This is a genomic window from Chryseobacterium sp. GVT01B (genome assembly GCF_019970045.1).
In the GTDB taxonomy this organism is placed as follows: Bacteria; Bacteroidota; Bacteroidia; order Flavobacteriales; family Weeksellaceae; genus Chryseobacterium.
Map to the genome: position 1 here is coordinate 230,686 of NZ_JAHXYI010000002.1, position 57,671 is coordinate 288,356.

Consider the following 57,671-nt stretch of genomic DNA (forward strand, 5'->3'; position numbering starts at 1 on the left):
ATGCAGCAAAATGTTCATTTTCTGTAACAATGCGTTCCCCTGCCTTGATCTCCTGATCAAGATAGTCTTCCAGTAATGTTCTTTTATTTCTGTCAAAATAAGTTTTCAATTGATCCTGAGTTTTCTGAACCATCACAGGAATTGACGACTGCGCCCATATCTGACCGTGCGGATGAGGGTTGCTGCACCCCATGATGCTTCCTTTATTTTCAAAAATCTGAATATAGTTGATATAGTCCAAAGCGGCCAGTTCATTGAACTGCTCCTGCCATACATTCACCACATTTTTTATTTGCTCCACAGACATTTCCGGCAAGGTAAGGCTATGATTTTCAGAAAAGCATACTACCCTGTTGATTCCACGTTCCGGAAGAAGGGTAAAAAATCCTGGCTGTTCCTCGGAAAAATCAACTTCTTCATTCAACAATGCTCCAAAATCATTATTAAAAACATAAGTTCCTTTATATGAAGGATTTTGGGCTTCGTTAGCCCGCATATTTCCGGAACAGAGATAGCAGCTTGGGTCATATTCAGGACGGTTTTCTTCTGTTATCTCTTCTCTTTGCCCCTGCCATGGCCGGTTAGCACGTTGTGGAGAAACCAGTATCCATTCATTCAGAAGAGGATTATATCTTCTGTGAGGATGCTTTTTAGGATCAAATGATATATTCATTGGTGTATTCTTTTATCCCATCAGAAATTTTAACATCATAAACTTTCAGCTGAATATTAAAATTTTCCAGATATTTTTCACTGATAGTCCGGATCACTTCCTCAGCTTTGGTTTCATGAATAAGGTTAATACTGCAGCCTCCGAAACCGCCTCCCATGATTCTTGCTCCCAATACTCCTTCCTGTTGTACTGCATTTTCCACTAAAAAATCAAGTTCATGACAGCTGACCTCAAATTCTGTTGAAAGCCCGGCATGGGTTTCTGTGAGGAGTGTTCCCAGATATTCAATATTTCCTTCTGAAATAGCTCTGGCAGCCATTTCCACTCTTTGGATTTCTTTAATAAGATAGAGACATCTTTTATATGAAATACTTCCCATCTCTTCTTTTACATGATCAAGCATCTCCAGCGTAACATCTCTGAATTTTTTGATTTCCGGGAAATTTTTTCTTAAAACTTTTTTTCCGTGTTCAACATCTTTACGTCTTTCATTATACCCCGAAGTCAGATGAGCATGTTTTACACAGCTATCAAAAAGCAGCAGACTGTATCCTTTAAGGTCGGCATCAAAATATTGGTGCTCCAGGGAATTACAGTCGAGCATAATTACTTTATCTTCCTTCCCGAATACAGAGGCAAACTGATCCATAATTCCGCATTGAACTCCGGCAAAAGAATGTTCTGATTTTTGCCCGATCACGGCAATTTCTTTTTTTGATATCCTAAGATCAAAAAGTTCATTGAGGATATAGGCAAAACCACATTCAAGGGCTGCTGATGAAGAAAGTCCGGCTCCCATCGGAATGGTACTGCTGAAGACAACTTCCATCCCGCAAAACTGATTTTCCGGTTTCTGCAGCTGGCTGAAAACACCCAGAATATAGTTCATCCACATCTGCTGAACCGGTTTTATTTCCATCGAGACATCAAATGTATATTTTTCTCCAAGATCTTTGGCTATGATGGTACAAAAATTTGTCTGAGGGAGTTTACGGACAGCAAAACAGATGTATTTGTCTATGGCAGCAGGAAGTACAAATCCATCGCTATAGTCTACATGTTCACCGATAATGTTAATTCTTCCGGGAGAAAGGAAAATATGTTCGGGTTCTGATTTGAACTCGGTTTTAAATTTCTCTATGGTTGGGTTGATTAAGTGTTCATCCATATCAATCTTTTATGATAAAACATATCCTGGGAGATCTAAAGTATAAAACTACTGAATTCAAAACAGATTTATACTTTCTCTGCCTGATCTTATCTCATTTTTTGTGAATCCTTAACAAATTGGTCTAACCCTGAATCTGTCAGCGGATGCTTAAGAAGAGAAAGTATAGGAGCAAGAGGACAGGTCACAACATCAGCGCCAATCTTTGCACAATTAACAATATGCATGCTGTGTCGGACAGAAGCAGCCAGAATCTGCGTCTGAAAACCATAATTGCCATAAATCATTCTGATTTCTGATATCAGCTGAAGACCATCTGTTGAAATATCATCCAGTCTTCCCAGAAACGGAGAAACGTAGGTAGCTCCGGCTTTGGCAGCCAGCAATGCCTGGCCCGATGAGAAAACAAGAGTACAATTGGTCTTTATTCCTTTTTTAGAAAAATACCTGATGGCTTTAATTCCATCCTTAGTCATAGGAACTTTTACAACAATCCTTGGATGTAATGCAGCAAGTTCCTCTCCTTCCTTAATCATTTCTTCAAAAGTAATTCCCAATACTTCAGCACTGATATCCCCATCCACAATATTACAGATTTCAAGGTAATGATGATATATATTCTGTTTTCCAGAGATCCCTTCTTTCGCCATCAATGAGGGATTAGTAGTTACTCCGTCCAGTACTCCAAGGGCATTGGCTTCTTCTATCATCGCCAGATTGGCGGTATCAATAAAAAATTTCATAGATTATCGCTTTTATAAGTGTTAAATTTACACTTATATTTTAATAAATCATAATCTAGAGGTGAATTTTCAGATTTTCATAAAAATTACTCCATAAAATAATTAAATTCTTTCCGATATTGAGAAGGGCTTTTTTGGATGTAGTCTTTAAAAGTCCTGTTAAAATAGCTGAAGTTATTAAACCCTGATTCAAAGCAAACTTCTGTGATACTCAATGGCTGTTCCGCCAGAAGTTTAAGGGCATGGGTAATTCTGTATTCGTTAACAAACTGCGTAAAGGTTTTATTGGTAATTTTCTTAAAATAGCGGCAGAAAGACGGTACTTTCATATTGGCCAGACCAGCCACTTCTTCCAGGGTAATGGATTCTTTGAAATGATCTTTGACGTAGTTAAATATAAGATTGATTCTTTCATTGTCTTCAACCTGAGTCTGAAGATAATATTTTCCTGCATTTAAGATCCTGTAGTCCTGAGTAGCAGACAGTTCATCTAATATTTTCAGGAATCTGCAAAGTCTATCCAAAGAAGAAGCTTCATGCATTTCAATAATATCTTTTCCTATTGCTTTTTTCACCTCTTCTCCAAATACAATTCCTGCCTTAGACTTTTCAAGCAGTGCAGAAATCCTTTGCATTTCCGGTATATTCCAGACTGGTTCTCCTAAAAAATCAGGCTTAAACTGAATAACCATTTCATAATCATTATGGGTACTCTCATTGGTAAGTCCGCAATGCGGAAGATTACTTCCTATCAAAACAAGATCACCATCTGAAAAATAAGAAATACTGCTTCCGATCTGTCTTTTCCCGGAACCTTTGCACACAAAAATCAGCTCAATCTCAGGATGGTAATGCCAGACATGGGATTTTATATTCTCATTGGTAAGAAATTTCAGGCTGGTAAAACTGCTTCCTATAGTAGGTCTTATCGCTTCAAAAGAAGGGCTTATATGTTTCATAGGCCAAAATAAAATAATTTCATATGCAAAATTAACAAATAAGATACCAATAGCATTAAACAAAGTTAATATAGTACATAAATGTGAAAATTTAATTATAGCCTGAGAACAATTGCTGCCATAGCTTTGCAATATCAATTCTAAATAAAAGCCTTAACCCATGAGTACATTATTAAAAGCAGTATTTTTTGCAGGAACCTTATTGTTTTCAGCAAATGTAATGAGTAAGGACAGAGATTTTTCCCTTTCCTTTGGAAGCATACAAGCCAAAACCTTAAATTTTGAGCTTTCTAATGCTAAAAGCGTGTCTGTTTTTGTTTACAACAATGCGCATGACGAAATATTTTCCGAGAATCTTGCAGATGGAGATCATGTAATGAAAACTTATGATTTTCAGAGTTTTGCACCGGGAACTTATTATCTGGTAGCGGAATCTGAAATAAAGATTGAGAAATACAGAATAAAAATCAGTAACGGAAATGCAATGGAAGTCGAAAAGACACCTGTGAGCGCAGTCAATAAACCCCAATATACCATCTCAGGGCATATCGCAAAACTTCACATGTCTGATGTAAAGGGCCCTGTAAGTATTTCGGTATCTGATCTTTCCAATACAAACTATTATACATCAAAAAGAAAATACGCTGATGGCAAAGTGGATATCACTTTTGATCTTGACCCTAAAACGGCAGATCAATATATCATACAGGTTGAAGAAAACGGAAATGTGTTTAACAAAATGATTTCTCTCCGATAAACCGGAATATATACAGATAGATTGACATATCGATCAATCCAAATTATTTGGATTAAAATTTTACTTACAGTTTATTGTTTTGAGGCAGCTCCATTTCCGATCAGGAAAAAGAGCTGCCTCATTTTTTAATTGTGATGCCCCATGTCCAATTTAATATTTTTCAGATCTTCCAGTTCATGAACAGGACGTTCTATGTCGTATGGAATCGGCTTTTTGGAAAAAGTCTGGAAATACAGCAGGCAGGCATCTTTCCACCATACCGCATCTTTTGACTGAATTCTGAGCTTTGACTGAACATCTGCAAACCTCTGTTCGTCTATATAAGGTTCCATTTTATCCCAGGTTTTCTGATAATCCCTTACTTTTTTCACCCCGGAATCATACGTATAGCACAGCTCATCCCACAGGGTTTTCCCGTCTTTCATTGTATAATCCCACGGAACATGGTGAAACCAAAGGATAAGATTTTCCGGGCAGGTTGAGATATTCCCGTATCTTTCATTCAATGGTGGAAAATATTGTGAAACAGCGTTACTTCCGGTTTTTGTTCTGTTAAAGCCCAATCCCTGAGCATCAGCCTGATGGTAATAGACTGGTGACCAGTCCGGTCTTCCGCCTTTATAATCGCCCCACGGTTCAGGGCCATAGTGATGTCCACCTGCAAAAATATGGTGTAACCCTAATGGCATCATATAATCCACAGCGGTTTCCCTAGAAGAAAGCATGATTTCTTTTACCGGATTCAAAAAGTTCTGATCATCGGTAAAGGTCATTTTAAGCCATTCATCTGCAATCCGCTCTGAACTCAGCTGATGGTTCCATGCTAATCTTCCAAATGCATACCAGTTGGCCTGTGCAAAATGATGTCCTGTCCAGTTGGTATCTTCCCCGATATTGGCAACCGCTGAAATAGCTGTAATTTTTGCGGGTCTTAAAGTACCGTCTGTTATTTTAGCGATTGTGGAGCCCTGGCCGTCAGAATAGGTGTCACTATCCAGTGTTTCCTTGAATAAAGGAGCCAGAAAAACGAGATGATTTGAAAAGCCCAGATATTCCTGGGTGATCTGAAATTCTACCATTTCGGAGGTCTTTCTTAAAGTTCCGAAAAGAGGATTAAACGCTTCACGCGGCTGAAAATCAACCGGACCATTTTTAATCTGAATAATCACGTTATCCCTGAATTTACCATCCAAAGGAACAAACTCAAGGTAAGCCTGTTTGGCTCTGTCGTCTTTGCTCGGACTGTAGACAAATGCTCTCCACATAACGATTCCGTTGTAAGGTTTCAGGGCGTCGGCCATCATATTGGCTCCGTCTGCGTGGGTTCTTCCGTAATCCTGAGGTCCAGGCTGCCCTTCGGAATTCGCTTTTACCAAAAATCCGCCAAAATCAGGAATTAACCTGTAAATTTCAGCAGCTTTGTCTTTCCACCATTTCTGTACGTCTTTATTCAACGGATCTGAATTTTGTAATCCGCCCAGCACTTTAGGTGAAGCAAAATTCACGGAAAGATATACCTTAATGCCATAAGGCCTGAAAACATCAGCCAGAACCTTTACTTTTTTAAGATAGTCTTCCCTAAGCATATTCGGCGATGCGTTCACATTATTCAAAACAACGGAATTGATTCCTACAGAAGCATTTGCTCTTGCATATTCTTCGTAGCGCGGAGAAATTTTCCCAGGTAAATCTTCCCATTTCCAAAGTGATCTTCCGGCGTATCCTCTTTCAATACTTCCATCAAGGTTATCCCAATGGTCCAGAACTCTTACATCATATGATGGTTTTTCAACAGTATTTAAATGAGACAGATCTGTCTTTGTCTGCTGCAATCGTAAGATATGATAGACTCCGTACAACAATCCTATTTCTTTGCCTGCAGAAATAACGATTTTTTGAGGCGTGGAAACAATCCTGTAACCGTCTTTCAGATTTTTGTCTTTGTTTTCGGTACGAAGTTCTACCGCCTGTCCCTGCCAGTGGCTGTTCAGCTCTTTTCTGGCAATATTCAGGGTTGGACTGCTGCCTTTGGAAATAATTTGATCTGCCGATATTCCGTTTTTTGCAGGAAACCGAAGCCAAAGCTGACTTCCGTCCTCCGCAAAAATCAGCAAAGGAATCATCAGAAAAAATAGGATGTAAAGTCTCAGATATTGCATTGATAAATTTTAAATTATTAAAGATGGCTATGACTGGTCTTCCAAACCATCAATCGTCTTGATTTTCCCTTCATGATCGTATTCCAGTTCAACAACCTTCATACTTCTCAGCCATGTTTTACCGCCACTCGGAACAGAATCATGGAAAAACAGATACCATTTTCCTTTGAATTCCACAATGCTGTGATGGGTTGTCCATCCTACCACCGGAGTAAGAATTTCACCCTGAAAAGTAAACGGCCCGTAAGGGTTATCCCCGGTTGCATAGCAAATCAGGTGGGTGTCTCCTGTTGAATAAGAGAAATAATATTTACCGTTGTACTGATGCATCCATGATGCTTCAAAAAAGCGGTGCTTATCGCCATGAAGCAGTGGTTTTCCGTTTTCATCGATGATAACCACGTCTTTAGGAGCTTCAGCAAATTCAAGCATATCATCGCTCAGCAGAGCTACCTTTGAGTGAATTGCAGGTTCATTATTTTCAGGGATTACAGCAGATTCAAGCGCTTTATTATCTCTGTAGCGCTGCAATTGTCCGCCCCAGATTCCTCCGAAATACATATAATATTTTCCTTTATCTTCAAAAATGCAGGGATCGATGCTGTAACTGCCCATCATCGGATGTTTCTCAGGAATGAAAGGTCCATAAGGTTTGTCACTCACTGCAACCCCGATTCTGAAAATATCATTCTGATCCTTCAGAGGAAAGTACATATAATATTTGCCATCTTTAAAGGCAACATCGCAATCCCACAACTGTCTCCCCGCCCATGGAATATCTTTTACCGAAAGGACTACGCCGTGGTCTTTTATTTCTCCGCCGTCCACATTATCCATTGAAAAGACATGGTAATCATTCATATCAAAATGATCTCCGTTATCGTTTTCTTCAATTCCGCTTTCGCGGTCGTGAGAAGGATAGATATAGATTTTATCTTCAAAAACGTGAACGGAAGGGTCTGCCATATAATCTTCCGGGAATAAATATTTTGATTTTTTCATTAATTAAAAATTCTATTGAGTTTAATTTTTCTCTGCCAATTTTATTATTTTTTGTACCACAGGTTTCTCCTGGTCTTTTCTGTCAAAGAGTAATGGATAATCTGTTCTCCCTTTTACCGGAAAATCATTTTTCCAGGATTGTTTGTCGGTAACACCCCATAAGGTGACCCTTCTTATTTTATCTTTATGTTGTAAGAACAAACCAAAGAAATCAAGGTAACGCTTTTCCCATTTCGCTTGTACTTCATTGGGAAGACCTTTGGTGTAAGGATTCATTTCTTTCTGATAGGCAACCGTATCTGAAACATTGGCAGAGCTTCCCCACGGAGAAGGCAGCGCACTTATTTCCAGTTCTGTTATATTGACCTTAACTCCGGCATTGGAATATGCCAGAATCGCTTTCTCATATTCATCCATAGAAGGAGTATCCATCCCGACGTGGGACTGCATTCCTACTCCGTCAATACGGATTCCTCTTGATTTAAGTTTTTCAACCATTTTAATGACTGCTTTCACCTTTTCAGGATACCATTCATTATAATCGTTGTAATATAATTCTGCATTGGGATCGGCTTCCTGTGCATACTGAAACGCCAAAGGAATAAAATCTTCACCCAGGATTTCGTAAAATTTACTTTTTCTGTAGGATCCGTCTTCAAGAATGGCTTCATTCACCACATCCCATCCTTTTACTTTTCCTTTGTAGCGGGAAACTACGGTTGTAATGTGGTTTTTCATGCGCTGTTTCAATACTTCAGGAGAAACATCTTTTCCATTTTTATCTGTAAAAAACCATTTTGGAAGCTGGGAATGCCAGATTAACGTATGTCCGATGATGAACATCTTGTTTTTTATTCCGAAATCAACAAATTTATCAGCATCATCAAAAAAGAACTTCCCTTCCTGAGGCTGCAGAAACATCGATTTCATGCAATTTTCGGCCACAATAGAGCTGAATTGTTTTTTTATAATCGCTGCTGCTTTCTGATCTGTCCCGTCAATCTGAGGAAGACTCATAGCGGTCCCGATATAGAATTTATCCTGAAATGCTTTTTTTAAAGTACTGTCAGACTTCTGCGCCGACAGCCCGGAAGCGGTAAGAGCCACCAAACCAATTAAAATACGTTTCATAGTAATCGTTTTATTTTCTTCTTTCAGCCAGATCTTTTTCAATCTGAACTTCCATTTTTTTGTTGATTTTGTAAAATAAAAGCAGTCCGCACGCAATGAAAAACGGTATGGACGGGAAAATACTCACAAGCATTTTGGCTCCTGCCGCCACTGTTTCAGGCTGAATAATCTGCTCATTTCCATGTACAGAAATATATCCGTATTTTCCTATAATCAAAGCTACCAGAGAGCTTCCGATGCTGAGGCCTACTTTCAGTCCTACCATCATGGCTGAAAAGATAATAGCTGTAGCCCTGCGATTGTTCTTCCATTCCGAATAATCGGCAACATCAGCAATCATAGCCCATAAAAGCGGTGTGCTGATTCCGTAAAAAAAGCCGTGTAAAATCTGCGACAGGAACATGATTCCCACTGCTTTCGGAGGATAGAATATAAAAGCAAGGATAAACAAGGTAGAAATGAATAATGACGCAATAAAAGTGTCCCGTTTTCCAAATCGATCTGCCAGTTTTTTAGAGAAGGTAATACCTACAATCATCATCACAATTCCTCCTGCGTTAAACAATCCGAATCCAGCAGACTTTGGATCTTCTCCGAAGAAATTCATCCCGGCAGAATTAAAAAATGCTGTAATGGGTGAAATAAAACTTTTGAGTGCATTTTCATCCACATAGTTGTTGAAATAGTATACATACGATCCTCCTTTCATGGCCAGCGTGATGAATATGAATGCTGTAACTGTAAGCATAATAATCCATGGTCTGTTCTGGAACAAATCTTTTAAATCCTCTTTCAGACTTGATTTCTGCTCCGGCTTGGGAATGATTCTTTCTTTGGTCGTAAAAAAGGTAATCAGCAGCATGATAGATCCGATCACCGCCAGCCATGTCATAACGGTTTCAATTCCCTGTGCTTTGTCTCCGTGTCCTACGTATAAAATGATGGGAAGCATAAATACCTGTACAAAGAACTGTGCAAACATCACAGCCACAAATCGGTACGAAGAAATACTATTTCGTTCTCCCATATCTCCTGTAATAACACCACTCAATGCAGCATATGGTAAGTTATTGGATGCATATAATAACAATAATAATGAATAAGTAACTGCAGCATAGATCATTTTACCCTGATAGGTAAAGTGAGGCGTGCTAAAGGCCAACAGGGCTGCAATACCAAGCGGTACAGCGGTAAATAGAATCCATGGACGGAATTTTCCCCATCGTGTGCCTGTACGGTCTGCCAATGCTCCGATAAGCGGATTAAAGCCAAAGCCGGCAATTAAACCTACGGTAAGGGTAATGACAGAGGCATCCTCTGCTTTGAGTCCGTAAATATCTGTATAAAAATAGGTCAGGTAGGTCACTAATGTCTGAAAAACAAGGTTGGCCGCCAGATCTCCCAGGCTATACCCCACTTTCTCCATTACCGATATTTTTTGTGGCTGATTATCCATTGATTTTGATAAGGTTTTCTATGTTAAATTTAATTTTTTCCTGTCGTAAAAGGTGAAGCCGGAAGACCGCTTTTATTTTTAAGATTGCCGTCCGGGTTATCTGCCCAATCGTAGCGCACATTAACAGGATTAGCAATCTGATCATTCCATACAATGACTTTATTGCCTTTTGTCTTGGCTTTTGCCCATTGGTAGCTGCCGTCTTTCTGCTGTATGGCAAAACCTTTAAGGCTTCCCTGTACCAGATCATCTGTTCCGGGTTTAAAGGAGAGAATAATGGTATTCCCTTCTGTTTTCATCGACTGATAAACGGGTCCGTCAGCAATGATTTTTTTGCCTTCACCTATTTTCAGGGCCTGTAAAGCAAGCCTGTCACCCACTGTTTTCTTATTTAAGGGATGAATGTCATTCCATTCTCCCAAATCAATAGCTACAGCAAGTCCCGTATAAGGAACATTAAGGGAAACCTGTCTCTGCTGCTCTCTCAGCTCGGCCCAACCACTATCCAGAGGTTCATCTTTTTTCTCCATGAAATTGGCCAGCTGTACAATAAGGAATGGCATATCTTTTTTGTTCCATTTTGAACGCCAGTCTGAGATCATCGTTGATAATAAATCTGCGTATTCTTTTGGAACTCCTGTATTGCTTTCTCCCTGATACCAGATAAATCCTTTAATCTTATAATTAATCAGCGGGTTAATCATCGCATTGTAAAGCCCTACCGGTTTCCAGCGGATAAATGTTTGTCCGGGAGCCATTTTTTCCATTTTTGCTCCTATTTTATATTTCCACTCGCCTTTAAGGTCTGTTTTCTTTCCGTCGATTTCAAAATAATACGGTTTATCAGCAATAAACTGCCCTTTTCCGCTACCGTTGATGACTCTTACCGTAATGATATTTTTTCCTTCTTTTAAAACACCTTTCGGAATGTCATACCAGCGTGGCGGATATTCATAAGTTACATTTCCTACTTTAATTCCATTGATGTAAGTAATATCAGCATCTTTTATCCTTCCCAGATTTAAAAATGCTATTTTCTGGTCTACTCCTTTGGGAAGAATAATTTCTTTGCGCAACCATACCGAACCGTCAAACGGACCTTCCTGATCTTCCCATGATCCAGGTAGCATTATGGTTTTCCATCCGGAATCATTTCCGTTATCTTTTTCCCAATGCTGATTAAAACCAATGTCACTCTGATCCAACTCCGCATACCATGCTTTGCTTAACGATCTTTCCTGGGATTCTGTAGATTGTATCAGGTCATCATTTTTCCATTTTTCTGCTTCAGCAAGGTATTCCGGATATTTTCTCAGTGATTTTTCATCCATCCAGGCCTGAGCCGGAGAGCCTCCCAGACTGGCATGAATGATTCCTACAGGAACTTTATTTTTTTCATTCAATTCTTTGGCAAAGAAATAAGCAACCCCTGAAAAATTAAGAATGGTCTGAGGGTTTGTACTTTCCCACTTCCCGCCGTCAAGATCATCTTGTGGAGCTTTAAAATTGTATTTCTGCGGAACTGTGAAGAATCTTATATTCTGATTATTGGCGTTTTTAATTTCATCTCCATACAAAGGTGTGAGCCTGCGCATCGGAAGTTCCATATTGGATTGTCCTGAAGCTACCCATACATCACCAATAAGAATATCTTTAAGAGTGATCTCATTAATCGTCATGGTATATGGGCCTCCGGCATTAAGCTTTGGAAGCATAAGAGCCCAGTTCCCATTCTGGTCAGCGGTGGCATTATAGGTTTTATTGATAAACTTAATCGTAATTTTTTCTCCTGCATCTGCATATCCCCAGATCTTAAGATCCTGGTTTCTCTGAAGGATCATTCCGTCTGAAACCAGAGCAGGCAGCTTTACTTTTGCATCAAAACCGCAAATGGCTGCAAGAAAAAATAATAAGTATAGAATTCTGTTTTTCATGGGAAAAATCTGTTTTTAAATTTGGTTCAGCTTTATTTCTTTTCGTAATTATCTGTAAGTAAACGTAATTCAATGACTTTAGCGGTCATCAATTTTTCGTCTGCCAGGAATTTTACGGTAAGGTTTTCTTTATTCTTTTCTGAATCCGGTATCGGAATGACCAAATATTGAGGTGAAGTTCCGGACTTTCCTTCCAGATTTTGAGCAATATTTTTTTTACCATTGATCTCAATATTCAGCGTGCGGTTGGCATTCGCATCAAAATAAAGCAGGTAAAGGTATGGAGCATTTTTTTCGTTATTTTTCATCTGGTAACTGAACCAGCCTTTAGCATCACGGAAATGGAAGTCTTCCATATATCCTGCACCGGAATCTTTGCTTTCTATAAAATGATCTGATTCCGGCTGCTGTTCGCCCAGCTGAACTTTATCAGCAGTGATCATATCCAGCTTTCTCGTTTCTTTTTCTTCTTTCGCTTTCTGCTTCAGCATATTTTCTATCCCGTTTTTGTCTGCCTGCGGCCAGTACATAATATATCTTTCTGCCTGAATACTGTAAAATGGCACAAGACAGAGTCCTTCTCCGAATTTTTCAGATGGATAAAGACCTTTTACAGCAAAGTTTAGCGGTTTATTGTTCAAAGGTGTTACATGGCTGAGAACCTCAGATGGATTTCCAAGGATAACGGGAATTTCGTTTAAAGGGACCTGCGGACCATGAGCAATATGGCCTCCTCTGCTATCGTCCGCAAGGAGTCCCTGTTGATTTTCGGTCCCGTATTTTGCTGCAAGCACTACAGGTCCGTATTTAAATGCATAATAATTGGAGTTGTCAGGCAATTGTTCTGCAAAAAGATGCATGGGTAAAGTCATTTTAATAACGTCCCCTTTTTTCCATTTTTTAGTCAGTGTAAAATAACCATCGGAACCACACACTGCTTTTTCCTGCTTTCCGTTGATCAGGATTTTTACATCCGAAGCTGTTGCCCATTGCGGACATCTCAGTTTTAGATTAAATTCCGACTTCCCTGCAGAATCAAAAATCAGCGTTGTTTCAGGAAGTTCAGGAAAGTTATTGATCTGGCGGACCACTATTTTCTGCTGTTTCCATGTAAGAGTGGAAGGAATAAATAAGTTGACATATAAATCTTTATCCGACCGGGCATAAATCATTTCCCCATACTTGGCATGATTTTCCATTCCTGATCCCACACAGCACCAGAAACTGGTCTGAGGCTGTGAATAAACACGGTAATGTCCGGGACGCATTGGTGTAAAGTATATGAAGCCTCCCTGATCATGATTTTCTGTGGAAAGGATATGATTGTACAGTGCTTTTTCATAATAATCCATGTAATACGATTCGGGCAATGTTGCAAACAGTTCTTTAGTCAGCTTGAGCATATTGTATGTATTACAGGTTTCCGGACCTTCAATACTTTTTATCATACTGCTAAAATCATTTACAGGATTAAAATGCTCACTGACGCTATTTCCGCCAATAGCAGTTGATCTTTTTTCCGTTACGTTATGCCAGAAAAAATCAGCAGCATCGCTCCATGACTTATTGTTTTCAAGATCAGCAATACGCTTATATCCGATCACTTTAGGAATCTGGGTATTGGCATGGAGACCTGTAAGCTTATCTTCCCCTGACAAAAGAGGAGTAAGAATAGCCCGATGAGAAAACCTATGAGCCAGCTGCAGATATTTTTTATTCCGGGTAATATCATAAACATCCGCAAAAACTTCGTTGAGCCCACCATGTTCACTGCGCAGCATATCCTGTATCTGTTCGTCTGAAAGGGATGAGACTTCATTTATCATCCAGTCTGAAAGTCTGATAAGTATTGCTTTTGCTTTTTCACTTTTTGCATACCAGTAAGCATCGCGTAATCCTGAGTATAATTTGTGAATATTATACAAAGGTACCCAGCGGTCGTTCAAACCAAAACCTGTGGCCTTGATGTTTCCTTGTTTAATCTCTTTCCAGATTTTATTTCCATCCGGAACTCCTGAAATATATCCATCCTGAGATGCTCTCTGGCAGCGCTCCAGCTCACTGATCATATAATCAATCCTCTGCCTGATCTCTGGATCTCCTGTAGAAGCATACATTAATGATAATGCTGAAATATAATGTCCTCCAATGTGGCCATTCAGACCTGTGTTTTCCCAATTGGGATAATTATCTGCTTTGGAGCTCAGTCCGGCTTCTTTAAGATAGGGAGCCAACAGTCTATCCGGCTCCATCGCCATCAAATATTTCCGGTCTGCCATCATGGCTTTGTTGAAAACACTCTCAGACAACTTTACAGTTTCCAAAGGAAAATAGTGAATTTTCTTCTTCACCTGTGCTGAGGTAAATGAAAAAAAACACAATAAAAGAACTGAAAGTTTTGGGGTCATGGATAAATGTTAATTCAACATTTCTAAAGTAATGGAAAGAATCTATATACGAAACAATTTTTGAGTCCGATTTATTCATTTTTTTATTTAAAACCTTTCACAAAGCCTTAAAAACAGACAAAATCGTAACACCTTATCATAAAAAATAAGATAATCAATTTACAAGAAAGCGAGAGTGTAAAATCATACGATTCCCTATCAAAATGAATTCAGGATACGTTATAGTAAAATTTTAAATAATATTGCTGATACCTTATCGTATTTTTAACATTAAGCCTATTTACATATCAATTATTAATCTTACTTTTAATTTTAACATAATTTTAACATTAAATTCATAAATAATTAAACAGATTTCAGTGATATTCTTCAATTTTGACAGCTATTTTACCTCCCAAAATATCCACAGAGAATAATTTTATTGAAATAAATGAATACTTATTAAAAGTGTATGAATCACATTTACATAAAATTATATCCATAAAAGCTTTACCTTTGTATAAAATATAAAAGATGACTGAGGATTACTCCCAATATCCCAAACACCTTGTTGCCGTTGACTGTATAATTTTCGGTTTTGATGGCGAAAATCTTAAAATCCTTCTCGTAAAAAGAAATTTTGAACCACAGATGGGCCAATGGTCACTCATGGGTGGTTTTATTGGCAGTGAAGAGACTTCTGATGAAGCGGCCAACAGGGTTTTGTACACATTGACGGGCCTTGAAAATATTTATCTTGAACAGCTGAAATGCTATACTGAAGCTAATCGTGAGCCTACAGCCAGAATCATGTCAATTTCTTATTATACGCTGATTAATATTGAAAAAGATATTCAGATCAATGAGCAGTACAGTGCAGAATGGGTTGACCTTCAAAAAGCACCTACCCTTATTTTCGATCACAATGAAATGGTAAAAGATGCCGTAGCCAGACTGAGAAGAAGAGCTTCTACAGGACCTATAGGGTTTGAGCTTCTTCCTGAAAAATTTACAATGAAGGATCTTCAGAATCTTTATGAAGCTATTTTTGATGAAAAATTCGATAAGCGGAATTTTACCAGCAAGATCAACAGTATGGACATCCTTATCAATACCAACAAAAAGGATATGACCTCATCCAGAAAAGGCTCTTTTCTTTACCGATTTGACGAAAAAAAATACAACAAAAAGATATCACAGGGATTTATGTTTAAGATGTAATACTTACAATCTGTATAATTTTAGAAAAAACTTTTTTAGAAAATCAACAATTTAGAGTTGTAAAAACTCCGCATACCCTTATTAAAATCTCACTTATGTGAGATTTTTTTTGTGTTCTTGCAGGAAATTTCAAGACAGGCAAACAGTTATTTCGCTTTTTTCTAGCATTATCGTAATAAAAATTTATGATAAGGTTTTTTCTTTTCCCCTACCACAAAAAGCATTATAATTATATGACTTACAATTTTATTTATGATATGTAATTTTTTGTTAATTTTTAATAAAATATTGATTTATATTTAATATTATATGTATTTTTATACAAAACTAATAACCATACTCAATAGTAACTCTAAATTTCACAAACCCCACACTTACATACGTAAGAAACCAGAAAAAGAGAAGAAAAAATTTCAAATCAGCAACTGAATAGAAATGGTTCCATTGTTCTACCGAAACAGATATTGAAGAATTAAGTAAAGAAAGTCGGGAGACAAGCATATTAGTCAGTTTAATAGAAAATATAGCAATATTCTTATTCAAATCCAACCTCAATAAAATTAAGAAGTTTTACTTATCTACCCAATACTCCTATATAGGTTATCGGGATATTGATGGCTGAAAAAAGACCAAACCTTTAAATATATAAATTATGAGAACAAACAAAATTTGGCTACTGGCCTTTCTGTTAATCATTCTTTCCAGCTGTTCTACGATGGATGAAAAAAATTTACTCGAAGAATCTGAAACCAACTTAAGTACCGGCGCTAACGCAAGAGCATTGGCTGCAACACCAATGCTTCATGTTGGAGGCAGATACCTTAAAGATCCCTGTGACAATAACGTTGTCTTACATGGCGTTGCCATAACTCCCAGCCCCTGGTTCAATGGCTGTCAATATGGTGCTAATTCCGGCTATTGTACCTGGGATAATTACAATGTGCAGGGTGCTCTGAACTATAATAAAGGTGTCATGAACAAGCTCAGCAATGCTGCCGATGGCTGGTATCTCAATTACATCCGCCTTCACATTGATCCGTACTGGACTAATGATCCCGGACCAGCTATCCCTGAGAACGATATCTCAAGATTCAATTATAACCGCTTGGTTACTTATACGGATCAGGTGATTATCCCACTGATCAACCATGCCCGCAGTCTGGGAATGTATGTCATCCTACGCCCACCAGGCGTATGCCCAAATCGTATTGCAGTGAATGATGCGTACCATAGCTATCTTAAAACGGTATGGACCTTTTTGTCGCAACATCCGAGCCTGAAGAACGCTGACAATGTGATGTTTGAATTAGCTAATGAACCTGTTGAAATCCTGGGAACAAATGGTACTTGGGGGAGTACAGGAAATGAACATTTTGCGGCACTCAAAAATTTCTTTCAGCCATTGGTTAATATCATTCGTAACAACGGAGCCAATAATGTTTGCTGGATTCCAGGTACAGGCTGGCAGTCTCATTATCAGGGCTATGTCAATAATTCTATCACAGGTGGTAATATTGGCTATGCAGTTCACATCTATCCGGGTTACTGGGGTGGTGTCAACAATTATCAATCCTTTCAGAACGCATGGAATATCAATGTTAAACCAATTGCAGATATAGCACCCATCGCCATTACTGAAACCGACTGGGCACCTCAGGGATATGGTACCTTCGGAGTCGGCACAACCGGTACGGCAGGCGGAAGCGGATTTGGCGCCAATTTAAAATATATCGTGGATCAGTCAGGCAATGTAAGCTGGAATGTTCTTGCCCCGGATAATCTCCTCCACAAAGGTGATCCTAATGCAGGAACAGCCTACAACAACGATTGGGAAGCCTGCGCCGCGCCAGTTAAACAGTGGTTCCAGCAATATGCATCCTCTAATTATCCTGTTGGAAACTGCAATACAAACAGCAGCCTTGTTAACAATGGTATTTATGAGATCGAGTTTCAGACCGATGCCAATAAAGTACTTGATTTAAAATCAGGAGAAGATGCCAATGGCGCAGTATTAAGGCCATGGACAAGAAATGGCGCTTCTGCACAGCGGTGGGTTGCCATTGATGCAGGTAATGGCTACTGGCGTTTTGTATCCAAAGCGAGTGCGTCTAATCGCTGCATTGACCTGACAAGTAACAGCAACACACTGGGAACTTCAATCCGGCTTTGGCAAAGCTATAGTAATGATGCACAGGCCTGGCAGGTGGTCGCTGTCTCCAATGGTTATTACAAAATCCTATCCAAGGTGGATCCTACACGTGGCTGGGATATCCCGAGCTGTACCATGGATGGCAACTCTAATTTACATCTTTGGGATTATTACGGGACTTCATGTCAATTGTTCAAGTTCAAATATATTGGAATGAACTGATCCTAATAAAAAAATAGGATGCTTTTGGGCATCCTATTTTTTATTATGTGTGAAAAGTCAATTTGCTTCGCAAGTCAATGGTGAATTTCTAAAAATTGACAAGTGAAACGGATTCACTATTGACCTTTTACTTTTCCATATAATCAACGTTTACCAAAACCTTACTACAAGGCAGTCAGTAAAAGCAACGTCACACGATTAAACTAAGGCTCAAGTTCAAATTTATTGGGATAAGCTAAGTGCCATAGAAATGCATAAAGTGCATATAACTAATTCTCAAATAAAAAAAATAGGATGCTGAAAAAAGCATCCTATTTTTTTATTATATGTGAAAAGTCAATTTGCTTCGTAAGTCAATAGTGAATTTCTAAAAATTGACAAGTGAAACGGATTCACTATTGACCTTTCACTTTTCCATATATTCAACGTTTACCAAAACCTTACGTACAAGGCTGTAAGTAAAAGCAATGTCAGCACAATCAAAACTAAAGTTCTGTTGTCCACTTTAAACATCGTCACATCAATGGCAAAAGCTTTAGGATTTACTTTCGGGCCTGCAAGGCTGATCAGTATCATCGCGATTATCGTGATAAAGAATGACCATCCCATATTGATCAGGAAAGGAATCTCGGTAATGGTATGTACTACTCCGTTCTCCAGCTTTTCATAAGTGAATGCAGTATACATCCAGGTTTCTTTTCCGAAAATTTCTACAGCAAAACTGTTGAAGAAGATCGCCAGCACAAAGCCTAAGATAACCCCCACCAAAGCAGCTGTACCCGTTGTTCTTTTCCAGAACATCCCAAGAAGGAACATGGCAAAAACTCCAGGACTGATAAAGCCTGTATATTTCTGGATGAATGTGAAACCTCCTTCACCACCAATTCCTAAAACGTCTGTCCAGGTAAAAGCCAATGCGACCATCATCGCAATAATAATGACCCAGCGACCTGTTCTCACCATCTGGATTTCGGTAGCATCTGTTTTAAGGTATTTTTTATAGATATCTAAAGTAAAAATGGTTGAGATACTGTTTACTTTTCCAGCCAGTGAAGCTACAATTGCTGCTGTCAACGCTGCAATGGCCAATCCTTTTAATCCTACTGGTAAGAATCCTAATATTGCAGAGTATGCTCCATCTTTCACTCCATTGAATCCAGGAAGGTGTCCTTTAGAATATAAAACATAAGCAGCGATTCCCGGAAGCATTACAATGACAGGCATGAATAGCTTCAGAAAACCGGCAAATAAAATTCCGGTTCTTGCCGTTTTCAGATCTGCCCCCAAAGCTCTCTGGGTGATGTATTGATTACAGCCCCAATAGTTCAGGTTAACAATCCATTGCCCGGCAAAATACATCGCCAGACCCGGTAGAACAACATACTTCTGTACATCAAGGTTCTGAGGCATATCCAAAGTAGTGGTGGTTGTTTTTGGTTTGTCAAGAATCAGTTTAAAATGCTGCGGAGCCTCATTAATCAGAGTATTGAATCCCGCTAAAGCATTCCCTACAGCCGCCCCGTTGATTCTCTGGTCTACAATCTGCAACGCCATATAAACCGTTGCAAAACCGCCAATAATAAGAACTGCAACCTGTATAACGTCTGTATATCCAATTACTTTCATTCCTCCAAGGCCGATCAGAAGGGCCATAAGCAAAAGAGCAATCATAATACCGTGAAGATGTTCTCCACCTAATAAAGTATCAATGGCAAGAGCTCCAAGGTAAAGAATGGAAGTAAGATTAACAATAACATACAGAAACAGCCAGAATACTGCCATAATCAGTGAAACCGATTTATTATACCTTCTTTCAAGAAACTGAGGCATGGTATAGATCTTATTTTTAAGATAGATTGGAATAAACCAGACCGCAATAATGATCAGTGCAAGGGCAGCAATCCATTCGTAAGCGGCAACAGCAATTCCGACAAAGAAACCTTCACCACTCATTCCGATAAACTGTTCAGCAGAAATATTGGAGGCGATTAAACTGGCTCCGATCGCCCACCAGGTCAAAGATCCTTCCGCAAGGAAATAATCCTTACTTCCTGTAGACTCAGATTTTTTCTTTTTGTAGATCCATAATCCGTAAGAAGCTACCACCACGAAATAGATCAGAAATATAATGATATCAATAGTTGCTAATTTCCCCATAGTTTACTTTTTAACTGAGAATTTATAGATGGTTTTAGACTGGTACTTCTGTCCTGGCTTCAGTTCTGTAGAAGGGAAAGAAGGCTGGTTTGGTGAATCCGGGAAATGCTGTGTTTCCAGGCAGAACCCTGTTCTGAATTCATTTTTGCCACCGGTTTTGGTATCAAACTTTCCGTCAAGAAAATTTCCGGAATAAAACTGCACACCAGGCTCATCAGTGAAAACTTCCATAAGCCTTCCTGTTCCCTGATGATATACTTTGGCGATACTTCTGAGTCCTTTTCCATTCAGAATCCAGTTATGGTCATATCCTTTTCCTTTTTTCAGCTGATCGTCATCTGCGCTGATATCTTTTCCAATAGGTTTTGAAACTGTAAAATCAAAAGGAGTCCTTTTTACCGTTTTCTGTTCACCAGTCGGAATCAGAGTTTCATTGACCGGAAGAAAATGATCTGCATTAATCTGCAGTTCATGATCGGTAATCGTTTTTGTAAAATTTCCTGACAGGTTAAAATATGAATGCTGGGTAAGATTTACCACTGTAGGCTTATCGGTCTCTGCTTCATAAGAAATTTCCAAAGCATCTTCGTCTGTAAGGGTGTAGAAAACAGTTGTTGTTAATTTCCCCGGATATCCTTCTTCACCGTCTGCACTGGTATAAGATAATTTTAATGTGGGAAATTTTGCATCTTTTACTGCCTCAATATTCCAGAATCTGGTATGAAATCCTTCTTTTCCTCCGTGAAGGCTGTTAGGACCATCGTTTTTGTCAATTTCGTATGCTTTGCCTTCCAGTGTAAATTTTGCGTTGGCAATTCTGTTACCATATCTTCCGATCAACGCGCCGAAATAGTAAGGATTACCCTCAAAATATCCTTCGGGTTTTGTAAAGCCCAGAACTACGTCTTCATATTTGCCGTTCCTGTCAGGTGCTGTTAAAGAAGTAATAATTCCACCGAAGTTGATGACCTCAACTTTCATCCCGTTTTTATTGCTTAAAGTGTATTTTTTAATAGAATCGCCCTTGGGCGTAACTCCATAGTCTGAAGTATGAACATGCTCCATTTTTCCTGAAATATCCTGTTTGTTATTTTCTTTTCTGCAGCCGAAAATAATTAAAAATAATAAAATAAAAATGCCGTTATATGTTGTTTTTTTCATAATTATTTACATATTTTTTAAAATTAGTTAACGATAATACATTTCATTCCAACGAAGTGTATTTTTAAAATCACGCATTCTGGTATCTTCATCAATGACTAATGATTCCATGCCTGCTATGTCAGCAAAATCTTCTAACTGTTCTGCTGAAATATTTTCACTATAACACGTATGATGTGCACCTCCTGCCAATATCCAGGCCTCTGCAGCCGTATATAAATCTGGAAGAGGTTTCCATAAGACTCTTGCTACCGGAAGTTTGGGCAGCTCTTCTGTAATTTCCAATGCTTTTGTTTTGTTGATCAGCAATCTGAAATGGTTTCCAAAGTCCATCAATGCAGCGTTCAGAGAATCAATATTTCCTCTGGAATTGAATACGAGACGAACGGGATCTGCTTTTCCTCCTATTCCCAGCGGATGGATCTCACATAATGGTTTTCCGGCAGCCAGAACCGGATCTACTTCCAACATATGGGAGCCTAAAATAGAAGGGTTGGAAGGATCAAGATGATAGGTATAGTCTTCCATAAAAGCATTTCCTCCTTCAAGCCCCTGCCCCATTGTTTTCATGGCGCGTACCAACGCTGCTGTTTTCCAGTCTCCTTCTCCTGCAAATCCATATCCTTTCTGCATCAGGCGCTGTACGGCAATTCCAGGCAGCTGTTCCAGCCCGTGAAGGTCTTCAAAGGTATCGGAGAATCCTTTAAATCCACCATCTTTTAAAAACTTTTCAAGCCCTAATTCAATTTTGGCGGCGGTGTGCAGAGACCTTCTGTTTGTTCCTCCTTCCAAGAGAGATGCTGCCATATGATAAGAAGATTCATATTCTTCCATAAGGCTTTTTATTTCTCCTTCACTTACAGAATTGATAACTCCTACAAGATCACCGATTCCCCAGGTATTGACTGAGAAACCAAACTGTGTTTCAGCTTCCACTTTATCACCATCTGTAACGGCTACAAACCGCATATTATCTCCGAAACGGGCAAATTTAGCCCCCTGCCAGTCATCCCAGCCTGCAGCAACACGGCTCCAGTTACCAATCTGCTTCTGAACTCTTTCTTCTGACCAATGCCCTACCACTACTTTTCTGTTTTTTCGGAGTCTGCTTACCATAAAGCCAAATTCACGGTCACCATGAGCAGCCTGATTGAGATTCATAAAATCCATATCCATTGTAGACCATGGGATGTCTCTGTTGAACTGGGTATGCAGATGTAGAAGAGGTTTTTGTAAAATTTTTAATCCTCTGATCCACATTTTAGCGGGTGAGAAGGTATGCATCCATGTAATAACTCCTATACAGTTTCTTACCTGATTGGCTGCTGCAATGGTTTCAAATATCTCTTCTGTAGTTTTTACGGTTGGTTTTACAATGACTTTTACCGGGATAAAAGAAGATTTTTCAAGTTCTTTCACAATTTTCCGGCTGTGTTCTGCAACCTGAGCCAGTGTTTCGGGCCCGTATAAATGCTGACTTCCTGTGATGAACCAGATTTCTTTGGTATTGAGAGGTGTTAACATAATTTTATTGATCGTTAATAGTTGTTTTTGTTGAGTGTTTAGTGTTTAAATTCCTGTCCGTAATAAGCATTCTTGCCATGTTTACGTTCGTAGTGCTTTTTAATGAGTGATTCTTTCAGGCGTTCTGCATCAGGGTTTATCTGTCTGGTGAGATAAGCCATTTCAGCAATGGTTTCCAGTACTTTGCTGTTGTAGACTGCTTTTTCTGCGTTTTTCCCCCAGGTAAAGGGACCGTGATTGCCAATCAGAATCATCTCTACTTCTTCCGGGGATAGCTGTTTTTCTTTAAAGCATTCCAAAATCTGTATTCCGGTATTGTATTCATAATTTCCTTCAATGAGATGATCATGCATCGGTGGTGCACAGGGAATATCTGTCGTGAGATGGTCAGCATGGGTGGTTCCGAAAACAGGAATATCCATTTGTGCCTGTGCCCATGCTACGGAATAGATCGCATGTGTATGGGAAATCCCACCGATATTTTCCCAGCACTTATAGAGATAAGCGTGTGTTCTGGTATCTGATGATGGTCTGAGACTTCCTTCAATTACATTGGCATCAAAGTCTAAAATCACCATGTCTTCAGGCTTTAAAATGTCATAGGGAACACCGCTTGGCTTTATGGCAAAAACACCTTTATCACGGTCTACAGCACTTACATTTCCGAAGGTATAGACCACCAGCTTCAGGGCATCGAGCTGCATATTAGCTTCATAACATTCTCTTTGGAGTTCTTTATATGTATTCATTTTGAGTGTCATTCAAAAAGTTAAAAATGAACAATCAGGAGTTCTGAAGTTCTTTCCTGTTGTTTTTCAGTTTGGTATTATATTCTACAAAATCAGCGAGCTTCTGGTATTGCTGCATTAATTCTTTGTAGTGCTTTACTTCTTCAGCTTTGGGTTGGTATTCCGCTTCAAATCCAGATCCCATTTTCATGCTTGCTTCCTGCACTGTAGGGTAAACTCCTGCTGATACGGCGGCATAAACAGCAGCTCCCAATGCGGGAGTCTGGTCTGAAGCAGCTACTGCAATAGGCATATCCAGAACATTAGCAAGTGTCTGCATGATAAATGGAGATTTCCTTGCTACCCCTCCAATTCCAATTATTTTATTGATTTTCAGACCTTCTTCTTCAAAACGGTCAACGATCTTTTTAGCTCCGAAACAAATGGCATTAACCAAAGCTTTGAAAATATGGGGAGCTTTTGTTCCCAGAGAAAGTTGACTGATGGCTGCTTTTAGCTCCTGATCCGCATCAGGTGTTCTTCTTCCGTTTACCCAATCCAATGCAATCGGAACACTATCTGAAAGAGGAATTTTTTCTGCTTCATGGGTTAATTTTCTGATAAGATCATGTTCCATTTCATCTGCCAGCTTTTTCTTCAGCTCTTCTGAAATACTTTCGGAATGCATCAAAACCTGATAAACAGGCCACATCAGGATATCTTTATACCATGCCAGAACATCTCCAAAGGCTGACTGTCCTGCTTCAAGTCCTATCAATCCGGGAATTACAGATCCGTCAACCTGTCCGCAGATTCCTTTTACGGTTGTATCCCCGATGGTTTCTCCTGAAGCCACCATGATATCACAGGTAGATGTTCCCATGATTCTGATCAGTGCATTTTCTTCCACCCTGGCTCCTACCGCACCTGAGTGGGCATCAAAGGTTCCTACAGTAACTATGGTTTTGGTGGTAAGACCGGTTTTTGCAGCCCATTCTTCATTCAGGCAGCCGGCAATTTCATCTGAAGTATACGTTTCCCTGTATAATCTTCCTCTGAGTTCCCCCAGAGAAGGATCTAGCCTGTTGAGAAATTCTCCGGAAGGCAGCCCGTCCCATGTCTCATGCCACATGGCTTTGTGGCCGGCAGCGCAACGGCTTCTTTTAAAAGTTGTCAGGTCTTTATGATCGGATAAAAGATAGGTCAGATAATCACAGTGCTCCATCCAGGTGTACGCCGCATTTTTTACTTCTGCATCTGCTCTACTGATGTGCAGTATTTTGGCCCAGAACCATTCTGAAGAGTAAATACCGCCTTCATATTTTGTATAATCTTCGCCACCCCAGGTTCTTGCAAGGGTATTGATTTCTTCGGCTTCGCGGATAGCGGTATGGTCTTTCCATAAAACCATCATGGCATTGGGATTTTCTTCAAATCCCGGAACCAATGCTAAGGCTACTCCGTCACTTGTTAGTGGTAACGGTGAAGAGCCTGTAGTGTCAATACAAATACTGACGATCTGCTCTGCCGGTATTCCGCTTTCTCTTACAACTTCTGAAATGGTTTTCTCCAGACCTTCAATATGATCTGAAGGATGCTGTCTGAAACTGTTGGCTGAGGGATTACAAAATCGGCCTTCCTTCCATCTCTGGTAGTAGCTGACTGAAGAAGTTATTTCGGAACCGTTTTCAGTATCAATAAGGACGGCCCGTACGGAATCTGTACCGTAGTCCAGCCCGATAACATATTTTTTCATGGTGGTAAACGTTTTTGATGATTGAGATTTTTATTTCTCCTGATGAAATAAAAACAAATATAAGATTCTATTTTAAATAAATGTAAAAAATACACTTATTTTACATAACAACTTAATTAACAGTTTATTAAATTAGTTTTAGCTTTAAAACCACTAAAGAACTGGCAGGAATTTCAGTGAATATTTTGCCATTTTTGGCTTCAAAAATCTCTTCTTTAGGTTTCACTAGTTCAGCATCGAAATTATTTTCACTGGAAAGCTGAGGCGCAGACAATAATGTTTGGGTCAGTTTTTTACCAACTTTCAAATTTCCGGGATTAATGGTGATTCTTTTACCCTGAGTATCAGTATTAACTATTTTAATAATTATTTCATTCCCTTTTGCATCTTTCACTGCTGTAGCATATAAATTTTCCTGCCCTGATAAAGCTTTTCCTTCATTTTCTATTTTCAGTAAATCTGTTCCTTTATTGTTGGAAAATAATTTTTGCACATAATAATTAGGAGTGGCGTAAGATTTCAGATTATTAAACCAGATAAGATCAGGTGTCCACTGCCACCCTTCGGCATGAGCAAAAAGCGGTGCATAAGAAGTCATATAGACAACATCTGCATTTCTTTCGAGACCGGTCATGAAAGCAGCTTCTGAAAGTGCTGTCAGCCAGCTATTCTTATTATCCGGCTTCACTACACCTACAGACTGAGCGGCATATTCCCCGGCAAAAACTTTGGGTCCGGAACGGTCATAATGGTCATATCTTCCGGCATTTTTCATGACCCAGTCGGGTGAATTGTAATAATGCTCATCAACAATCTGTGCGTTAAGCTGTTTCAACTCTTTCCAGCCATATTCAAAGAATTCGCCATCAGGTGATGGTCCGCTTCCTGAAATAATCTTAATGTCAGGGTATTTTGTGTGGATAGCTTTTTCAAAAACTTTATAACGTTCAATATAATCTGCTCCCCATTGCTCGTTCCCAACTCCGATAAATTTTAAATTAAAAGGCTTTGGATGTCCCATTTCAGTTCGGATTCTCCCCCATTTTGTTATTTCGGGATCTCCGTTGGCAAATTCAATGAGGTCCAGAGCATCCTGAACATAAGGATCAAGGTCCTCCATTTTCACCAGCTCTGCCGTATTGAACTGACATGCCATTCCACAGCTCAGAATAGGGATGGGTTCTGCGCCCAGATCTTCGGAAAGCTGAAAATATTCAAAAAATCCCAACCCGAAAGACTGTCCGTAATCCGGTGTAAGCCTGTGCGGAAATCCAGTGCTCCATTTATTGATAAGATATTCACGGTCTGCCACATTTCCTACTGTTTTTTTCCATTGATACCGTTCTGCCAAGGTTCTTCCTTCTACAATACAGCCTCCCGGAAACCTCAAAAATCCGGGCTGCAAATCATATAATTTCTGAACGAGGTCTTTTCGTAAGCCTCCTTTTCTGCCTTTCCAGGTATCCTGCGGGAAGAGGGAGATCATATCCATATTCACAATTCCGTTTCCGGTAAATGTAATCCGGAGTCTCGCTTTCTCAATAGTTCGCGGGGACTGTAAAACAATATTGTATTTTTGCCATCCCTTTTCTCTTATGAGCGTGGAAACCGAAGAAATTTCTTTTCCTTTTTCATCAACAAGACTAGCCTTTACTGCCGAAATATTTCCTGAAACATTCTCCAGATCAAAACTGAAATCATATTTTTCACCTTCATGAAGACCAATTCCCCTGAAACCTTCATTTTCCAGAAGATAATTTTTATTATTCAAAACCGTAATCCGGGCGTAATTTTTATTGGCTCTGGAAGGATTGGAATAAATTGTCAGAAATCCGGAATCAAGATTAGGAGAAAGCGTTTTTGTATTGGGCTGTATCCATCCTGTAAAAGGTTCATCAAATTCAAAGCTTCGGTTTTTAATCAATTCAGCATATATTCCTCCGTCTGCTGCAAAATTGATATCTTCAAAGAAAACCCCGTACATTGTAGGCTGTATTTTAATATTGGCGGAGTTTTCTTTTATGTCAAGGTTATAAGTACGGATGGCATTATTCTGAGCCGAAAAGAAAGTGGCACTCAGAGAAATCACAATGGAGAATATTTTATTTTTTGTTGTCATAGATCGTATATTTTGAAAGCTAAAGCATGTCTCAATTTATCCTGAATCAATTTTCATTTTACTTTTAACGAAATGTTTTTCAATCCTGCATCATCAGAAGTTCCGCCATAAAAAATGGTATAGTCGCCGGGTTTTGCAACCAGATCATCTGCTTTTTCATCGTAGAACGCAAATGAGTCTTTAGAGAGAGTCAGCTGAATATTTTTTGTTTCTTTGGATTTAATTAGAGTTCTTTCAAAAGCCCTTAACGTTTTTACCGGTGCCTGGGCATCATTATTTCTTTTGATATAAACCTGAACGACTTCTTCTCCATCCCTTTCTGAAACATTGGTTACGGGAATTGTGATCGTCACATTTTCGCTGGTACTGATCGTATTCTTGCTCAGTTTAGAATCTCCGTAAACAAATTTGGAATAGCTCAAGCCATGCCCGAACGGATAAAGAGGTTTTTCCTTCATATAACGGTACGTTCTTCCCTGCATATCATAATTTTCAAATCCTTCGTGCTTGCTTGTCTTTGAAAGAGCATTGTCCAGCTGTTCAAGGTTTTTGTAAAAGGTAATGGGTAATTTTCCGGAAGGGTTATATTCCCCTGCCAAAACATCTGCTACGGCCGTTCCTCCGGACTGTCCGCCATACCAGGCGTTCAACAGGGCATCATAATTTTTCTCATCCTGTTCCAATCCCAGAGCGCTTCCGGTGCAAAGAACAAAAACAACAGGTTTGCCGGTTTTTCTAAGCTCCGCTAACAGGTCCCGCTGGACTTTAGGAAGGGCAATAGAAGTTTTGTCACCGCCTTTGAAGCCTTCTGCATTCACCATCATCTCTTCACCTTCCAGACTTGGAGAAAGTCCGCCTGCGAAGAGAATGACATCTGCATTTTTCACCTTTTCTCTCACCGAAGCAAAATTAACAGGGTCTTTTCTGTAGACCTCAAAGCTGATGCTTACATATTTTCCTTTTTGTGTATGACGCAGTTCTATCTGGTATTCTTTTCCTTTTTCCATTTTTACAGAAAACTCTGAAGGATGTCTTGCGTCAGGTCCTTTCCTTGTTGCGATTTCTTTTCCGTCCACGAAAAGTGTATAGATATCAGAAGTGGAAGCAGAAAACACAACCTCCCCTGTATAAGTACTTTTGAAAATGCCTGAAATAATAGCTGAGGTATTTTCTCTTCCTACATTGGGTGCAAGTTGAGTACCTCCAAAGCTGTTGTAGCTGATCGCAGTGGAATTTACGGAAGTATTAGCCGACTGCCCTTTGAATTCATTATTATTGAAGAAATCTACTTTCATTCCTTTTGCACCGTTTTTCTGACTGATAAAATTCTGGTATAATGACTTTCTGGACGAAGGATCTGTTACTTCGCTTCCTTTTTCGTAGATAATTTCAGCATTTGGAAATTTGGTTTTGATTCCGTCTAAAATCGTTACAATGGAAGAAGGTGTTCCGTTATAGTTTCCTAACTGCATCAATCCGTCATCAGCATTCGGGCCTACAACGGCAATTTTTTTAATATTTCTGCTGAGAGGCAGAACATTCTTTTCGTTTTTCATCAGCACAATTGACTTTTGTGCCATTTTCAGTGCCTGTTTTTTATGATCTTCAGAATCTACTACAGAATACGGAATGGTATTCCAGTGAACGGAAGATTTCGGATCAAGCATTCCCAGCTCAAACCACCCTTTCAGGATTCTGCGCATCGACTCATCAATATCTTTTTCGGTAATCAGTCCGCTTGCCAGAGATTTATTCAGATTGTTATAGGTATCTCCGCATTCCAGATCCGTGGAATGTTTCAGGGCATCTGCTGCGGTTGTTTTTTCGTCAGGATGAGTGCCATGGTATTTTTTCTGAAAGAAATCGGCCAGTGCCCAGCAGTCTGAGACCACCATTCCGTCATACTTCCATTTTCCACGGAGAATTTCAGTAAGTAAAGTGTTGTTTGCACAACATGGCTGCCCGTCAAAAGCATTGTAGGCACACATTACTTCTCTTACATTTCCTTCCTGAACCAATGCTTTGAAAGCGGGAAGATACGTCTCATACAGATCTCTTTTTGATATTTCTGCGTTATAGGAATGGCGGTTCCATTCCGGTCCGCTGTGTACCGCAAAATGTTTGGCGCAGGCGTGGGTTTTAAAAAATTTCGGGTCGCTTCCCTGCAAACCTTTTACTGCAGCAACGCCCAGAACGGAGGTAAGATAAGGGTCTTCACCATAGGTTTCCTGACCTCTTCCCCATCTTGGGTCACGAAAAATATTGATATTGGGTGTCCAGAAGGTCAGTCCTTCGTATCGTCCTGTTTTCATAGCTTCATCAAAAGATCTGTTGTATTTTGCCCGTGCTTCATCAGAAATCATTTCAAAAGTTTTAAAATGCTCCGGAACATCCCATGTAGCAGCCATCCCGATAGCCTGTGGAAAAACAGTAGCTGTTCCTGCTCTTGCTACCCCGTGAAGAGCTTCATTCCACCATCCATAGGCTGGAATTTCCAGACGCGGAACTGCCTGTGAATTATCCATCATCATTCCTATCTTTTCTTCTGTTGTCAATAAGGAAAGAAGGTTTTCTATTCTTTCATTAACAGGAAGATCAGGATTCCTGAACGGGTATTTATAATGGCTCTGGGCAAAAAATAAAGATGCTGCCAGGGTTGTACATAAGGTTAATACAATTCTTCTCATAAAGATTATGGTTTCAATAAAATCTGAAAACTCTAGAAATTTTTGTTGTTAATAATTTTACCTGCAGATTTTGCGGATTTCACAATTGACTGTATATATTTTAAATTTTGTCTGTTTTAATCTTTCAATACATCATCGATGGTAGTAAATGAGCCATCATAAACTGACTTATGATGGCTTTGAGTTCAATTTATTCTTTAACAAATTTTTGTGTGATCACTGTGTTATTCTTATAAGCAACTTCAATGAAGTAAATACCAGCCGGGAAATCTCCTACATTAATTTGGTTTTTTCCTGAGTTTATTTTCAATCCGGAACTGATGACACTTCCTCTCTCGTCAAAAATAGTGGCAGCTGCTTCTGACAGATCAGAATCAATGAAAAGGTCTGCTTTTACCGGATTAGGATATATTTTTACACCCTCTTTTTTAGCTTCAGCAGAAATATTTCTGGCGCTTAATGATCCAAAATTTAAAGGAAGAACGTTGGCAGAATATGTATTTTCTTCTGTAAGATAAGCTTTAAAAGATCCTATTACAGGCTCATTTCCTGCAGTTACCTTATAGAAACCTGTTATGCCGTTTTCTGTTTTCAAGACATAGGCATTGGCGGGGACTTTGATACTCTGATAGACTCCGTTCATCTGATTGACAGTGATTGCTTTGGGTGTGGAAACATTTCCTGAGCCGTTGAAAGTAATATTTCCTGCTGCATTGATAAGCACCGGAGTATTTGCAGGAATAATTCCGTTTGAAATTGCGGTACTACTTATACTGCCTGCTCCGGGTGACAATGTATAAGCAGTAACTCCGGACGGTATATTAGCCTGAAATGGTAAGATCAACATGTCATAACCGTTGAATGTACGGCTGTAAGAAGCGTTATTAGCTGTAAAACTGAACGGTACCTGAAAATCCATACCCTGGCCGGAGAGAACAAGATTTGAACATGCAGCACCTGAAATCACATTATTGACCGACGAATTTACATTTGAATTGATGTAATAGATGCTGTTAGTATCCGCACTCATAGGCTGCCAGTTGTTTGAGGAAGTAATGCCTGCAGTATTTCTGAAATCGACTGATGTATAGTAGCCATTTTCCAGCGCATCCATCAGATAGCTGTCACTTGCGGAATAAGTTCCTCCGAATTTTGAAGCATTTTCATTTCCTACATTAAAATAAACGTCTCCAAGATTAAGGGTTAGTATAGAGCTGTAGTTTGAATTTCTCAGTCCCAGAATCCCTTTGCATCCGTCTGTAAGAACCTGTCTTGAAATATCGAATGTCATATCAAAATTTCCTCCCTGAGGAAAATTAATCTTTCCATAGTTATAAGATTTCGTTACGCCCTGGCTGTTGATATAGTATAAAGTTGTATTGTCCGAATAACTTTGTCCTGCCGTTGTATAGCTGTTTACATGCAGGACCAGTTTATTGTACCTGTCGTTAAGCTGTAGATATCCGTTAGCCGCGGTCATATTATTGCTGATAAGAGGACTTGGATTGGAGAACGTCACTGTTGTATTGCTTATATTGAATCCCGTACCAAAAGCTGTATTGGTAGCAGACTGTGTTTCAATTTTATTATAATGAATATCACCACCTGTCATCAGAGAAGCAGGTCTGTCACCGCTTTTATTAAAAACGAAGGTTATGACACTGGAAGGGCTGATATCAGCCGTAGGCCGGAATGTTGCCGTACCTATAGAAATAGGTGTACTAACCATATTGGATTGTGTATTGGTAAGGACTTTTGTTCCTGAAGTTGTGTAAAAAGGGAGATCAACCTTCAAACTATAAGTATTCTGAGAAGGATTAATGATCATAAGAACAACCTGATTTCCATCCTGGGAAATATAGGAAGAACCTTGTAATACTCCGGTTTTGTCATCCCATTTCGCGTCTATTCTTGTTTTTCCCGTTGTATATTTGGCATAATGTGAAAGGATATAACCTCTTTTGGTCATTACTCCTGCGGTAGTTCCGTAAGTTCCGTCCCCCATTAAACCGTAATAACGTTTGGCGGAATAATGGATCCATGCATTGATATTGCCTAATAAAGCATTGTTGACGCTACTGGCAAAGGTAAATGCATCTGTATTCCAGCTGAAATCACGGGCCGGCTGAGTGGATGAAGAATTCCAGTTGATCAGATATTCTGTCTGCCAGATTTCTTTATTGTAATTCTGAAACTGCTTGTAGGTAGACTGGATAAGGCCATACTGATGTCCTCCATATACTTCAAAATTAGCCATTGCCGTGGGATCCAGCAAAGCACTGGCAAAATTATCCGTAAATCCCACACTTTCCGGAGCAATAACCTTACAGTTGATGAGATGTCCATAATTTTTGATAAAAGTGGCAATTTGAGCCGGTGTCCAGATACAACCCTGGTACTGAGCCATTTCATCCGGTTCATTTTGAATGGAAATATAGTCAAGATCTACTCCGTTATTCTGAAGATAAGTAACAAAGCTGTTGAGATAAAGGGCATAGTCCTGATAATTTTCGGTTTTCAGATATCCTATCTGCTGTACTCCGTTGGTATCCGTGTACACGGCATTTACATGATTATTGGTTTTCCAGGCTGCAGGCATTGTCCACGGTGTAGCAAAAATGGTAAGTCCCATTGATTTGGCAAGCTGTGCAGTAGCCAATACAGAACTCCAGTTACTGCTGTTTTCAGGAATATATAGTCTCATAATGTTATATCCACCTTCACTGGAAGCTCCCCAAAGATTCTGAATCTCCGAAGTTGACATATGGTTATAAGCAAACTGAGGACTGCACACAAACCCTCCGAACCCTCTTACTTTCTGATAAATAATATTTTTGTCAATTTTTACCGTTGTAAGCTGACCTTGCAGCATGCCGCTGAAAAATAAGACCATAAAATGAATGGCAACAAGACTTAAAAATTTTTTCATAATGTTTTGGTTTAAATATTTGTGATTTTGATGTAAACAATTAAAATAAGGGCAATATATACCCCGTCAAGACAGTTAATTTTCAAAAAACCATCAGGAAAATGCATTGAGTTATCAGACAGCGATCCGTTAAATACAATTACTTACAGATATCCGCTGTTCTATTTCTTTACGCTCTGTTTTGGAACTGTATTTAAAATTGAATGTGAGTTAAGATTACTGTTTCATGGCTAAAGTGTTGTTTGTTATGGATACTGGAGTATTCAGTGAAGCATTTCACTTTCCGGAGCCCCCAGGTAAGAAGGTTTTAGACCTCCGGTATTGATCAATATTTTTTCCAGAACAATGCCAGGTTCGAGCACTCTGAAACGTAATGTGTGTTTTCCTGTCTGCGAAATTGCGTGTTTTGTAATAGATTTAATAATATGCTCTGACTGCCATTTTCCCAATTCTCCTTTGTAATGGCCATTGAAATTCACAATCTGCGGAGTTTCGTTGTCAAAAGAAATTTCGTAGCGAAGTCCTTTATTATGATTAAAATTTAAAGTCGGAGCTAATAATAATTGGACATCAAACTCACCTTTTGATTCAAAATTTATATCATATTCCAGCCAGATACTTTCATCGTTTTTAGGATAAGCATTCTGTGGAAAGGTTGTCACTCCTGATTTTGTCTTTCCAAAATCAGGAATTACTTCCCAATAGATTTTTTCTGATTGATGCATTCTTGCAAAGTTTTCCGCTTCAATAGATACATAACCGTTTTTTTCCTGAAATACTTTTTCTTTGAGAGCCTCAGATTCTGAAATATAGGTGACTTCGGGCATTATATTTTCTTTTCCATCCGCCCAGCTTTTGTACCCTATTCTCATCTGATCCATCATATGCTTCCATTTTCCTCCGGCTATTACATTGTTGTATTGATGGTCCAGATACGTGTTTCTTTCAAAACATGCCTTCACTTTATCTGCATAAAGATTGGCTTCAGGGTCTTTTTTTACTGCCAGTTCCCTGTTTTTTGCTACGGCATAATACATTTCATATAAATTACTGCAGGCATCAATAGGATACAAAACCAACTGATAATAGGCATCCTGATATTCTGAAGAGATCTGTTCTTTTAGACGTAAGGCTTCTACTACTAATGCCCTGTAATCATTGAGAACTGTTTCAAATTCATGATAATTCTCTAGGCTGTACGTTTTGCTGTCAAGGGTTTCAGGCGTTACTCTCCTGTTGTATTTGGCATACAGATTAATCATCCTGGCAATCTCTTTGGCGTGTTTTTCTCCAAACTGCTGAGCAGACCATCTTTCAGTATATTCCAAAAGATTTTTAGCGTTAAACTGCTTTGGATTCCAGGCCATTTCCAGAAAAAAGCTGATGGGAAATTCCATGGGCTTTAAATCTCCTACATTCACTATCCAAAGTTTGTCCACCTTGTGTTCATAAGAAAGATTCATCTGTTCCCATACTCTCTGGATGGGGCTGATGTTGATCCATTTAGAATTTCTCGGTCCCCCCACATAATCGAAGTGGTAATACATTCCATATCCTTCTTTATGCAATGGTTTTGAAAGATCAGGAAGCTTTCTTACATTTCCCCAGTTATCGTCACAGAACAGTAGAATAACATCATCCGGAACCCGCATTCCTTTATCATAATAGTCCTGAACTTCTTTATACAATGCCCAGACCTGAGGAGTTTTTTCTGCTTTTTTACCAGTAACATCCGCAATGATTTTACGCTGGTCTTTTACAATTTTCTCCAGCAGGGAAATATTGGTTCCATCCCCCATTGCTTCATCGCCATCACCCCGCATTCCCACTGTTACCAACTTTTCCCAGTTTTTGCTTCTTTCTATTCCTGACTTCCAGAATTTCTGTAGCACTTCTGCATTTTTACTGTAATCCCAGACATTCGGAAGATTATTTTTTTTGATATACCTATGCCAGTCTGTTTGTGCCAAAGCCATAGGTTCATGGTGAGAAGTTCCCACCACAATCCCCATTTCATCAGCCAGCGGACCGCTCAGAGCATCATCGTCATAAAATGCTTTTCCCCACATTGCCGGCCAGATATAGTTTCCTTTCAGGCGCAGGATCAGATCAAAAACTTTTTCATAAAACTGACTGTTTATTCCTCCGAAAGTTGCCCTTGCCCAACCTCCAAGCGAAGGTTCTTCATCGTTAAGGAAAATACCGCGATATTCTACAGCAGGCTCACCATCGGTATACATTCCTTTTTTGAAATATAAATTTTCCTTTACCGGAACCGGAACATCCGCCCAATAATACCATGGTGAAACACCTATCTGCTGAGACATTTCATAAACTCCATAAATAGTTCCTCTTTTATCACTTCCTGCAATCACAATGGCTTCGGTAACTCCTGGAAAAGGATTGCTGACATTCTGAATGATATACTTTTCTTTTTTCCCAGTTAATGCTTTTCCATCAATTTTTTTTTGCCTGATTAAATCATCAATGACAGATTTTGTCCCTATAGTTCCGATAATTATTAAAGGTGACTGCAATCCTGAAATTTGGTTAAGAATCGCCGGCTGTTCTCCTGTCACTTTTTGAAAGTCAGTCTGCAGATTTTTCACCGCTCTCATAACCCCCTTATCTGTTCCGAAGTTGGTAAAGATCGAAAGATTGGTTGCTTTTTCTTTTAAAATAATACTTTCCGGGGTCTTTTCAGTATTGATGAACGGTTCTGCTGCATGAACCTGCAGACCAAACCCAAACAACACAACAAAGACAAATATTTTCAGATGATTCATAATCAGTTTTTTTATTTTAAAAACTTTGTAGTCTTACTCAATTCAAACCTTACAGGTTTATTTCTTTAATTTCTCAGTACAAAACCACCCTGTTGCTGCACCTCAATACTGAAATCCCCCCTTCCATTTACTTTTACTTCTTTCTCTGAGGTGTTTCCTTTTGCATCATCATTGATAAATTTTACGGTTTTTCCAGCGAACATCGGAAGTTTTATTTTCAGTTTCCGGGATTGTTTTTCTGCATTCACGCCAGCTATATACCATTGATCTGCATGTCTTCTTGCAATCACTACATATTTCCCGGGATAACCGTCTAAGAAGATTGTTTCATCCCAAAGTGTAGGAACTTCTTTCATAAAGCGGAGCTGAAATTCCGGAGCATCGGTCAGGTTATTCGGCATTACGGCAAACATCTGAACGGGATTCTGAAACAGCACTGCTGTAGCCAGCTGAAAGCCGTCCGTGGTATGCCTTTTATTTTTATCCCTGTTTGATTCTGTTAAATATCTATTAAGGAAACTTCCTCCAAATTCCATACTTCCCACTGTATTTCTGATGAAAGGATGAAGTGTAGCAAAAAAAGCTTCCTGCTTACGTACATCTTCTGAAAAATAAAGCATTTCTGAAGCCAGAACAGCTTCACTCCCTGCATAGTTCGGGTACATTACTTCCCAGCCTCTCGGTACAGTGGCTCCATGAAAAATAATGGTTAATCCATAATCGTTGGCATCGGATAAAATATCTTCATAAAGACGCATGGTTTCCTGTTTGTCTCCTCCGAAAAAATCCACTTTGAGTCCTTTTACCCCGACATCTTTCAGCCATTTCATTTCTTTTTTACGTTCAACAGATGAGCTCATTTTGTTTCTCGGTCCCATCGGTGCGTCATTGGCTGCTCCATTGGAATTGTACCAAAGTAATACGCCTACATTTTTCGATTTTGCATACTGAATGAGAGTTTTCATTCGTTCTTTTCCAATATTTTTATCCCAAAGCGCATCCATAAGAATAAACTGATATTTCAGCGCGGCAGCAAGGTCTATGAATTTTACCTGATCATCATAGTTCATACTTTTGTCCTGCCACAGAATCCAGCTCCAGGTGGATTTTCCGAACTGATACTCCTGTGAAGGCTCATACATCGGATCTACCACATCAAAAGGAATGGTGGTTTCCACGATGGGTTTCAGAGAACCTCCCACAGTAATTGTTCTCCACGATGTTTTTCCGGGAAGTGAAACGGCTGCTCCGGTACTTCCGAAACCGTTATTTTCAGCAATATTCGGATAAGCTACTTTATAAAGACTTTTTTCTGCTGTGGTTTCAAGATGAGAAGCACAATACATACTGTTCACTCCTGTCTCGGAAAGCAATACCCAACCCTCATTTCCGATATGGAACAGACCAGGGAAAACATATCCGTAATCAGATGATATTCCCAGCTCGGCATCGGCTTTATAACCACTTTCATAGCTTGGTGCTGTACGGGCGAAACCTGTCATTGGCTTCATCATAGGGGAAAGAAAAGTAGTCGTCTGTGACGGGAACCTGTAACCAGTAGTTTCTGACTGAACAACAACACTCAGGCGTTCTTTCATGGGTAGAATATTATATCGGAAAGCAATATTATTATTACTCACCTGGAATTCGATGCTTATCTGGTGCTGGTCCGCATTGGTGAAATTAACGGTTAAAGTATTTGTATTATAATGAATCTCGGATATTTTGATTTTCCGGTTTGTATATTTCTTAGAAATCACGTCTTTTTGGCTGTCAGTAAATTTCAAATTCTTGGAAAAATCTGATTCATTCGTTATCAGGCCTAACGGAGATTTTTCAAGCATTATTTTCCCTTGAAAAGTCACATCATACAAAGCCTGCCCTCCTTCTGAAAAGACATGAAGCTTTATTTGGCCGTCAGGACTTGAAACTTCTGCTACCTGCGCAAAACTTTTACTTATTAGAAACAGGCTGAATACAATATATAATGCTTTTTTTCTCATAATTCATTATTTTCAAGAAAAGTCCAGTAATCGAAATACATAATATCTGTTGAAGCTTTTCCGCTGAATACAAAATACAGATCATGGATACCGGTAATCTTTTCAGAAATCTGCACTTTTACCGTTTCCCAGCGGTCATCACCACCAGTCATCGGAATCTTTACTGTGGTGGCTACCGGACCGTTCACAGCATCTAAATGAATGGCCATCGTTACGTCACTGTTGTGAGTAGTTCCTACCCTTGCGGAGAAAGCTGCGGCTCCTTTTTTTCGGAAATCCACATTTTTTACACTGGTATAAGCCCCATTTTTCTTGGCTTTGATGAAGACACCAGCCTCTTTATTCTGATAGGATTTTACATTTTCCGACCAGGCAATCATTTCCGCCTGATTGAACGAATAAGGATTAACTGTTGCGATAGCTTTTGTAATTCCGCTGGTCATTTTAAATGGTGAAATGGAGCCGTCTTTATTGAAGGTAAGCTCTTCCAGACTTACTGATCTTGTAAACCCGCTTCCGTTCGGCAATGCACCATTGTGATAAAAGAAATAAGTTTTTCCCCGGAAATCAATAACGCCGGGATGATTGGTGAATGACTTTCCTTCCGCTGGCATGATAATTCCACCATACTTCCAGGGTCCCTGTGCATTTTTACCTGTAGAATATCCTATGAATTCCGGAAGCGGACCACCCGGCCAGAAAAGATAATACAAATTTTTCCTTTTGTACAGCCACGGCCCTTCCTCATATTTTGTTGGTCTTTCCAGGTTGGCTTTCCCATCTCTTTTACCAAATGATTCTTCTGTCATTGGAACTTCTACAATATTTCCGGAATAGGAAATCATATCTTCATTAAGCTTTACGTATTTAAGCTTAGGATTTCCCCAATACATATGAGCCTGTCCATCATCATCCACAAAAACCGTTGGATCAATATCACCCCATTCGCTCTGAACCATAGGCTTTCCCAGCGGATCACGGAAAGGTCCCAACGGACTGTCACCTACAGCAACACCGATAGCTCCTTTATTATTGGTTTTTGACCACATCGGAACATACATAAAAAATTTTCCGTTTCTTTCTACACATTGTGCGGCCCAGGCATCGCGCTTTGCCCAGTCAAAATCTTTATACGAGAGAATTGTTCCGTGATCTGTCCAGTTGACCATATCATTGGTAGAATATACTTTCCAATCGTTCATGGTAAACCAGGTAGAATCATCTTCATCGTGTGTGGTGTACACATACAGCCTATCATTGTAGACCATCGGTGCAGGATCTGCAGTGTAATTGGTCTGCACAATAGGATTCTGTGCAAATCCCACTTGGGAAAAGCCTGCCATTAGAATTAAACTGACATATATTTTACAGATACTCATAGAATTGGAAATTTGGATTTAAAACTTTTAAGCCTGATATTTTATTCTGACTTCAGAATAAGATTAATGTCTTCTTGCTTTATCGGCTTGAAAAGCAATTGTGAAAACAGGTACAGATCATTTTTCCAGACTTTAAAATCGTGGCCACCCGGTTCTACATAAAAAATATGGGGAACTTTATTTTCTGTAAGATAGTCGCTTGTTCTTTTGCTGAAAGGTATCAGTCTGTCCTGATCTCCGCACGAAATCCAGAGAAGCTTTAATTCTTTAGCTTTGGATGGATCCGGAAGAAGTTTCTGAGGTTCTTTGGTATTCGGAGCAGCAGAGAAAGCGCCTACCCATGCGAACTTGTCGATATTTCCAAGTCCGAAATTCAGGGTTTGTCCACCTCCCATAGAAAGTCCGGCAATAGCTCTGTCATTTCTGTCTTTTTTAGCTGGATATTTTTTTTCTACAAAGGGAATCAGATCATTCAGCAGATCTTTTTCAAAGATTGCAAAAGCTTCCACCTTGTCCTTTGCCATGATGTCTCCGGTAGCCCTGTCGTCTTTCATCGCCCGCCCGTTGGGAAGTACAACGATCATGGGAATAAGCTTTCCTTTGGCATATAAATTATCTAAAATAATTTGGGGAGTCCCATTTTTGAGCCACTCTTTTTCATCTCCGCCAATACCGTGAAGCAGATATAAAACAGGATATTTATTACTTTTTTTAAATCCGGGAGGTGTATATACCAAAGCTTTCCGTGTAGTTCCAACCGTTGATGACGAATACTGTATGGTATCAATTTTTCCGTGTGGAATTTCTTTTTTCTCGACATCAAAATCCTGTGGTGCTTTTTTCTCAAAAGCCTGTGCAGAAATAAAAACTCCTGACAGCATAAAACCTAATGCTATTACAATTGATTTATTCATGATTTTTTATTTGTAGTTTTAACACTTATTATTTTAGATAAAAAAATAATAGCAAGCTATTTAAAGTTTTATATTGATTATTTTTAACCACAAAAGGCACAAAAGTTTTAAACACTTAAGCTTTTTCAGAGCTAAACCTTATGCGTAATAAGTACACCTAAGTTTTGGGAAAATCTTTGATTTTCATCTTATGTGAACTTTTCTACACAATCATTTTAAACTTACTTAAGTGAGCTCAAGTATTTTAGAATGAAACCCTTTGTGACTTTTGTGGTTAATAAAGTTTAAACATCTGAATACTTATTTTATTTATCTGTTTACAGCAAACTTTTCCCTGCTAATTTTGTTATTTTCATTCTCGGCTTTATTGACTCTGAAAAAATCTACATCTACAAATCCTCCGGTATTTTTTGTAGCATAATTAAAAACTGCGAATTTTGATCCCATAAAAAATCTCCGGTAATCAAAGATCATTTTGTAGTCTTTTGCCAATTCTGTCCAGTTTTTCTGATCTGTGCTGTAATAAAAGTCCGCAAGATCTTTCCCAAGGTTAAAATTGGCATCAATACGCAGGAAAACCTTATCTGAATCGAGAGAAATCCGTTTTTTTTCTTCTTTTTTAACTCCTGTAATCGCTTTGGTTTTACTATCCAGGCTTACTTCATTTGTTGCAAAAACAATGAATTTTTCCTGTCCTTCCTTTACTATTGACAAAATCCCTGAATCCCCGTTGAAAGCACTGAAGCCTGCAACATCTCCATCTTTCATTCCTTTGAGGTCCATTGCAACAACTGCTGAAGAAGTTGGTCCTTCCATTCTCTGGGTCAACGTATTGGGCGCTGCGTACAGATTGTCTGCTACTCTGCTGGTCTTTAGTCTCAGAAATCCTTTTCTTTCGGATAAAGACCATGCTTCATTCACCGGATTATGATTCCATTGCCATTGGATTTTCATCTTTTTATCAGAAAACTCATCACTTTCCACCAGATGATTTTTCGCTTTGAATGACGGAAGTGGAACTTTTCCCTTCAAAGGAACTTTTCCTTTATCTCCCAGTATCGGCCAGTCGTTTTCCCATTGAACTGGTAGCAACAACGGGACACGCCCCACTCCGTTTCTATCCTGAAAAATGAGGGAATACCAGTTCCCATTTTCATCATCTATCAAAGCACCCTGACCTGCATAGGAAAATCCTAAAAAATTATCTTCCAGTATTACTTTTTTCTCATACGGACCTGTCACTTTATCAGCTCTGTAAACTACCTGGCGGCGTTTTCCATTTCTGGGCCACGAGATCATCATCATATAATATTTTCCGTTTCTTTTAATGATCTGGTTCCCTTCCAGAAGTCCGGTTTCCGAAGCATCTTTCTGAAACACCTCGGTTCCATCCGGATTTCCGATTACCTCATTAAAATCAGAACTCAGTTCAAAAACTTTGTTGGAAGTGAAGACATATACTTTATTATCATCATCGAAAAACAGTGAAGCATCGTGAAAATGCCGTGTTCTTGTGATGAGTTTCCATTTTCCTTTTTCGGGATTATCAGTCACATAGAAATAAGATTTGAAAGGTTCATCATTCGGAGAGAACAAAACGTAATACTTCCCTTTATGATAGCGTATTGAAGAAGCCCATTGACCTCTGCCATAAACGGTTCCGTTCAATAAATCATATTTCGGGTTGTCATTCAAAGTATTGAAAACATATCCGGACATTTCCCAATGTACCAAATCCCTGGAATGCATCACCGGAGCTCCCGGCATCAGATGCATGGTTGTACTGATCAGGTAAAAATCATTTCCGTTTCTGGTAATGGATAAATCCGGCGCATCTGCCCAAATGATGGGGTTTGTAAATGCCGTACCCTGTTTTCCGGAAGGATTTACCTGGGCTGAAAGAAGATTCAGCCCGATAAACCCCAATAAAGAAACTATATAAGATTTTTTGATTTTCAAAATGTACTTTGATGTTTGGTTTTACTTTTTTCAATTTTAAAAGGAAACGCTTCGACAAGCTCAGTGTGACATTGCTAATACTAACTTAATTCGGTATAATATCATTGGAAGAAGTACTGTACAGCCCGATAAGGCTTCCTGTAAAACCTCCTGCAACATCCGTAGAAAGAATATCTCCTGAAACAGGTCCTCCAAGATTTTTATAGTTTTTACCATCCAGTGAATAATTAAAGCTATGTTCATCTTTATCAGCAACCACCTGCAGTTTAACAGTTTTGGATAATGAAATCTTCTCGCTGGCGATCAGCTTTGATTGTCCTTTTTCTGTTCTTTCCAATACGATGTAGAAATCTTTATCTTTTTTCGTTATTCCGAAAACATAATTGAATGTTTCACTTTGATAACAGGTAATTCCTGCCAGTTCTTTTTCTGATTTTGGCTTAAAATCCAGTGTTACAGAAGTTTCAAATGATTCATGCTGCAATTTGTGGAACAGTGCCGAAACCGGAGCCAATGCCTTGATATTGGTTTCAAAAGGGTTTACTTTCACACCATTTTTTGTAACTGTAATAAAGCTTTCACGAGGTCCACGCATGGCAATCCATCTGTAGTCAAGGTTTTTATCGGTCAGCTTATCAGAATAGGTGAAGTTTCCGTTGGGAAAAAATCCGTTTTGGCCGTTTTGATTCTGAACTCCAGCAGGTAATTTCAGTTTTGGTTTCATCGGAACCAGTCCATTTTGGAAAACCGGGTATTTTCCGCTCCAGTCAACCGGAAGGATAAATGTTTCACGGCCTTTGTTGACTCTGTTCTTCTCATTCGGGCGTATCGCCAGAAATACTCCATAATATTGGCCATCCGGTGTTTCTATAAGATCTGCGTGGCCTGCCCAGTCTACTTTTTCCTTTCTGTCTTTCGGGAAATAGCGCTGTGTCAGAATCGGGTTATTGCCAGCCGGAACGTAAGGTCCTTTCGGGGAATCGGACATAAAGATAACTTCACTGTGATTTCCTCCGGTTCCTCCTTCGGCACACATCAGGTAATATTTACCGTTCTTTTTGTAAATATGGGGACCTTCGATCCAAATGGGCTTTTGGGAAAGATCCACGCCACCGTTTACAATAATCTTATCCGAGCCCGCAACTACCTGGTCTTTTTCGAGGTCATAGTCCCACATCTTAATAACACGGTGACCATTGTACTGTTCAGTACCTTGTGGCGGAGCATCGTTGTGAACGATATATGCTTTTCCGTCATCATCAAAGAAAATAGCAGGATCAATACCTTCAAAATTCAGTTTTTGAACTTCGCTCCATCCTTTTGACGGATCTTTTGTTTTTACGACCATATTTCCAATACCACCCGCAAACTGGGTAGTAATCATATAAAAAGTATCGTTGTGCTTATTGTATTTGATGTCCGGAGCATAAATTCCATGGGAAACGCCTGATTTTTCAACCTTAAGCTGGGAAGGTCTGTCCAGAACGTGTCCCACCTGTTTCCAGTTCACCAGATCTTTAGAAGTAAAAATCGGGACTCCCGGAAACATTGAAAATGAAGAATTCACAAGATAATAATCTTCACCTTTTCTGGTAATACTGGGATCAGGATAACAGCCCTGTAAAATCGGAGAATAAAACTCATCCGGTTTAAGAGGATTGTCATTATATATTTTATCGTTTCCACGGTAAGTAAAGTCTGAGAATGTCTGGGCAGAAATAGAAGTCACCGAGAGCAAAGCAGCTGCTGCCAGCACATTCGTTTTATTCCTGAAGAAAGCTAAATTCATTATATTCTGTCTCATTATTATTCTTTTTTTATAGTTTTTAAAATGTATATTTTTGAAAAGGTGTTGTTCTTTTTAACGCTGAGTCCGCAAGTTTTTTAACTACTATCTTTTTGAGGTTCGCAAAGGCATTACACTCAGCTAGGATAATTCATATTTTATCATTATAATCGTTTACCGATCGTTACATATTTTAAATGGTTTTCTTCCGGTTGATTATTTTAATCAATCCCCAGGCTGTAACATAGGATATTCCAGCAATGAAAAATATAATGTTGTAGCCTCCGTTGATATTTCCTGATTTTTTAAAAGTATCGAGAACAATTCCGATAAAGAGCGGAAAAATAATTCCTGCCGCTGAGCCGAGCATTCCGCCAAAACCAATGACAGAACTGACATAATTGTTAGGCAACTGATCTCCGACCGTGGTCATAAGATTGGCTCCCCAACCCTGGTGTGCAGCTGTTGCAAGGGCAATAATAAGGGTAATTACCCACATATTGTCTACATATTTTGAGAACATGACCGGAACTACCATCAAAGCAAACAATAGCATGGTAAAGCTTCTGGCTCTTCCGATGGCCCAGCCTTTTTTAATCAGAAGGGATGAAAGATAGCCTCCGCCGATACTTCCGATCGTAGTTCCGCTGTAAATAATAATCAATGGAAGGGATGGTTTTGTTAAATCCATTTTGAATACATCCGAGAAATAGGCCGGCAGCCAGAACATGAAGAAATACCAGATAGGATCGGTTAACATTTTACCAATGGCAAATGACCATGTTACTTTATATTTGAGTAATTCTGATAAAGGAATTTTGTTTTTTTCCTCTGTTTTTTCATCCTGATCACTTTTTATGTATTGCAGTTCTTCTTTGCTGAGATTTTTTGTTTTTTCGGGTATGGCATAGAATTTCCACCAAAGGATAATCCAAACCATGCCTAAGGCACCAATCCATACAAAAGTCTGTCTCCAGCCGTAATGTCCAAGAATGAACGGAACCAATAGCGGTGCTAAAATAGCTCCCACCGTTGCTCCAGAGTTAAAAATCCCTGTTGCCAGCGCCCTTTCTTTTTTAGGAAACCATTCAGCCACAGATTTGATAGCAGCAGGAAAGTTTCCTGCTTCACTAATTCCCAAAGTGCTTCTCGCAATGATAAACCCGATGGTACTTTTCACAAAACCATGTCCTATAGAAGCGAGACTCCATACAATAAGGGAAACCGCATACCCGATTTTGGTTCCTACCCGGTCTATAAATCTTCCCATGGCCATGTAACCAATAGCATACGTAGTGGTAAATGCCATGACGATATAGCTGTAATCTTTTTCGTCCCAGCTGAATTCTTTTTCCAGTACAGGTTTAAGCAAGCCCATTACCTGACGGTCAAGATAATTGATCGTAGTGGCGAGAAAGACGAGAGACAGCATCCACCATCTTATATTGCGGTTTTGAGGAGCCTGCATTAGTTATGATTAAGTTGTTGTAATAAATTCTTTGTCTTCAGAGTCAGCTCTTCTCCATTAACATCTTTTCCGATGATTGAGCTTCCCAATCCTGCCGCTACAGCGCCACCATTAAGCCATTCTCTGATATCTTCAAATTCTGCATTGATCCCTCCGGTGGGCATGAAATTCATTCCGGGGAAAACAGGTTGTACCGATTTGATGTATTTCTTCCCTAAAGCATCAGCCGGAAATATTTTAACGAGTTTTAAACCGTTCTGATAGGCAATATTGATATCGGAAGGAGTAAAACAACCCGGAATCAAAAGGATATTTCTTTCAAGTGCATGTTTTACCAATGCTTCACTGATGACAGGTGTAATGATAAAATCTGCTTTTACACCCGCATAATCATCCATTTCCTGTATATTTTTTACCGTCCCGATTCCTAACAGAAGACCAGGAAATTCGATATGGGAAATTTCTTTCAGCTTAGTGAAGTTTTCCAATGCCTGCTGACCTCGGTTGGTATATTCTATCACACGGATTCCTGCTTCGTATAAAGCTTTTACGATATTTTTTGAGACTTCAAACGATTTGTTGTAAAACAGCGGAACGATTTTCTGGTCTTTTATTTTTTGTAGTATTTCACTCATAGTTTTTCGATATTAATGCTTTCATCAATGGTGTCTCCCTTTACAAATAGCTTTTTAAAAGCAACTTTTGCAGCATCTTCCAGGATCTGTTGTTCAGAATTACCTTTTACAATTCCATGGATTAAAGCCGCCATAAAAGAATCACCGCTTCCTACTCTTTCTTCAATTTTGTCTGAATTATATTTTTCTGAAACTAAAAGCTGCTCATCAGCCAATAAGGTGGCAAAATAATTGACCTTTTCTCCATTTGTAAAGCGGAACGTATTGGCAATCTTTTCTACATTTGGGAATTGTTTCTTGATTTCTAAAGCTGTTTTCTTTGCTTGTTTCAAAAGATTTTCATCGTCAAAGCTTCCGTTAAGCTTATATTCAACAGGAATATTCAGGAACTGCCCAACAGACCAGATATTTCCCATGAGAACGTTGACAAAAGGCATCAGCTCTTTAATTTTGTGAGGAGTCTGGTGTTGCCAAAGTAACGCCCTGTAATTCAGGTCAAGAGAAACCGTAATATTTCTTGTTCTGGCTTCTTTCATGATCTGTAAACATTTGCGAAATGCGTTATCACTCAAAGCCGGTGTGATGGTACTGATATGCAGCCATTTTACTCCTGAAAATATTTCATCATCACTGAAAGTTTCAAAATCCGACTGAGTAAAAACAGACGGAAATCGGTCGTACACCACTGAAGCATTCTGCATATCACCATCGGAGGAAAGATAAAATGTTCCTATTCTCCCTTGAGTTTTTTCTGCAAGGACTTCTATTCCTTTATGCTTAAGTTGAATTTCCAGCTGGTTTCCTACAAAATTCTCCGGTAAAGCTGATAATAGTTTCACAGAATTCTTCCATTGGGAAAGCGCTGCTGCAACATTGTATTCTGCACCTCCCAGGTAAATCTTCAGAGATTGCTCATGGAGCCAGTTTCCTTCGGAATCCGGGGCAAAGTGGAGAAGCAATTCCCCGAAACATAGTATCTTAGACGAATCCTGCATGGTATTAGATTTCAAAATAATTTTTTGTATTGTGATAACAGATATCCTGAATGATCTTTCCTACCCATTTTTCATCATCAGGCAGCAGACCTCTTTCCATTTCGCTTCCGAACAGATTGCATACAAGCCTTCTGAAATAATCGTGTCTTGAGAATGACAGCAGGCTTCGTGAATCAGTAAGCATCCCGACAAAAGTGCTGATCAGACCGATATTTGAAAGTGTATTCATCTGTTTCGTCATTCCATCGAGCTGATCCAAAAACCACCAGGCTGCTCCGAACTGTACTTTGGATCTGATTCCTCCTTCATTGAAGTTTCCGGCAAGGGATGCAAGAACTTCGTTAAATGCCGGATTAAGATTGTATATAATTGTTTTGGCCAGTTTTCCTTCTGTATTCAGTGCATCCAGCAAAACGCTCAGTCTCTGTGCATAATAGGGTTCTCCAATGGCATCATATCCTGCATTGGCACCTATTTTTCTGAACATTTCTGAATTGTTGTTTCGGGTTGCCCCCACATGAAACTGCTGTACCCATTCTTTTTCTGCATACATTTTGCAAAGCTCTTTCAGCAAATAGCCGCATAATGCATCCGGATCGGAAAATGTTGAGAGATTGCCCTTCAGAAATTCGGAAAACTCTTTTTCAAGGCTATGATTCCATTTTGTGGTATCCGGAAAATATTCAAAGCCATGATCAGCCACTTTTGCTCCTGCTTCCACAAAATAGTTGATTCTGGACTGAAGTGCATTCAACAAGTCGGAAGCTGATGTGATTGAAAATCCGCAGACTTTTTCAAGCTTTTTAATTCCTGAAAGATATTGTTCAGAATTAATAATATTAATATAGGTATCAGGGCGGAAAGCCGGAAGAACAGCTGTGTTAAATCCACTGTTTTTTAAAGCCTTGTGATGAATCAGATCATCAGCAGGATCATCTGTAGTGCACAACGCTTCTACCTTAAAATTCTGAATGATGGATTGTGGTAAAAAGCCGGATGTCTGCAGACTTTCATTCATCTGATGATATAAAGTATCTGCATTATTGGGTGATAAATATTCACTGATTCCAAAAGGATTTTTGAGCTCCAGATGCGTCCAGTGAAATAGTGGGTTACGAAGGGTATACGGCACCACTTCTGCCCAGTTCATAAATTTTTCCTGATCTGAAGCATTTCCGGAAATAAACGATTCATCAATGCCAAAATTTCTCATAGCCCTCCATTTGTAATGGTCACCATCCAGCCAGATAGCCGTGGGAGAACGGAAATTCTGATTAGCAGCAATAACATCCGGTTCAAGATGATTGTGATAATCGATCACGGGCATATCTTTGGCATATCCGAAATAGAGATTCTCTGCCTTTGCTGATTCAAGCAGAAACAGTTCTCCGAAGACTTCTTTATTTTTAATGGAATTACTCATTATTTATTTTTACAATCCTGGATTTTTAATTCTCTTTTTAGTTCTGACTTCATGAAAGCCAGCATTTTAAAAACAGGACCTTGTATGAAACCATTAAGGTCCTGTCCAAATTATTATATATGAAGAAATTAGTTTTTTATACTCCGCTAAATGCACTGAAACCTCCGTCAACGGGAATCAGGGCTCCTGTAATGAAGCTTGCTGCATCCGAACATAGAAACTGTACAACACCGTTCAGCTCTTCTACTTCTCCAAATCTCTGCATTGGTGTTTTGGCCATTACTTTTTTACTTCTTTCCGTTAAGCTTCCATCCGGATTCAAAAGAATTGCCCGGTTCTGATCACCAATGAAAAATCCTGGTGCCACGGCATTTACGCGTAATTTATCACCGAACTTCAATGCGAGATCAGAGGCCAGCCATTGGGTAAAATTGGTAATTGCCGATTTGGCTGCAGAATATCCGGCTACTCTCGTAATCGCTGAATAGGCAGCCATGGAAGAAATATTAATAATGTTTCCGCTCCCCTGCTCAGCCATTGCTTTTCCGAAAACATAGCTGGGATAAACTGTTCCGTTGATATTGAGATCGGTAACCTCAGTCCATCCCTTCATATCCATATCAAAAAATGACTGTTCGGGAGATAAAGTGGCTGCCGGAATATTTCCACCGGCTATATTGAGCAGAATATCAATGCTGCCATACTTTTCTTTTATTTTCACAGAAGCAGCTTCAAGACTTTCAATATCCATCACATTGGCTTCTACAGCGAGTGCATCACCTCCCAAATCTGTAAGCTCTTTTACACGGGCATCCAGTGTTTCCTGGTTTCTTCCCAGAGCCACAACTTTGGCGCCGGCTTCTATAAAACTTTTGGCAAGGCTGCCTCCTAAAACGCCCGAAGCCCCTGTGATGACTGCGACTTTGTTTTTAATACTAAACAGTTCTTTCATTTTACTTTTTATTATTTTATTACAAACGCAGATTAATTTTTCTGTAATTCTGACTGAACGGCAGCTATTACTCCTTCGATCTGTCCCAATGCCAGCATTCTTCCTAAAAATGAATAACCTGGATTATACCCTTTGTCAATATCTTCTGTCAGAAGCCTTCCATGGTCTATTCTCATAGGCAGATCAGGGTTTTCCTTTTCAAATACACGGATTACTTCTATGAGCTTTCCTCTTCCTCCCAGATGATGAGCCTCGATGAAATCACCATTTTCAAAGACATTTGTACTTCTCAGGTGAACGAATTTGGTTCTGTAGGCAAATTTCTCAGCCAGTTTTGGAACATCATTCTGAAGATTGGCACTTAGAGATCCTGTACAGAACGTTAACCCGTTGTGAGGGTTATCAACAGCTTTCAGAAGCCAGTTAATATCCTCTTCATTGGTTACTATTCTTGGTAAGCCCAATAATGAAAACGGAGGATCATCAGGATGTACACACATCTGGATATTCCATTTTTCACAGACAGGCATTATTTTTTCAAGGAAATATTTCATATTCTGACGAAGCTGATGTTTATCTATACCATCATATAATGCCAGTAAACTTTTAAACTTTTCTACAGGATTCAATTCGCCTTCTCTGATATTTCCATTCACGAATCCCTGTGTTTTTACTATGACCGAATCGATGAGGTCATGATTATCTTTTTCTGTTAATATATTTTTTAATTCTTCTACTTTTTGAAGGGTTTCCGAACTATAATCATTTTCTGCCCCTTCTCTTTTAAGGATATGAATTTCGAAGTACGCAAACTTGGCTTTGTCAAAATAAAGTGAGGATGAACCGTCTTCCCATTCGTGAAAGAGGTCGGTTCTTGCCCAGTCGAGAACAGGCATAAAGTTGTAGCAAACTGTTGTAATACCTGCTTTACCCAGATTTTCAAGGCTTATGATATAATTTTCTATTAAAGAGTCACGGTCTTCACCTCCGTATTTGATCGCTTCACTTACGGGAAGGCTTTCCACAACAGACCAGCGAAGTGCGTGGCTTTCTATATAGTTTTTATAATCAATAATGGCCTCTGAATTCCAGATTTCTCCGTTTGGGATATCATGCAGAGCAGAAACAATTCCTTCTACTCCAATCTGACGGAGCATATTGAGTTTTATTTTGTCTTTTTTGCCAAACCAGCGCCAGGTTTTTTCCATATTTTTTTTAGTTTAATTCAGTTAAACAAAGCAGGTGCTTTCACACCTACTCTGTTACTGATATGAATGTTGAATGAAATTAATTGTATCCGGGATTCTGGTATTTTGCCTTAATATCTGCAGATACTTCCATAGCATCAATCTGGTTCTGAGGAATAGGTCTCAGATAATGAAAAGGCTTTATCGTTCTTGTAACCGTTTGCGGATTGTGGTCTCCATAAGAAGCTCCCCCAATCTGATAGGTAGCCGCATAATCTCCCCACTTCTGTGTACGTACAAGATCATACCATCTGTAGAATTCCCCATAATATTCGCGGGATCTTTCTGCAAGGATATAATCAATGGTAATTACAGATGGTGTGGCAGTAGTCATGGCTACACTGTTATCTGCTACATAAGCGGTATTCTGGGCATTACTGAACTTCCATTTTCCGGCACGGGCACGAATGACGTTGATAAGGTCTCTGGCTGTCATAGCTCCTGAAGCTCCTTTTACGGCTGCTTCTGCTGCGATAAAATAGAATTCTGAGAATTTGGCAACGCTGAAAGGACGGGTTAATCCTGCATTTGGATATCCTAAACCGTTTGGATCATCAGTACGGTAAGTTCCGATTTTCCATAAGCCAGGGTATACAATTCTGCTGATACCGTTCGGTGCAATTACCCAGTCTGCTCTTCCCGACAGAGTTCCTGCTCCCACACCACTTTGTCCTGCCCCTGAAGGGTAAGAAGGAGTCTGGCTGTCATCATTCAGAAAGCTTAAAATAGCGCCTCCAGGCTGTACAGGCAGATTATTTGCGTTATAAAGTACAGGAACCGTTGTAAGCCCAGTTCCGTTTTTGTTCCAGTTTCCTCTGTAAGTGGTTACAAAAGTCCCATCATAACGGGAATCGTTGGTTTTATCTGCAAAAGTATTTTTAATAACTCCCAAGGTAGGACACATACGAACCCACGGACGTCCCAGTGGCTGTGCCGCTTCTCTCTGTACTCCACTTACGACGTCTGCCCCAGCCCACGCTGTTGTTTTGCTGCTTTTGATAGCAGTGTAGTTCCAGGTCTGCATCCATGCTGCAAAATTATCCGGTGCCCAGCCTGATCCAAATCCTACAGGATCACTTTCATTATAGTATGTACTTGACTGCGTATGGTCTGCATAGAGCATAGATTCAGTATTTCTGTCATTTGAACCTACATTGACATCGTAAAAAGTAGGCTGAAGCGCATAGGGTCCCGGATTATTGATTCCTTCCATCGCAATATCATAAGCCTGCTGGAAATACCATTGGGCATTATGTCCGTCAGGATCTGTTCTCGTCACTTCAGGATAAGTTGGAATTCCGTTTGGATTCTGCAACCACCATCCATAAGTAAGATAAGCTTTGGCAAGCATTAGTCTTGCTACATTTTTGGTCACGCCTCCGGTTACTCTTGGTGAGGCAGGTAGATTTTCTATTGCTTTTTTAAGATCAGCAAAAACAGTTTTTGTATATACTTCCGGCACGGTATTTCTTGCAGAAGTTGTAGACGGAAGAGTGTTATATTTTAATTCTCCTGTACCTAAATCCAGAGGAACACCTCCATAGGTCTGCACCAGCATGAAATAATAAACCCCCCGGAAGAAACGGGCTTCAGAAACCATAGATTCGGCAATTCCGAATCCTGGTCCTTTTTCAATAATACCATTGGCCGTATTGATATATGGGAACACTGAATTCCAAACCATACTTGTAGGAAAAGTATTGGAATTGATAATACCGTTTCCGGACATATCAAGTTCTTTAAAGTTACCATCTGCACTTTGTGCCCAGGTAGACTCGTCAGTTCCGTTCTGGCAATTGCTCATAAAGTAGCCATTACCATACAGTAACCTCATCTGTCTGTATAAGGCTGTAAACCCCTGATTAACTCCATCCGGTGTATTAAAATAATCAGCTGTATATATTGCTCTTGGCTGTTCATCAAGAATTTCATTACAACCTGTAAATGTTAAGGATAAAAAGATTGCTCCTAATAGCAGTTTTTTGTTAAAATTTATCATGACAGTACAGTTTTAAAAGGTTAAGTTAAGTCCCATTAAGTAATTTCTTGTAGAAGGGTTGTTGGTTCCTATGACAAGCTGACGGTTTTGATATCCGCTTACTGCCTGGTTTTCATTTCCGAAAGAGTTTGGCTCCGGATCCATTCCTGAGAACTTATGATAAGGTGAGAATAGTACAACAGGGTTGGTTACCGTAAAGTAAATTCTTAAGCTTGTAATTTTTAAATCCTTTAAAAAGTCCTTATTGACATTATAACCTAATGTAATGGTACGAAGCTTAAGATAAGAAGCATCAAACATCGCTAAAGTAGAAGAATACTTCGGATTATCACCACTCAAATGACGTCCCGGACGCGGAAAATAAGCACCGGTATTATCTTCTGTCCAGTAATCTACGTCTACGTTATTCCCTCTTCCCGTTAATCTGTTAAGATAACTTGCAGATCCATAAATAGTACTTACCAGGATTCCTCCTTGCTGGAAAGCTCCTACCGTACTCAGTTCAAAATTCTTGTAGGCAAAGCGCATATTGAATCCTCCCTGAAATTTCGGAGCGGTATCAAAGATCTGTCTGTCGTCCGGGCCAATTGCTCTTACCGGTGTTCCGTCAGCATTGTAACCTCCGGTATAAAGAACTTTGATAGATCCTACAACATCTGCAGCTGTTCCCGGCTCAAGAATGTTCTGATAAGGATCTCCAGCCTGCCAAAGACCGATGTATTGATAATCATACAATGAATTAATATTGTGACCTACAAACCATAAGTTATTTACGTCACGTTCTGTTCCGGATGCAAGCGATAAAATTTTGTTTTTATTGGTATAGAAATTAACTCCCGCTTCCCATGTAAACCCATCCGGGTTATCAAAAATGACTCCGTTTAAAGAAACTTCCAGCCCTTTATTTTCTGTTTCCGCTACATTGGAAACAATGGATGACCATCCGCTTGTCGCCGGAAGACTTTTCTGGGTCAACAGGTCATAGGTATGGGTCTTGTAATATTCCACGCTTCCGGTAAGGCGGTTGTTCAGTATTCCGAAATCTACTCCATAGTTTTGTGTTTTTGAATACTCCCAACCAAGACTTGGATTAGGTGGCTGATTTCCATAGATACCTGTACTTCCTGCACTTCCGTAGTTATAAGGAGCGACGTTAAATCTTCCCATCGTAGAATATGGATCTACTGCCTGATTTGAAGTCTGTCCCCATCCGGCTCTGAACTTAAGGAGATTAATCACCTTGATATTCTGCATGAAAGATTCGTTGGTAACATTCCATCCTAATGATAATGCGGGATAGGTATGCCATTTATTACCCGGAGCAAGTCTGGAAGATCCATCGGCACGAAGTGTTGCCGTTAGCATATACTTATTATCATATGTATACATAATTCTTCCCATGGCTGAAAGAAGGCCGGTTTTCCAATAAATTTGGTCTTCAGGTCTTACGGTGATATCAGCCTGAGGCGACTGTCCCAGGTTGTAATACTGGAAAAAGTCTGCAGGGACATTCTTTGCACTCATGTATGAGCTTGTATACTTATTCTGTTCTGCCGAATATAATGCTACAGCATTTACTTTATGCTTACCAAATGTACGGTCATATGTTAAAAGGTTTTCCAATACCCAATGATAGGTCTGGTTATTCCCTCTTCCTGCAGCTGACGGGCCTAAAGGATTTGTATTAAAGACTCCTACACCGGAGTAATTCCCACTATTTGAAGTACGGTAATCCAACCCTACATTTAATCTGTATTTCAATCCTTTGATTGGAAGGCTGGCTTCCCCATAAAGATTGTTATAGGATGCAAAGGCCTTGGTCTCGTCGATATATTTATCTCCCAGATTCCCAAGGCTTCCCCTTGTATAAATCCATGTCTGATCGATACCGCCAGCTGTACTCATTACTCTTTTCGGAGTTCCGTCTGGATTGTAAGGATTGGCAATAGGAGAATACCCTAAAACAGCTCCCGGGTTTACCCCATTTCCTTCAGAAACGGAATAGTTTGTATTGGTAGTGAAACCGAACTTAAAGATAGATCCCACCTGCTGATCAATCGCCATACGAAGAGCAAATCTTTCATAACTTTGAATAGGGATTAATGCATTTTGCTTGAAGTATGACAAGCCTACATTATAATTTCCACCTTCTGTTCCTCCTGATACGCCAATATCATGACTGGTCATCATGGCAGGTTTATAATACAAACTTTGCCAGTCTGTATTAACACTGCTATTTTCATCTGCCCCGTTGGAATACAAAGGTGTTGTATTTCCTGCTGGAATGGCATAAGCACGCAACTGCGCAAATTTAGGACCATCCATCATCGGATATTTTGAAAACAAGGTCTGAACTCCCGTAAAGGTGTTGTAACTGAATTTAGGTCTCTGCCCTTTTGCCCCTCTGTTGGTTGTAACGAGAATCACACCATTTGCCCCTCTGGATCCATAGATTGCTGTGGCAGAAGCATCTTTCAGGATGTCAATACTTTTGATATCACTTGAGCTTATATCTCCCAGTGATCCCACAAAAGGAATACCATCCAATACGATTAATGGGTTATTATCCCCTGTCAGAGATCGTGTTCCCCTGATACGGATCTGCATAGCAGCACCCGGTTTAGTAGAGGTTTGCGAGATATCTACCCCTGCCGTTCTTCCCTGTAATGCCTGGGTAATGTTGGCAGAGGGTACTTCACGCAGTGCATCTCCTTTTACAGTGGCTACAGAACCTGTCACAGCTTCTTTTCTCTGGGTTCCATATCCTATCACAACAACTTCATCTATTTTATTTTCTTTAGCTACTGTATCTTTCTTAACCTGTGAATATGCTATGCCTGAAGGCAATAAAGTCATTGCAAAAAACAATGCTGCTCTATTGCTTTTATTGAAATAAAATCGGTTCATAATTATTATTTTAGTATTAGTTGTTGAATAAAAGGCTGTTTAATAATTATAGTTTATAAAATCCTTAGTGTTTATGAGCCTTTTATTTTTTTATTATATATGCATATTCACGATAGCTTCAAACAATTCCTGTTTTCCGCTTTTTGGCTGTGGTTCGCCGATTTCGTGTGCAATTCTCTGAAGATCTTCCAATGTAAGAGTACCTTCCTCAAATGCTTTTCCGTTTCCGTTATCAAAAGAAGCGTAGCGGTTTGTTCTCAGCTTTTTGTAATCTGAATTTTCAAGAATATCTGCAGCAGCAAGAAGTCCTTTGGCAAAAACATCCATTCCAGAAATGTGAGAAATGAATAAATCTTCAGCATCAATAGAATTCCTTCTGATTTTGGCATCGAAGTTTACACCTCCGGTTCCCAAGCCTCCCGCCGGAAGAAGTACAAGCCATGCCTGAACCATGTCGTAATAATCGATCGGGAACTGATCCGTATCCCAGCCATTCTGATAATCACCTCTATTGGCATCAATACTTCCTAAAAGTCCAGCATCAACTGCAACCTGAAGCTCATGTTCAAACGTGTGCCCTGCCAACGTAGCGTGATTTACTTCAATATTCAGTTTGAAATCTTTGTCTAATCCGTAGTGTCTAAGGAATCCGATTACCGTTTCAGAATCATAATCATACTGATGCTTGGTAGGCTCCATTGGTTTTGGCTCGATCAGGAAAGTACCTTTAAATCCTTGCTGGCGTGCATAGTCTCTTGACATAGAAAGGAAACGGGCCAGATGATCTTTTTCACGCTTCATATCAGTGTTTAAAAGGCTCATATATCCTTCTCTTCCACCCCAGAAAACATAATTTTCACCTCCTAGTGCTATTGTAGCATCTATTGAATTTTTCACCTGAGTTCCTGCACATGCCACAACATCAAAATTTGGATTGGTAGAGGCACCGTTCATGTATCTTTCATGGGTGAAAACATTCGCTGTTCCCCATAAAAGCTTAATTCCTGTTTCCTGCTGTTTTTGTTTTGCATACTCTACAATAGTCTGCATATTCTTCTCATAGTCTTTCCAGTTACCGGCAGGATCTACCAAATCGATATCATGGAAACAGTAATAACTGAAGCCCATTTTGGACATGAATTCAAAACCTGCATCCATTTTATGCATTGCTCTTGTTACTGCATCATTTCCGATATCCCATGGGTGATGGATGGTAGGTCCTCCGAATGGATCGCTTCCGTTTGCACATAAGGTGTGCCACCATGCCATCGCAAATCTTGTCCAGTCTTTCATAGGTTTTCCCATCACGGTCTTTTCAGCATCATAATAACGGAATGCCAACGGGTTCCTGCTTTCTTTCCCTTCAAACTTAATTTTTTCAATACCTGTAAAAAACTCTTTTGTACCTGTTAAAGTGTTCATATTTATTTGATTATTTTTAATTTGTTTTTTTAATTTTTGCGTAGAGATACCCTTCTCACTGATTCTTAAAAGTCAGTAAGCGGATAAAAAAACTGTTGTAATTGTTCTAGATTATTTCTTTAAGATGATGTTTCCATCTGGCATAGGCTTCTAAATATTGTTCTTGTTTTTCATGTTCCGGCTCTATTACCGCTATTTTTTCAAGTGAAGAAAATGCTTCTCTGGAATCTGAATAAAATCCTATTCCCATCCCGGCAGCTCTTGCAGCTCCTACTGCTCCATCGGTATCATAAAGTTCAATAACCGCATTGCTGACACTGGATAGCGACTGACGAAAAATTGAACTTAAAAACATATTAGCATTTCCTGCTCTGATAACCTGGATATTCATTCCGATATTTCTCATGATATCCATTCCGTATTCGTAGGAGAATACAATACCTTCCTGTGCTGCACGCAGAATATCTCCTTTAGAATGTATATTAAAATTAATTCCATGGATAGAACAGCTTGTATCTTTATTTTCAAGCACTCTTTCAGCACCGTTTCCGAAAGGAATTATACTTAATCCTTTTGAACCAATAGGTGAAAGTGAAGCCATATCATTCATATCACCGTAAGAAGAAAGAGAGGTTGCGAAATTATGCTTCAGCCAGGAATTTAAAATACCTGTTCCATTGATACACAGTAAAACACCCAGTCTGATCTGTTCCGGTGTATAATTGACATGGGCAAAAGTATTTACTCTTGATAACTTATCATATTCCAGCTGGT

The 57,671-nt window shown here is 39.4% G+C and carries 37 protein-coding genes (2 of these 37 only partly in view); 3 read left to right on the top strand and 34 right to left on the bottom strand.

Features of this window, described 5'->3' with window-relative positions; all coding sequences use genetic code 11:
- The 4 genes from LC457_RS04535 to LC457_RS04550 all read right to left on the bottom strand — a co-directional run.
- A protein-coding gene (locus tag LC457_RS04535) for a UDP-glucose--hexose-1-phosphate uridylyltransferase (RefSeq protein ID WP_223598803.1) crosses the window boundary here: on the bottom strand, window positions 1-673 show its 5' portion. 380 nt of this gene lie to the left of the window's left edge; the window shows 673 of its 1,053 coding nt (coding positions 1-673); the start codon lies at window positions 671-673; its stop codon lies beyond the left edge, outside the window.
- On the bottom strand, window positions 657-1,841 hold the full coding sequence (gene galK, locus LC457_RS04540) for a galactokinase (protein ID WP_223598804.1): 1,185 nt from the start codon (window positions 1,839-1,841) through the stop codon (window positions 657-659). The genes LC457_RS04535 and galK overlap by 17 nt, the downstream gene beginning before the upstream one ends.
- Window positions 1,842-1,930: 89 nt before the next feature.
- On the bottom strand, window positions 1,931-2,584 hold the full coding sequence (fsa, locus tag LC457_RS04545; RefSeq protein ID WP_223598805.1) for a fructose-6-phosphate aldolase: 654 nt from the start codon (window positions 2,582-2,584) through the stop codon (window positions 1,931-1,933).
- An 86-nt stretch (window positions 2,585-2,670) separates the two neighbouring features.
- Window positions 2,671-3,543 (bottom strand): AraC family transcriptional regulator, encoded by an 873-nt coding sequence (locus LC457_RS04550; RefSeq protein ID WP_223598806.1) that lies wholly within the window; start codon window positions 3,541-3,543, stop codon window positions 2,671-2,673.
- Window positions 3,544-3,703: 160 nt separating this feature from the next.
- On the opposite strand from LC457_RS04550, the gene LC457_RS04555 reads away from it, so the two are divergent.
- A complete protein-coding gene (locus LC457_RS04555; protein ID WP_223598807.1) occupies window positions 3,704-4,300 on the top strand; it encodes a hypothetical protein in 597 nt (198 codons plus the stop codon).
- A gap of 125 nt (window positions 4,301-4,425) precedes the next feature.
- Here the strand turns inward: LC457_RS04555 and LC457_RS04560 are convergent, their stop codons facing one another.
- Genes LC457_RS04560 through LC457_RS04585 form a run of 6 tightly spaced genes read right to left on the bottom strand, consistent with a single transcriptional unit; the run spans window position 4,426 to window position 14,390 of the window.
- On the bottom strand, window positions 4,426-6,459 hold the full coding sequence (locus LC457_RS04560; protein ID WP_223598808.1) for an alpha-glucuronidase: 2,034 nt from the start codon (window positions 6,457-6,459) through the stop codon (window positions 4,426-4,428).
- Window positions 6,460-6,486: 27 nt separating this feature from the next.
- Window positions 6,487-7,461 (bottom strand): glycoside hydrolase family 43 protein, encoded by a 975-nt coding sequence (locus tag LC457_RS04565; RefSeq protein ID WP_223598809.1) that lies wholly within the window; start codon window positions 7,459-7,461, stop codon window positions 6,487-6,489.
- Window positions 7,462-7,482: 21 nt separating this feature from the next.
- Window positions 7,483-8,592: an endo-1,4-beta-xylanase gene (locus LC457_RS04570; protein ID WP_223598810.1), complete on the bottom strand. Its 1,110-nt coding sequence runs from the start codon at window positions 8,590-8,592 to the stop codon at window positions 7,483-7,485.
- Between the two features lie 10 nt (window positions 8,593-8,602).
- Window positions 8,603-10,048, bottom strand: a complete 1,446-nt coding sequence (locus LC457_RS04575; protein ID WP_223598811.1) for an MFS transporter — start codon at window positions 10,046-10,048, stop codon at window positions 8,603-8,605.
- 29 nt (window positions 10,049-10,077) lie between these two features.
- The gene (locus LC457_RS04580; RefSeq protein ID WP_223598812.1) at window positions 10,078-11,982 is read right to left on the bottom strand and encodes a sialate O-acetylesterase; all 1,905 of its coding nucleotides are present in this window, start codon (window positions 11,980-11,982) and stop codon (window positions 10,078-10,080) included.
- A gap of 32 nt (window positions 11,983-12,014) precedes the next feature.
- Window positions 12,015-14,390, bottom strand: coding sequence for a glycoside hydrolase family 127 protein (locus LC457_RS04585; RefSeq protein ID WP_223598813.1), 2,376 nt, complete (start codon window positions 14,388-14,390; stop codon window positions 12,015-12,017).
- A gap of 513 nt (window positions 14,391-14,903) precedes the next feature.
- Here LC457_RS04585 and LC457_RS04590 point away from each other — a divergent pair.
- Window positions 14,904-15,590, top strand: a complete 687-nt coding sequence (locus LC457_RS04590; RefSeq protein ID WP_223598814.1) for an NUDIX domain-containing protein — start codon at window positions 14,904-14,906, stop codon at window positions 15,588-15,590.
- Window positions 15,591-16,242: 652 nt separating this feature from the next.
- A complete protein-coding gene (locus tag LC457_RS04595; protein WP_223598815.1) occupies window positions 16,243-17,961 on the top strand; it encodes an RICIN domain-containing protein in 1,719 nt (572 codons plus the stop codon).
- 429 nt (window positions 17,962-18,390) lie between these two features.
- Here the strand turns inward: LC457_RS04595 and LC457_RS04600 are convergent, their stop codons facing one another.
- The 24 genes from LC457_RS04600 to LC457_RS04715 all read right to left on the bottom strand — a co-directional run.
- Complete coding sequence (locus LC457_RS04600) at window positions 18,391-20,118, bottom strand: sodium/solute symporter (RefSeq protein WP_223598816.1); 1,728 nt, start codon at window positions 20,116-20,118, stop codon at window positions 18,391-18,393.
- A 3-nt stretch (window positions 20,119-20,121) separates the two neighbouring features.
- The gene (locus LC457_RS04605) at window positions 20,122-21,279 is read right to left on the bottom strand and encodes an aldose epimerase family protein (RefSeq protein ID WP_223598817.1); all 1,158 of its coding nucleotides are present in this window, start codon (window positions 21,277-21,279) and stop codon (window positions 20,122-20,124) included.
- A gap of 27 nt (window positions 21,280-21,306) precedes the next feature.
- Window positions 21,307-22,803 (bottom strand): L-arabinose isomerase, encoded by a 1,497-nt coding sequence (gene araA, locus LC457_RS04610; protein WP_223598818.1) that lies wholly within the window; start codon window positions 22,801-22,803, stop codon window positions 21,307-21,309.
- Window positions 22,804-22,841: 38 nt separating this feature from the next.
- Window positions 22,842-23,552 carry an L-ribulose-5-phosphate 4-epimerase gene (locus LC457_RS04615; protein WP_223598819.1) on the bottom strand — a complete coding sequence of 237 codons (711 nt, stop codon included), beginning with the start codon at window positions 23,550-23,552 and terminating at the stop codon, window positions 22,842-22,844.
- A 34-nt stretch (window positions 23,553-23,586) separates the two neighbouring features.
- Window positions 23,587-25,287 carry a ribulokinase gene (locus tag LC457_RS04620; RefSeq protein WP_223598820.1) on the bottom strand — a complete coding sequence of 567 codons (1,701 nt, stop codon included), beginning with the start codon at window positions 25,285-25,287 and terminating at the stop codon, window positions 23,587-23,589.
- A 127-nt stretch (window positions 25,288-25,414) separates the two neighbouring features.
- The gene (locus LC457_RS04625; protein WP_223598821.1) at window positions 25,415-27,406 is read right to left on the bottom strand and encodes an alpha-L-arabinofuranosidase C-terminal domain-containing protein; all 1,992 of its coding nucleotides are present in this window, start codon (window positions 27,404-27,406) and stop codon (window positions 25,415-25,417) included.
- Between the two features lie 53 nt (window positions 27,407-27,459).
- A complete protein-coding gene (locus LC457_RS04630; protein WP_223598822.1) occupies window positions 27,460-30,093 on the bottom strand; it encodes a glycoside hydrolase family 3 C-terminal domain-containing protein in 2,634 nt (877 codons plus the stop codon).
- A gap of 190 nt (window positions 30,094-30,283) precedes the next feature.
- Window positions 30,284-33,022 (bottom strand): T9SS type A sorting domain-containing protein, encoded by a 2,739-nt coding sequence (locus tag LC457_RS04635; RefSeq protein ID WP_223598823.1) that lies wholly within the window; start codon window positions 33,020-33,022, stop codon window positions 30,284-30,286.
- A 263-nt stretch (window positions 33,023-33,285) separates the two neighbouring features.
- Window positions 33,286-35,808, bottom strand: a complete 2,523-nt coding sequence (locus LC457_RS04640) for a glycosyl hydrolase 115 family protein (RefSeq protein ID WP_223598824.1) — start codon at window positions 35,806-35,808, stop codon at window positions 33,286-33,288.
- Window positions 35,809-35,873: 65 nt separating this feature from the next.
- The gene (locus tag LC457_RS04645; protein ID WP_223598825.1) at window positions 35,874-37,811 is read right to left on the bottom strand and encodes a glycoside hydrolase family 97 protein; all 1,938 of its coding nucleotides are present in this window, start codon (window positions 37,809-37,811) and stop codon (window positions 35,874-35,876) included.
- Window positions 37,808-39,190, bottom strand: a complete 1,383-nt coding sequence (locus LC457_RS04650; RefSeq protein WP_308116396.1) for a glycoside hydrolase family 43 protein — start codon at window positions 39,188-39,190, stop codon at window positions 37,808-37,810. Before LC457_RS04650 ends, LC457_RS04645 begins: the two co-directional genes overlap by 4 nt.
- A 41-nt stretch (window positions 39,191-39,231) precedes the next feature.
- On the bottom strand, window positions 39,232-40,104 hold the full coding sequence (locus LC457_RS04655) for an esterase family protein (protein WP_223598826.1): 873 nt from the start codon (window positions 40,102-40,104) through the stop codon (window positions 39,232-39,234).
- 309 nt (window positions 40,105-40,413) lie between these two features.
- Window positions 40,414-42,063, bottom strand: coding sequence for a glycoside hydrolase 43 family protein (locus LC457_RS04660; RefSeq protein ID WP_223598827.1), 1,650 nt, complete (start codon window positions 42,061-42,063; stop codon window positions 40,414-40,416).
- 85 nt (window positions 42,064-42,148) lie between these two features.
- A complete protein-coding gene (locus LC457_RS04665) occupies window positions 42,149-43,867 on the bottom strand; it encodes a glycoside hydrolase family 43 protein (RefSeq protein WP_223598828.1) in 1,719 nt (572 codons plus the stop codon).
- Window positions 43,868-44,042: 175 nt separating this feature from the next.
- The gene (locus LC457_RS04670; protein ID WP_223598829.1) at window positions 44,043-45,317 is read right to left on the bottom strand and encodes an MFS transporter; all 1,275 of its coding nucleotides are present in this window, start codon (window positions 45,315-45,317) and stop codon (window positions 44,043-44,045) included.
- On the bottom strand, window positions 45,317-45,952 hold the full coding sequence (locus LC457_RS04675) for a bifunctional 4-hydroxy-2-oxoglutarate aldolase/2-dehydro-3-deoxy-phosphogluconate aldolase (RefSeq protein WP_223598830.1): 636 nt from the start codon (window positions 45,950-45,952) through the stop codon (window positions 45,317-45,319). Before LC457_RS04675 ends, LC457_RS04670 begins: the two co-directional genes overlap by 1 nt.
- Window positions 45,949-46,947, bottom strand: coding sequence for a sugar kinase (locus LC457_RS04680; RefSeq protein WP_223598831.1), 999 nt, complete (start codon window positions 46,945-46,947; stop codon window positions 45,949-45,951). The genes LC457_RS04675 and LC457_RS04680 overlap by 4 nt, the downstream gene beginning before the upstream one ends.
- Window positions 46,948-46,951: 4 nt before the next feature.
- Window positions 46,952-48,370: a glucuronate isomerase gene (gene uxaC / locus LC457_RS04685; protein ID WP_223598832.1), complete on the bottom strand. Its 1,419-nt coding sequence runs from the start codon at window positions 48,368-48,370 to the stop codon at window positions 46,952-46,954.
- Between the two features lie 136 nt (window positions 48,371-48,506).
- Complete coding sequence (locus tag LC457_RS04690) at window positions 48,507-49,322, bottom strand: SDR family oxidoreductase (RefSeq protein ID WP_223598833.1); 816 nt, start codon at window positions 49,320-49,322, stop codon at window positions 48,507-48,509.
- Between the two features lie 32 nt (window positions 49,323-49,354).
- On the bottom strand, window positions 49,355-50,530 hold the full coding sequence (gene uxuA / locus LC457_RS04695) for a mannonate dehydratase (protein ID WP_223598834.1): 1,176 nt from the start codon (window positions 50,528-50,530) through the stop codon (window positions 49,355-49,357).
- A gap of 79 nt (window positions 50,531-50,609) precedes the next feature.
- Window positions 50,610-52,568, bottom strand: coding sequence for a RagB/SusD family nutrient uptake outer membrane protein (locus tag LC457_RS04700; protein ID WP_223598835.1), 1,959 nt, complete (start codon window positions 52,566-52,568; stop codon window positions 50,610-50,612).
- Window positions 52,569-52,580: 12 nt separating this feature from the next.
- Window positions 52,581-55,475 (bottom strand): SusC/RagA family TonB-linked outer membrane protein, encoded by a 2,895-nt coding sequence (locus tag LC457_RS04705; RefSeq protein ID WP_223598836.1) that lies wholly within the window; start codon window positions 55,473-55,475, stop codon window positions 52,581-52,583.
- A gap of 93 nt (window positions 55,476-55,568) precedes the next feature.
- Window positions 55,569-56,897 carry a xylose isomerase gene (gene xylA, locus LC457_RS04710; RefSeq protein WP_223598837.1) on the bottom strand — a complete coding sequence of 443 codons (1,329 nt, stop codon included), beginning with the start codon at window positions 56,895-56,897 and terminating at the stop codon, window positions 55,569-55,571.
- A 106-nt stretch (window positions 56,898-57,003) separates the two neighbouring features.
- A protein-coding gene (locus tag LC457_RS04715) for a xylulokinase (protein WP_223598838.1) crosses the window boundary here: on the bottom strand, window positions 57,004-57,671 show its end. The gene runs 817 nt beyond the window's last position; only the last 668 of its 1,485 coding nucleotides appear in the window; its start codon lies beyond the right edge, outside the window; its stop codon occupies window positions 57,004-57,006.

Coding starts and splice junctions, on each gene's coding strand:
- LC457_RS04570 (WP_223598810.1), bottom strand. CDS start 8,592: ATGAAACGTATTTTAATTGGTTTGGTGGCTCTTACCGCTTCCGGGCTG.
- LC457_RS04650 (WP_308116396.1), bottom strand. CDS start 39,190: ATGAGTATCTGTAAAATATATGTCAGTTTAATTCTAATGGCAGGCTTT.
- uxaC (WP_223598832.1), bottom strand. CDS start 48,370: ATGAGTAATTCCATTAAAAATAAAGAAGTCTTCGGAGAACTGTTTCTG.
- LC457_RS04560 (WP_223598808.1), bottom strand. CDS start 6,459: ATGCAATATCTGAGACTTTACATCCTATTTTTTCTGATGATTCCTTTG.
- LC457_RS04575 (WP_223598811.1), bottom strand. CDS start 10,048: ATGGATAATCAGCCACAAAAAATATCGGTAATGGAGAAAGTGGGGTAT.
- LC457_RS04620 (WP_223598820.1), bottom strand. CDS start 25,287: ATGAAAAAATATGTTATCGGGCTGGACTACGGTACAGATTCCGTACGG.
- LC457_RS04580 (WP_223598812.1), bottom strand. CDS start 11,982: ATGAAAAACAGAATTCTATACTTATTATTTTTTCTTGCAGCCATTTGC.
- LC457_RS04675 (WP_223598830.1), bottom strand. CDS start 45,952: ATGAGTGAAATACTACAAAAAATAAAAGACCAGAAAATCGTTCCGCTG.
- LC457_RS04595 (WP_223598815.1), top strand. CDS start 16,243: ATGAGAACAAACAAAATTTGGCTACTGGCCTTTCTGTTAATCATTCTT.
- fsa (WP_223598805.1), bottom strand. CDS start 2,584: ATGAAATTTTTTATTGATACCGCCAATCTGGCGATGATAGAAGAAGCC.
- LC457_RS04705 (WP_223598836.1), bottom strand. CDS start 55,475: ATGAACCGATTTTATTTCAATAAAAGCAATAGAGCAGCATTGTTTTTT.
- LC457_RS04565 (WP_223598809.1), bottom strand. CDS start 7,461: ATGAAAAAATCAAAATATTTATTCCCGGAAGATTATATGGCAGACCCT.
- LC457_RS04585 (WP_223598813.1), bottom strand. CDS start 14,390: ATGACCCCAAAACTTTCAGTTCTTTTATTGTGTTTTTTTTCATTTACC.
- LC457_RS04590 (WP_223598814.1), top strand. CDS start 14,904: ATGACTGAGGATTACTCCCAATATCCCAAACACCTTGTTGCCGTTGAC.
- LC457_RS04615 (WP_223598819.1), bottom strand. CDS start 23,552: ATGAATACATATAAAGAACTCCAAAGAGAATGTTATGAAGCTAATATG.
- LC457_RS04670 (WP_223598829.1), bottom strand. CDS start 45,317: ATGCAGGCTCCTCAAAACCGCAATATAAGATGGTGGATGCTGTCTCTC.
- LC457_RS04605 (WP_223598817.1), bottom strand. CDS start 21,279: ATGAAAAAAACAACATATAACGGCATTTTTATTTTATTATTTTTAATT.
- uxuA (WP_223598834.1), bottom strand. CDS start 50,530: ATGGAAAAAACCTGGCGCTGGTTTGGCAAAAAAGACAAAATAAAACTC.
- LC457_RS04680 (WP_223598831.1), bottom strand. CDS start 46,947: ATGCAGGATTCGTCTAAGATACTATGTTTCGGGGAATTGCTTCTCCAC.
- LC457_RS04640 (WP_223598824.1), bottom strand. CDS start 35,808: ATGAATCATCTGAAAATATTTGTCTTTGTTGTGTTGTTTGGGTTTGGT.
- LC457_RS04600 (WP_223598816.1), bottom strand. CDS start 20,118: ATGGGGAAATTAGCAACTATTGATATCATTATATTTCTGATCTATTTC.
- LC457_RS04690 (WP_223598833.1), bottom strand. CDS start 49,322: ATGAAAGAACTGTTTAGTATTAAAAACAAAGTCGCAGTCATCACAGGG.
- LC457_RS04555 (WP_223598807.1), top strand. CDS start 3,704: ATGAGTACATTATTAAAAGCAGTATTTTTTGCAGGAACCTTATTGTTT.
- araA (WP_223598818.1), bottom strand. CDS start 22,803: ATGTTAACACCTCTCAATACCAAAGAAATCTGGTTCATCACAGGAAGT.
- LC457_RS04635 (WP_223598823.1), bottom strand. CDS start 33,022: ATGAAAAAATTTTTAAGTCTTGTTGCCATTCATTTTATGGTCTTATTT.
- LC457_RS04550 (WP_223598806.1), bottom strand. CDS start 3,543: ATGAAACATATAAGCCCTTCTTTTGAAGCGATAAGACCTACTATAGGA.
- galK (WP_223598804.1), bottom strand. CDS start 1,841: ATGGATGAACACTTAATCAACCCAACCATAGAGAAATTTAAAACCGAG.
- LC457_RS04625 (WP_223598821.1), bottom strand. CDS start 27,406: ATGACAACAAAAAATAAAATATTCTCCATTGTGATTTCTCTGAGTGCC.
- LC457_RS04655 (WP_223598826.1), bottom strand. CDS start 40,104: ATGAATAAATCAATTGTAATAGCATTAGGTTTTATGCTGTCAGGAGTT.
- LC457_RS04700 (WP_223598835.1), bottom strand. CDS start 52,568: ATGATAAATTTTAACAAAAAACTGCTATTAGGAGCAATCTTTTTATCC.
- LC457_RS04665 (WP_223598828.1), bottom strand. CDS start 43,867: ATGAGACAGAATATAATGAATTTAGCTTTCTTCAGGAATAAAACGAAT.
- xylA (WP_223598837.1), bottom strand. CDS start 56,897: ATGAACACTTTAACAGGTACAAAAGAGTTTTTTACAGGTATTGAAAAA.
- LC457_RS04630 (WP_223598822.1), bottom strand. CDS start 30,093: ATGAGAAGAATTGTATTAACCTTATGTACAACCCTGGCAGCATCTTTA.
- LC457_RS04645 (WP_223598825.1), bottom strand. CDS start 37,811: ATGAGAAAAAAAGCATTATATATTGTATTCAGCCTGTTTCTAATAAGT.